Source organism: Massilimicrobiota sp. mt181 (assembly GCF_055420065.1).
In genome coordinates, this window is sequence record NZ_JBVAYN010000009.1 from 1 (window position 1) to 57,671 (window position 57,671).

Annotated in this window: 45 protein-coding genes and 1 pseudogene (1 of these 46 running past the window's edge); 16 read left to right on the forward strand and 30 right to left on the reverse strand. The window is 30.4% G+C overall.

Features of this window, described 5'->3' with window-relative positions; translation table 11 throughout:
• Positions 1 to 346: GntR family transcriptional regulator (locus ACZYT4_RS06570; RefSeq protein ID WP_463783771.1), on the reverse strand; the 346-nt coding region annotated here is incomplete at its 3' end.
• 305 nt (positions 347 to 651) lie between these two features.
• On the opposite strand from ACZYT4_RS06570, the gene ACZYT4_RS06575 reads away from it, so the two are divergent.
• Complete coding sequence (locus ACZYT4_RS06575) at positions 652 to 2,559, forward strand: NAD(+) synthase (protein WP_463783773.1); 1,908 nt, start codon at positions 652 to 654, stop codon at positions 2,557 to 2,559.
• A 75-nt stretch (positions 2,560 to 2,634) separates the two neighbouring features.
• On the opposite strand, the gene ACZYT4_RS06580 is transcribed toward ACZYT4_RS06575, so the two are convergent.
• Positions 2,635 to 3,015 carry a PAS domain-containing protein gene (locus tag ACZYT4_RS06580; protein WP_463783775.1) on the reverse strand — a complete coding sequence of 127 codons (381 nt, stop codon included), beginning with the start codon at positions 3,013 to 3,015 and terminating at the stop codon, positions 2,635 to 2,637.
• A 3-nt stretch (positions 3,016 to 3,018) separates the two neighbouring features.
• Complete coding sequence (locus tag ACZYT4_RS06585) at positions 3,019 to 4,155, reverse strand: MFS transporter (protein WP_463783778.1); 1,137 nt, start codon at positions 4,153 to 4,155, stop codon at positions 3,019 to 3,021.
• Positions 4,156 to 4,374: 219 nt separating this feature from the next.
• Between ACZYT4_RS06585 and ACZYT4_RS06590 the strand changes: the two genes are divergently transcribed.
• Together ACZYT4_RS06590 and ACZYT4_RS06595 are read left to right on the forward strand one after the other, a co-directional pair.
• Positions 4,375 to 7,053, forward strand: coding sequence for a PD-(D/E)XK nuclease family protein (locus ACZYT4_RS06590; protein WP_463783780.1), 2,679 nt, complete (start codon positions 4,375 to 4,377; stop codon positions 7,051 to 7,053).
• On the forward strand, positions 7,043 to 10,654 hold the full coding sequence (locus tag ACZYT4_RS06595) for a UvrD-helicase domain-containing protein (RefSeq protein ID WP_463783783.1): 3,612 nt from the start codon (positions 7,043 to 7,045) through the stop codon (positions 10,652 to 10,654). Before ACZYT4_RS06590 ends, ACZYT4_RS06595 begins: the two co-directional genes overlap by 11 nt.
• A 23-nt stretch (positions 10,655 to 10,677) precedes the next feature.
• On the opposite strand, the gene ACZYT4_RS06600 is transcribed toward ACZYT4_RS06595, so the two are convergent.
• From ACZYT4_RS06600 to ACZYT4_RS06610, 3 genes are all read right to left on the reverse strand, one after another.
• Positions 10,678 to 11,055, reverse strand: coding sequence for a hypothetical protein (locus ACZYT4_RS06600; protein WP_463783787.1), 378 nt, complete (start codon positions 11,053 to 11,055; stop codon positions 10,678 to 10,680).
• 77 nt (positions 11,056 to 11,132) lie between these two features.
• Positions 11,133 to 12,980 (reverse strand): HAMP domain-containing sensor histidine kinase, encoded by a 1,848-nt coding sequence (locus ACZYT4_RS06605; RefSeq protein ID WP_463783789.1) that lies wholly within the window; start codon positions 12,978 to 12,980, stop codon positions 11,133 to 11,135.
• Positions 12,949 to 13,644, reverse strand: coding sequence for a response regulator transcription factor (locus ACZYT4_RS06610; RefSeq protein ID WP_463783791.1), 696 nt, complete (start codon positions 13,642 to 13,644; stop codon positions 12,949 to 12,951). Before ACZYT4_RS06610 ends, ACZYT4_RS06605 begins: the two co-directional genes overlap by 32 nt.
• 119 nt (positions 13,645 to 13,763) lie before the next feature.
• Between ACZYT4_RS06610 and ACZYT4_RS06615 the strand changes: the two genes are divergently transcribed.
• A complete protein-coding gene (locus ACZYT4_RS06615; RefSeq protein WP_463783793.1) occupies positions 13,764 to 15,173 on the forward strand; it encodes a uracil-xanthine permease family protein in 1,410 nt (469 codons plus the stop codon).
• Positions 15,174 to 15,196: 23 nt separating this feature from the next.
• Here ACZYT4_RS06615 and ACZYT4_RS06620 read toward each other — a convergent pair whose 3' ends face one another.
• Positions 15,197 to 16,126: an AEC family transporter gene (locus tag ACZYT4_RS06620; RefSeq protein WP_463783795.1), complete on the reverse strand. Its 930-nt coding sequence runs from the start codon at positions 16,124 to 16,126 to the stop codon at positions 15,197 to 15,199.
• A 207-nt stretch (positions 16,127 to 16,333) separates the two neighbouring features.
• Complete coding sequence (locus ACZYT4_RS06625) at positions 16,334 to 16,870, reverse strand: flavodoxin family protein (RefSeq protein ID WP_463783797.1); 537 nt, start codon at positions 16,868 to 16,870, stop codon at positions 16,334 to 16,336.
• 125 nt (positions 16,871 to 16,995) lie between these two features.
• On the opposite strand from ACZYT4_RS06625, the gene ACZYT4_RS06630 reads away from it, so the two are divergent.
• The 4 genes from ACZYT4_RS06630 (at position 16,996) to ACZYT4_RS06645 (ending at position 19,626) form a co-directional block, all read left to right on the forward strand.
• Positions 16,996 to 17,889, forward strand: a complete 894-nt coding sequence (locus tag ACZYT4_RS06630; RefSeq protein ID WP_463783799.1) for a LysR family transcriptional regulator — start codon at positions 16,996 to 16,998, stop codon at positions 17,887 to 17,889.
• 110 nt (positions 17,890 to 17,999) lie between these two features.
• Positions 18,000 to 18,233, forward strand: coding sequence for a hypothetical protein (locus ACZYT4_RS06635; protein WP_373154037.1), 234 nt, complete (start codon positions 18,000 to 18,002; stop codon positions 18,231 to 18,233).
• The gene (locus ACZYT4_RS06640; protein WP_463783804.1) at positions 18,230 to 18,694 is read left to right on the forward strand and encodes a cyclophilin-like fold protein; all 465 of its coding nucleotides are present in this window, start codon (positions 18,230 to 18,232) and stop codon (positions 18,692 to 18,694) included. Before ACZYT4_RS06635 ends, ACZYT4_RS06640 begins: the two co-directional genes overlap by 4 nt.
• A gap of 41 nt (positions 18,695 to 18,735) precedes the next feature.
• A complete protein-coding gene (locus ACZYT4_RS06645) occupies positions 18,736 to 19,626 on the forward strand; it encodes a DUF3737 family protein (RefSeq protein ID WP_463783806.1) in 891 nt (296 codons plus the stop codon).
• 24 nt (positions 19,627 to 19,650) lie between these two features.
• Here ACZYT4_RS06645 and ACZYT4_RS06650 read toward each other — a convergent pair whose 3' ends face one another.
• Positions 19,651 to 20,397 carry an alpha/beta hydrolase gene (locus ACZYT4_RS06650; protein WP_373154034.1) on the reverse strand — a complete coding sequence of 249 codons (747 nt, stop codon included), beginning with the start codon at positions 20,395 to 20,397 and terminating at the stop codon, positions 19,651 to 19,653.
• 165 nt (positions 20,398 to 20,562) lie between these two features.
• Between ACZYT4_RS06650 and ACZYT4_RS06655 the strand changes: the two genes are divergently transcribed.
• Complete coding sequence (locus ACZYT4_RS06655) at positions 20,563 to 21,729, forward strand: iron-containing alcohol dehydrogenase (RefSeq protein WP_463783810.1); 1,167 nt, start codon at positions 20,563 to 20,565, stop codon at positions 21,727 to 21,729.
• A 33-nt stretch (positions 21,730 to 21,762) separates the two neighbouring features.
• Here the strand turns inward: ACZYT4_RS06655 and ACZYT4_RS06660 are convergent, their stop codons facing one another.
• The 7 genes from ACZYT4_RS06660 to ACZYT4_RS06690 all read right to left on the reverse strand — a co-directional run bounded on the left by ACZYT4_RS06660 (position 21,763) and on the right by ACZYT4_RS06690 (position 28,327).
• Positions 21,763 to 22,563, reverse strand: coding sequence for a Cof-type HAD-IIB family hydrolase (locus ACZYT4_RS06660; protein WP_463783811.1), 801 nt, complete (start codon positions 22,561 to 22,563; stop codon positions 21,763 to 21,765).
• 13 nt (positions 22,564 to 22,576) lie between these two features.
• Positions 22,577 to 23,164, reverse strand: coding sequence for a DUF1349 domain-containing protein (locus tag ACZYT4_RS06665; protein WP_463783814.1), 588 nt, complete (start codon positions 23,162 to 23,164; stop codon positions 22,577 to 22,579).
• An 85-nt stretch (positions 23,165 to 23,249) separates the two neighbouring features.
• Positions 23,250 to 23,567 (reverse strand): hypothetical protein, encoded by a 318-nt coding sequence (locus ACZYT4_RS06670; protein ID WP_087305482.1) that lies wholly within the window; start codon positions 23,565 to 23,567, stop codon positions 23,250 to 23,252.
• Positions 23,568 to 23,594: 27 nt separating this feature from the next.
• Complete coding sequence (locus ACZYT4_RS06675) at positions 23,595 to 25,034, reverse strand: hypothetical protein (RefSeq protein WP_463783818.1); 1,440 nt, start codon at positions 25,032 to 25,034, stop codon at positions 23,595 to 23,597.
• A gap of 231 nt (positions 25,035 to 25,265) precedes the next feature.
• Entirely contained in the window at positions 25,266 to 25,913 is a 648-nt protein-coding gene (locus ACZYT4_RS06680) for a helix-turn-helix domain-containing protein (protein WP_463783821.1), read from the reverse strand.
• A gap of 159 nt (positions 25,914 to 26,072) precedes the next feature.
• Positions 26,073 to 26,399 (reverse strand): hypothetical protein, encoded by a 327-nt coding sequence (locus ACZYT4_RS06685; RefSeq protein WP_463783824.1) that lies wholly within the window; start codon positions 26,397 to 26,399, stop codon positions 26,073 to 26,075.
• Positions 26,400 to 26,632: 233 nt separating this feature from the next.
• Positions 26,633 to 28,327, reverse strand: a complete 1,695-nt coding sequence (locus ACZYT4_RS06690) for a phospho-sugar mutase (RefSeq protein ID WP_463783826.1) — start codon at positions 28,325 to 28,327, stop codon at positions 26,633 to 26,635.
• A 278-nt stretch (positions 28,328 to 28,605) separates the two neighbouring features.
• Here ACZYT4_RS06690 and ACZYT4_RS06695 point away from each other — a divergent pair, with 278 nt between their 5' ends.
• A complete protein-coding gene (locus ACZYT4_RS06695) occupies positions 28,606 to 29,325 on the forward strand; it encodes a metallophosphoesterase family protein (protein ID WP_463783828.1) in 720 nt (239 codons plus the stop codon).
• 41 nt (positions 29,326 to 29,366) lie between these two features.
• Here ACZYT4_RS06695 and ybaK read toward each other — a convergent pair whose 3' ends face one another.
• Together ybaK and ACZYT4_RS06705 are read right to left on the reverse strand one after the other, a co-directional pair.
• Positions 29,367 to 29,831, reverse strand: a complete 465-nt coding sequence (ybaK, locus tag ACZYT4_RS06700) for a Cys-tRNA(Pro) deacylase (protein ID WP_463783830.1) — start codon at positions 29,829 to 29,831, stop codon at positions 29,367 to 29,369.
• A gap of 25 nt (positions 29,832 to 29,856) precedes the next feature.
• On the reverse strand, positions 29,857 to 31,035 hold the full coding sequence (locus tag ACZYT4_RS06705) for a MalY/PatB family protein (protein ID WP_463783832.1): 1,179 nt from the start codon (positions 31,033 to 31,035) through the stop codon (positions 29,857 to 29,859).
• A gap of 154 nt (positions 31,036 to 31,189) precedes the next feature.
• Here ACZYT4_RS06705 and ACZYT4_RS06710 point away from each other — a divergent pair, with 154 nt between their 5' ends.
• The 3 genes from ACZYT4_RS06710 to ACZYT4_RS06720 all read left to right on the forward strand — a co-directional run bounded on the left by ACZYT4_RS06710 (position 31,190) and on the right by ACZYT4_RS06720 (position 34,812).
• A complete protein-coding gene (locus tag ACZYT4_RS06710; protein WP_463783834.1) occupies positions 31,190 to 31,777 on the forward strand; it encodes an HD domain-containing protein in 588 nt (195 codons plus the stop codon).
• 213 nt (positions 31,778 to 31,990) lie between these two features.
• Complete coding sequence (locus tag ACZYT4_RS06715) at positions 31,991 to 32,701, forward strand: response regulator transcription factor (protein WP_463783836.1); 711 nt, start codon at positions 31,991 to 31,993, stop codon at positions 32,699 to 32,701.
• Complete coding sequence (locus tag ACZYT4_RS06720) at positions 32,698 to 34,812, forward strand: sensor histidine kinase (protein ID WP_463783839.1); 2,115 nt, start codon at positions 32,698 to 32,700, stop codon at positions 34,810 to 34,812. The genes ACZYT4_RS06715 and ACZYT4_RS06720 overlap by 4 nt, the downstream gene beginning before the upstream one ends.
• Positions 34,813 to 34,846: 34 nt before the next feature.
• On the opposite strand, the gene ACZYT4_RS06725 is transcribed toward ACZYT4_RS06720, so the two are convergent.
• Positions 34,847 to 35,149 (reverse strand): hypothetical protein, encoded by a 303-nt coding sequence (locus tag ACZYT4_RS06725; protein WP_463783841.1) that lies wholly within the window; start codon positions 35,147 to 35,149, stop codon positions 34,847 to 34,849.
• Positions 35,150 to 35,346: 197 nt separating this feature from the next.
• On the opposite strand from ACZYT4_RS06725, the gene ACZYT4_RS06730 reads away from it, so the two are divergent.
• Positions 35,347 to 35,769 carry a DUF2871 domain-containing protein gene (locus ACZYT4_RS06730; RefSeq protein WP_463783843.1) on the forward strand — a complete coding sequence of 141 codons (423 nt, stop codon included), beginning with the start codon at positions 35,347 to 35,349 and terminating at the stop codon, positions 35,767 to 35,769.
• 5 nt (positions 35,770 to 35,774) lie between these two features.
• Here the strand turns inward: ACZYT4_RS06730 and ACZYT4_RS06735 are convergent, their stop codons facing one another.
• Positions 35,775 to 36,782 carry a YeiH family protein gene (locus ACZYT4_RS06735; protein WP_463783845.1) on the reverse strand — a complete coding sequence of 336 codons (1,008 nt, stop codon included), beginning with the start codon at positions 36,780 to 36,782 and terminating at the stop codon, positions 35,775 to 35,777.
• A gap of 113 nt (positions 36,783 to 36,895) precedes the next feature.
• On the opposite strand from ACZYT4_RS06735, the gene ACZYT4_RS06740 reads away from it, so the two are divergent.
• The gene (locus ACZYT4_RS06740) at positions 36,896 to 37,771 is read left to right on the forward strand and encodes a LysR family transcriptional regulator (protein ID WP_463783846.1); all 876 of its coding nucleotides are present in this window, start codon (positions 36,896 to 36,898) and stop codon (positions 37,769 to 37,771) included.
• 6 nt (positions 37,772 to 37,777) lie between these two features.
• Positions 37,778 to 38,041 (forward strand): DUF1294 domain-containing protein, encoded by a 264-nt coding sequence (locus tag ACZYT4_RS06745; protein WP_463783848.1) that lies wholly within the window; start codon positions 37,778 to 37,780, stop codon positions 38,039 to 38,041.
• 13 nt (positions 38,042 to 38,054) lie between these two features.
• Here the strand turns inward: ACZYT4_RS06745 and ACZYT4_RS06750 are convergent, their stop codons facing one another.
• The 10 genes and pseudogenes from ACZYT4_RS06750 to ACZYT4_RS06795 form a co-directional block, all read right to left on the reverse strand.
• A complete protein-coding gene (locus tag ACZYT4_RS06750; protein ID WP_463783850.1) occupies positions 38,055 to 38,654 on the reverse strand; it encodes a GrpB family protein in 600 nt (199 codons plus the stop codon).
• Positions 38,655 to 38,794: 140 nt separating this feature from the next.
• Complete coding sequence (locus ACZYT4_RS06755; protein ID WP_463783853.1) at positions 38,795 to 44,650, reverse strand: lamin tail domain-containing protein; 5,856 nt, start codon at positions 44,648 to 44,650, stop codon at positions 38,795 to 38,797.
• 444 nt (positions 44,651 to 45,094) lie between these two features.
• Entirely contained in the window at positions 45,095 to 45,682 is a 588-nt protein-coding gene (locus tag ACZYT4_RS06760) for a hypothetical protein (RefSeq protein WP_463783856.1), read from the reverse strand.
• The gene (locus ACZYT4_RS06765) at positions 45,682 to 47,823 is read right to left on the reverse strand and encodes a hypothetical protein (RefSeq protein ID WP_463783860.1); all 2,142 of its coding nucleotides are present in this window, start codon (positions 47,821 to 47,823) and stop codon (positions 45,682 to 45,684) included. The genes ACZYT4_RS06760 and ACZYT4_RS06765 overlap by 1 nt, the downstream gene beginning before the upstream one ends.
• A gap of 213 nt (positions 47,824 to 48,036) precedes the next feature.
• Positions 48,037 to 48,165, reverse strand: a pseudogene (locus tag ACZYT4_RS06770) (hypothetical protein); the annotation flags it as partial.
• A gap of 172 nt (positions 48,166 to 48,337) precedes the next feature.
• Complete coding sequence (locus tag ACZYT4_RS06775; RefSeq protein ID WP_463783863.1) at positions 48,338 to 49,336, reverse strand: tetratricopeptide repeat protein; 999 nt, start codon at positions 49,334 to 49,336, stop codon at positions 48,338 to 48,340.
• A gap of 304 nt (positions 49,337 to 49,640) precedes the next feature.
• On the reverse strand, positions 49,641 to 52,598 hold the full coding sequence (locus tag ACZYT4_RS06780) for a tetratricopeptide repeat protein (protein ID WP_463783865.1): 2,958 nt from the start codon (positions 52,596 to 52,598) through the stop codon (positions 49,641 to 49,643).
• Positions 52,599 to 52,869: 271 nt separating this feature from the next.
• Complete coding sequence (locus ACZYT4_RS06785) at positions 52,870 to 54,513, reverse strand: Hsp70 family protein (RefSeq protein ID WP_463783867.1); 1,644 nt, start codon at positions 54,511 to 54,513, stop codon at positions 52,870 to 52,872.
• Positions 54,514 to 54,942: 429 nt separating this feature from the next.
• Positions 54,943 to 56,049: a transglutaminase domain-containing protein gene (locus ACZYT4_RS06790; protein WP_463783868.1), complete on the reverse strand. Its 1,107-nt coding sequence runs from the start codon at positions 56,047 to 56,049 to the stop codon at positions 54,943 to 54,945.
• Between the two features lie 341 nt (positions 56,050 to 56,390).
• On the reverse strand, positions 56,391 to 57,671 hold the final stretch of the coding sequence (locus tag ACZYT4_RS06795; protein ID WP_463783870.1) for an ATP-binding protein. 2,133 nt of this gene lie beyond the right edge of the window; the window shows 1,281 of its 3,414 coding nt (coding positions 2,134-3,414); its start codon lies beyond the right edge, outside the window; it ends in the stop codon at positions 56,391 to 56,393.

Sequence of the window (57,671 nt, forward strand, 5' to 3'; positions counted from 1 at the left end):
GATTCTGTAAATAATCTATAATCTCCATTTTTGTAACTCCAAAGGTTTCCATCTGCAAAACAAATTGTTGAATGGTTTCTTGTATTTTTTCCTGTCGACATCTTTCAATAAAATCAGTATCTTCACTGACAAATCTGCCTACAGCTCTTTGAGTGGTAATAAAACCTTGATGTTCCAGTTCCAGAAAAGCTCTTTGAATTGTATTGGGATTAACACCTAACGTTGAAGCCATTTCTCTCACCGAAGATATTTTATCACCTGGTTTGAGCTGCCCACTTAAAATCTGCAATTTCACCTGATCGACAACCTGCAAGTAAATAGGAATATCATTTTGAAACTGATTCACGCTTTTATCACCTCACTGTATTAATACACTAATACAGTAACACAGTATAATCATCCTGTCAATCCTATTTCATCAAAAAATGTCTATCAAAACAATATGATTATGATAATGATGCATTGAATCAAAATGTCTATATTTAATAGTTAGAGTGTTTTTTTCGTCAATATACATAAGAAATAGCCTCACATTTCAATATTTACGCCAGATGAAAAGTGACAAAATATATACTCATGATGACTTTTTGAGCAATAAATGCTAAGATATAAATATCTTTTTAATATAATCAATCAAATGGAGGAATATTCATGAAAGATGGATTTATAAGAGTTGGTTGTGCAAATTTTGAAGTCTCATTAGGTCAAGTTCAACAAAATGCACAAAGAATCATATCTTATGTTAGAGAAGCTAATGAAAAACATATCAAAATTCTTGTTTTTCCAGAGCTTTGTTTAACTGGATATACAATTGAAGATTTATTTTATCAAAAACGTGTTTTAAACGAAGTTAACAAACAAATCAGTTTTATATGTGAACAAACAAAAGGTTTAGATATATTGTTTGTTTTTGGTTGCCCAATGGTTTTGAAAAACAAACTTTACAACTGTGCAGTGACAGTCTGTCAAGGAGATATATTAGGTGTTGTTCCTAAAACATATATTCCTACATATCATGAGTTTTATGAAGGACGTCATTTTGCTAGCGCTTTAGACAATGATGAAATGATTCAAATCAATGGTCAAGCTTATTCATTTTCTTCACGTTTATTATTTGAATGTCAAAGTCATCCTGAATTAAAAATTGGTATTGAAATTTGTGAAGATTTATGGGCACCTTTACCACCAAGTACTTTACATTGTTTAAATGGTGCAACATTAATTTTAAATCCTTCTGCCAGCAATGATTTGACATCAAAATCAGATTATCGTCGTCTATTGGTGACTTCTCATAGTGCCAGACTCATTTGTGGCTATGCTTATTGTAATGCTGGATTAGGTGAGTCTTCGACTGATGTTGTTTTCAGTAATCATCATTTAATTGCTGAAAATGGAAGTCTTTTGGCTCAGTCTCAACAATATAGCGAAGGTATCATCTTTGCTGATATGGATATGGAAAAAATAGTAAGTGAACGTGTGGAAATGACAACTTATGAGAATCGTCAGGATGATTATCAGATTATCCCTTTTACATTAGAAGATGAAGACATTGAACTGACACGTACATATGACCCACATCCTTTTGTACCAAGCAATAAGGATCAGCGTGCAATGCGCTGTCAGGAAGTTTTTGATATTCAAATTCATGGTTTGATTCAAAGATTAAAAGCTGCACATATCAAAAAAGTGGTCATTGGAATTTCAGGTGGTTTAGACTCTACACTTGCATTATTGGTTGCAAATATGGCTTATCAGAAATTAGGATATCCATCTCAAGATATTATTGCTGTGACAATGCCATGTTTTGGAACAACATCTCGTACTAAAAACAATGCTTTAAAAATGATGGAAGAATTAAATGTGACATCCTTAACAGTGGATATTGGGGATGCTGTCAAACAACATTTTCAAGATATCCAGCATGATGAAAACATTCATGATGTCACTTATGAAAACTGTCAGGCGAGAGAAAGAACGCAAGTCTTGATGGACATTGCGAATCAAGAAGGTGGTATTGTCATTGGTACAGGTGATTTATCTGAAGTTGCTTTAGGATGGTCTACTTATAATGGTGATCATATGAGCATGTATGCGGTCAATGTATCAGTTCCTAAAACATTAGTTAGATATCTAGTAGATTATGTATCTTCATTGTATGAAGGACAGCCTTTACATGATACATTACAAGATATCTTGAATACCCCTGTTTCTCCTGAATTACTTCCTGCCAAGGATAATGAAATCACTCAAAAAACAGAGGATATTGTAGGTCCATATGAACTCCATGATTTCTTCTTATATCATCATGCCAGATTCCATTATGAACCAAGAAAACTTTATCGTATTGCCTGCCATACTTTTGAAGGTCAATATGATCATGCGACCATTAAGAAATGGCTGACAACTTTCTATCGTCGCTTCTTTACACAACAATTTAAACGTTCATGTATTCCAGATGGTCCAAAAGTTGGTAGTGTTGCCCTATCACCTCGAGGAGACTTGAGAATGCCAAGTGATGCCAATGTTGCATTATGGCTACAAGAATGTGAACAATTATAAGCAAAGTGATGGAAACATCACTTTTTATCATGCAAAAAGGAAGATTTCATTTTTTTCTGAAATCTTCCTCACTTCTTATAAACGACGTTTCCAATATTCTCCCACAGGGATTTCAGGATGTTCTTGATCCCATGGAACTTCATGCCTTTCAAAATAACCAATCACCTGATTATCCACTCTAACAGGCACAAAAAACTCTCTTTCGCCTGTTTTTTGATTATAAAGTTCAAACATTTCTTCTTCACCCTGATCTGCTCTGATTAAAAACTCTTCAATCTTGTAACGTGAATTTTCATTATGACAATGAAATAAACTTTGCCCAATTTGTACTCTTTGTCCATATCTTTGTTTAGCAGTTTTATTCATATATTGCACAATATGATTTCTATCCACAAAAACAATTTCATAAGCATATGCATCTAAAATACCTAATAAAACATCCTTTGTCAGTTCCATCATTTAAATCTCCTTATTTTTCTGATTTTCTCTTTTTAAACATAATAGACTCAAAAAGCAAAAACATCCTCCTAAAATCATGACCCATCGAATATTCATATCACCAGCCACTCCAAAACTCATATTCATCACAATCCCTACCATATTCATAATCATTGAATAAATTGATAACATAGTGACTCTTAAAGCACTCTCAACACGTTGATTCATAAGCGACTGTGATAAAGGAGAATAAAAAGCTTCTACTAAAGTTAAAATCATAATCCCTGCAATAGAAACATAAGGATGATGACTCAATGCCAATATGATACAGGTGATCATGGAAACAAATACCAATAAAAACATCAGTGTCTTTTCACGAATATATTGGACTATTTTTCCTAAACTCGCCCCTAAAAGAGGTATGGCTGTCATAAAAATAGAAATGAGTCCAAAATAGACAACTGGAATATGACTGGCTTTCCATTGTAGCTGACTATAAAACACACTGATTGTATGTGTTGTTTCTAATAATAATGCTGAAGCAATCAAAAAAAGAATATGTCTTTTTTGTTGATACATTAATGAAAATGCATCTTTGATTCCCAGATGAGAACTTCCTTCCATAGGAATATCTTCCAAAAAGAAAGACAATAGAAAAGCTATAAGATAAGGAAAGATTGTACATAAAGCAGCTAATTCCATATCATGAATCCATAATGAAAAAGCCATTGATGATATCATCATTCCTGCTACCCCACAAGCATGGAGATAACCAAAAACACGTGGATTTTCTATCTTGCCAGTTGACAGATACAAAAACGCACTATTACAGCCAGAAAGTCCTGATACTGTTATAGCTAATAATAATCTTTCTAATAAAAACAACGAAAATCCATAAGCCTGATAAAAAACAATCTTTGATAAAAGATAGATTCCATAACAGCTCATCATCGTTTTCTTATATCCTAAACGATCACATAAATATCCCATAGGGATTTCCAATATAAAAACAAGTATTGAAAACAAGCTTTCAATTAATCCCATTTCAACTAATGTCAATCCATGATTTTGACGATATAAAGTTGCAACAGAACTATAAAAAACCATTCCTTGTAGCCATTCAATCGCAAACAAGAGATAGATATTTCTTTTTTTCATAAATCAAATAATCCTTTCTCAGTATGATAAAAACATCTACATGAAAATGTAGAAAAATCTAAAATAGAAATTGTTTTTATCAAATTTGAAAAAGCACCATCTCTATCCCTCCATATTTTCCATTATACAATAATCGTCAATGGAAAAACAAGATATCAAAAGTTATTTACTTTTTCATTCTCCATCTTTTCATGTATAATAGAATGCGAGGTGACCGTCATGAAAATAATCAACGGATTAAATAAGCATTATCAACGCCAACAAATCATTCAAAATTGTGTTCAGGAAGCTCAAGCTCATCCTTTTGAACAATATATCTATATCTGCAATCAGCCAGATTTGATAGAACAATATTTTTTCCAATATACTCATTATCTTGTCAATATTCAGATTATGACTTGGAGTCAATATCTTAAACAGCTTCAAATCAAATATCATCTTACGAGACATCATTTACTTTCTACTTTGGAATGGGTTTATCATTTAAGACAGATTTTTGAAGAAGAAACCATTCATTGTTTTCAAAGTGATAATATTTTTCCATTCATTCAGGAACTGATTCCCTTAATGAAGGATTATGAACTGAATCAGATCCATGGTCAGACTGATGATTCTTTAAAGCTTCAAGATTTCTATCATATTTATCAATCACTTCAAAATCATCTTGATGCCTATACTCATATCACATTTGAAAGTATGTTTAAAGATGTAGCCTTAAAAGAAACAGATCATCTGATTATAGAAGCTGATCATCTCTATCAAAAACAACGTCAAGATCTGATCCATCGTTTATCTCAAACATGTGATATCACATGTTTATACACATACCAAAAAGATGAACGTCTTTTCAACCTGCCTTATCATCAGTTGTGTCAAGATGGACAATCTGTTGACCAGCCAACACAGATGACACAGTATCTTTTTAGCCAGAACCCTACTCCTTGCCAACAAACTTCTTCTGTTTATACTTTTGTAGCTCCTACCCCTCTTCAGGAAGTGCAACAGGTCGTTTATACAATCTATCAGAAAATTGCTGATGAAAATCTGCATTATCGTGACTTTACTATTATTTATCCAAATCAAAGTTATCAGGATGATTTAAGAGAAGTATTAGATACATTGCATATGCCTCATAATCTTCCTCATGTTCAACTTCGTCAATATGAATACAGTTATCAATTGATTTTAAATGCTATTGTAAAATGTTCAGGTCAAACATATCATGATATTGCATTAGAATTATCAAGTCCTGACTTAGATACACAATATTTAGAATATCTCAACCAGGTTGCTCAGCTTGATGGTCATATATCTCCTTTAGAATTTATGAAATTCTTCAAAATGACATTTCCTCAAACTCTACAGACTCTTGAAAAAAATGAAGATCAGATTCATGTTTATATGATGGGTCAAGGTCAACGTCACATTCCAACTCACTTATTTATTTTAGGAATGAACGAAACAATCCTTCCTCAAAGCATTAAAGACACGGCTTTACTTCTTGATGAAGACATTGAAAATCTCAGAAATCATCATATTTCTACACCTATGACAACAACAGAACTTTTAGGTGTTCATGAAAATGATATTTTAAGAACTTTGACAATGCCTTATCAAACTTTTACTTTTTCCTATGCCATGAATACACTTGATGGAGAAACGCTTTTACCTTCTTCTCTATATAAGCAACTGACACATATGTTCACTTGTCAAAAACTTCCAACACCACTTTTTATGCCACAGGATGTTTATTACTCTCGTGGAGGAAAAAATCCTGATAAAGCAATTCTCAATCAAAATATCGAGACATTTCTATCAACTCATAACCAACCTGTACAACTCTCTCAAGAAACAACGAAACAGCTTTATAGTCCTTATCTTTCTGTCAGTCAAATTGAAACCTACAACAAATGTCCATTTTTATACTTTATTCAATATGGTTTAGGGATTTATCCTCTCCCTGAACAAAAACTTTTACCTAATGAACTGGGTTCACTTGTTCACTATGTTTTATCCATTAATATTGATCAATCACAAGATACTGCTGAACTTGTTCATCAATACATCCAAAACAATGATACTCTTCTTCAAAAAATATCCCAGCAGCCTGTTAATCAATTCTTTATTGAACAACTGATTAAAGATCTTCATATCACTTTAAAGGTTTTAAAACATTTTTTAAAGACAAGTGATTTTCAGATTCAATACAAAGAGAAAAAAGTGCAAGATTATGTTCATCAGATTTTATTTAAAGGTTTTGTTGATAGAATTGATGAATATGACAATTACATTTCTATTATTGATTATAAATCAAGTTCTAAAAATATTGATTTAAATCTGGCTATGCAGGGATTTCAGATTCAAATGTTATTATATTTACAAATGGTCACAAAAGCATATCATAAAGATCCTGGTGCTGTTTTATATTTTAATACGAAAAAACGTATCTTAAGTGTTGATCAAAGTATGCAACAAGACATAGATGAAGAGGAATTTATCAAACAATATCGTTGTGGTGGTTATGTTATTGATGATGGGACACATCAAAGTATCATTCATTTAGATCCCACTTTTGATAAACGTTCTTCTTTCATTCCTGTCAGCTATGTGAAAAGCCGCAATGAATATAAAGGACAAGTTCTTTCTCGTCAACAACTAGATATCTTATTTGAAAAGATTGAAGAACATATTTACCAGCTCTATCAGGAAATGATGGAAGGACATATTGATATTGCCCCTAAAGGTAGTGATCAGAAAACAACACATACACAGGTCAATCCTTGTTTCTATTGTCCATATCAGAATATTTGTGGATTTGATGTTTTCTATAATGATTATAAACTGGTGGAATTTTTAGATGTAGAGAAAATTTTAGGAGGTGAAGACAATGCCATTTAATGCTGGTCAACTTAAAGCCATTCAACAACGCGATGCTTCTATTTTAGTCAGTGCTCCTGCTGGTAGTGGCAAAACAAAAATCTTAGTTAGCCGCATTGTTGAGCTGCTGAAAGAAGGCTATCAGATTTCTGATTTTCTTGTTGTGACATTTACCCAAGCCGCTGGTCATGAAATGAAACAAAGATTAACTGAAGAATTAAACACCCTTGTTTCTTCGCCTATTGATGAAACATTGAAAGCTCATCTCCAAGAACAGATTCTGCATCTTCCTCATGCCTATATTACCAATTTCCATGGTTTCTGTAACTTATTACTCATGAAATATGGATATCTGGTAGGCGTTATGCCAGGTTTTGAAATCAACAGTGATCCTTCTCAGATTAAAAATGAAGTGCTTGATGAGTGTCTGGAAAAATGGATTCAGGATTCTCATATATGTGATTTTTTAACACTTTATTTTCCAGGTTACTCTTTAGACAGCTTTAAATCTCTTTTGCTTTCTATTGATGACATGTCTCATTCTATTGATCACTTCTATGATTTTATCGATCAAATCAAGTCACAATATTATGAGACTCTCTCTCCTTCATTGGAGGATTGGCCGTTATTTTCTTATCTAAAGAATATCTTTTATAATGAAGTTGTCATGGCTATGAATAAACTTGTTGAACTAGAAGTCTATTGTGAAGAACATGATCTGGTAGATTTCTATGAAAGACCAGATGAACAGACAGAAAGAAATCAAGCATTGAGAGTGCCTTTTGAAGCTTATTATGATTATCTAGACGAACGTCTACAAGCTTTATCACACCCAATCACCTATGATACACTGGTTTCTTTATTAAAAACCCCTGTTGAGAAAGCTTATAACATGTCTTGGAAGGATATTGATCCTCAAATCAAGAAAACATTCACGAAAATGAAGACTGATGTTTTATCATCTTATCAAAAAGCTGTCAGTGCCTATTTAGAAGATGATAGTGTTGACTTTGTCAACAAACTAAAAGTCAGCTTTGAAGCGATTGATATCTTGCTTTCAAAAGGACAATTACTTGACCAATTCCAACAGGCTTATCAACAAAGAAAAAAAGAATTGAATCAATTGGACTTTGCGGATTTAGAAAGTTATACCCATCAATTGCTTTTGCCACGATATGGTATTGTTGATATCTTGTATCATCGCTTAAAAGAAATTATGATTGATGAATATCAGGATACAAATCAGATTCAGGAATCTTTGATTTCTATGATTTCTACCTATCAAGATCCTCCTATTCCATTATTTATGGTTGGAGATATGAAACAGTCTATTTATCGTTTCAGACAGGCTGATCCTCAAATCTTTCTTGATAAATATAATCACTTTTCTTTAACTGATGAAGAATCACTCCAATCACAAACAAGAAGAATTGATTTGGTCTTTAATTATCGTTCTTCAAAAATTGTCTTAGATTCTATTAACTTTATTTTTAATCAGATTATGGACAGTCAAATCGGTGGTTTAGAATACTACTTAGACGATAGTGCACGTTTAAATTATGATTATGATGGAAAAGAAAAAGGACATCAAAAAGAAGCTCGTGAAAGATTTTTTAAAGAAGATCATCTGACAACAGAAGTCATGATTGATTTCTATAATCCTGCTTCTTCTTTGGATAAAGAACAGTATGAAGCCCATATGGTGGCACAAAAGATTCTTAAACTCAAGGAAACAATGACATTAGAAGGAAAACCTGTTTCTTATAAAGATATGGTTGTTCTAATGCGTTCAACGACTTCTTTTCTGACTTTTAAAAAAGTCTTTGATCAGTATCATATTCCTAATCACATTGTCCTGTCACAAGGATTTATGAACACAAACGAAATCAAAAACATACTCTCATTTTTAAAAGCCATTGATAATCCTTATGATGATGTATCCTTATTAAGTGTTATCAATCAGCCTTATACATGTTCCTATATATCCTTAGAAACAATTGCTAAAATCCGTATTGACCATAAAGATCTTCCTCTTTATGAAAATTTAAAACTTTCCAATGATCAGAATATTCTCTCATTTCTCCAGATTTTTGAGGAGTTAAGAACATTTGCCAAACAAAACTCACCTTATGATTTATTAAAAAAGATCTATGAAGTCACAGATTATCCTTTATTTGTCTGTCAATTGGTGAATGGTGAACAAAGAAAAGCCAACTTATTACTTTTACTAGAACTCACAAAACAGTTCCAGCAACAGCATCCTTATCTCCATGATTTTATTGAAGCTTTTTCAGAGTCTTCTGATCAGGCTCCAGCTATTGTCGCTTCACAGGATGATGATTTTGTTGAATTTATGACAATCCATAAATCTAAAGGTTTGGAATTCCCAATTGTCTTTGTATGTAATATGCATAAACAATTTAATACACAGGACAGCAAAGAACGCTTTATGATTGATAAACAGTTAGGTATTGCATTAAAGCCTAGACGTTATGTCGAAACAGAAAACTTTGGAAATATTACTGTTGAATATGAAAACTGTTATCGTAATATGATAGCCCGTCATCAGCTAGATGAATCGATTAATGAAGAAATGCGTATTCTTTATGTTGCTTTGACACGTGCATCTCAAAAACTGATTTTAACAGGAATATTAAAAAACATTGATGAAATCAAAGATATTATGAACAAATTAATCATCAATGAACATCCTGATATCTATCATAAGAAAAATGCTGAACATGTCTTGTTGTACGATCGTTTGCGTAAAACCAATAATTACTTATCATGGGTACTGGCAGCTATTTTACGCCATCCTCATGTTCTTGAACAGTGTCTAACGATTGATGAACTCAAGCCTTTAGCTAAAAAACTTCAAAAATATCACTTTGAAAAGCATCTAACATTTGATTCTACAGAACATGCTATGTTTTCATTAGTTTTAACAAATGATGCAGAAATTGAAGAGAAAATCTTCCAGCAAAAGCCATCAGCATACAATCTCGATAATCAACTTCAGGAACATTATCAAAACTATCAGTATCCTTATGATATTTCAAAACCTGTTACCCTAGCTGTCACAAAACTGCCACATATTGAAGATGAACATAGTATTCTCTTTACAGAAAGTGATGAAACAGCTACAATCAGTGCAACAGACAAAGGAACATTGGTTCACCTTTTATTAAGTTATTTAACTTTTGAACATGATGATGTGGAAACTTTAATCAAACAGCTTTACAATGAAGCCTTAATTGATGAAGAAGGACAGAATATTTTAATGAATTATCAAGATAAAATCCAAGGCTTTATTGATAGTGAATACTATCAGATGATTAAAAATGCCAGTCATATTTATAAAGAAAAGAGTTTCTCTTATTATGATGAAACTCTCCAACAGACTATTCATGGTATATTCGACTTGGTTTTTGTTTATCAGGACCAGATTTATGTTTTAGATTATAAAACAGATCGTGTTTCTCGTAAAAATACAGATGAAGCGCTGATTCAAAAACATCAGACACAATTAAGTTATTATCAAAAAGTGCTTAAAGATATGTATCATCAAGATATTAAAGCCATTATTTACTATTTAAATATTGCCTATGGCGTGGAATTTTAAAAGAAGATCATGATGATCTTCTTTTAAAAATATCTTCTTCTTCTGTTTTTAAATGAAAATTTATAAGTCATTGTATATGGAGGATGATTTTGACAAATCATATAAAGTCCAATACATTCTAAAGGTATCATTAATGCAAGTGTTGTTGTTAAATTGGGTAAAATTGTTAAATGTTGATTGAAATATCCTAATAAGAAAGCAACAAGACAAATCACAATTGTGACAATCTTTCCTGATTTCATCAGAACAGTTCCTTCAGCTTTTCTTAAATGATAAAATTCAATACCAATCAACAATCCCACAACCAAAGCCATAACACTATTATCAACATAAACTGATTGCATAATGATGACACAAACTACCATTATATAAGGAATGATCATTCCTATGATTTTATTCATATGCAGCACCTCATCTTTTCTCTCATTATAATTGACATATCTTGTCGTTTCAAGTCAAAGATGAGAAAACGAATGTATTAGATGTTATTTTTTGTTTGATTGAAATCAATTTGAAATTGTACTCCACGCCTTGTATTACATACATCGTAAGAAAAATGATGTAAATCCAATATTGAGCGACAGATAGCTAAACCAAGACCTGTTCCCTCACGATCACCGGATACATAAGTTTCCCAAATAATCGCTTTCTGTTCATCACTAATGGGTTCTCCTTCATTTTCAAAAGTGAGAATTCCTTGATGATATTCAATATAGATACTTCCATTTTCTGGTGTATGCTTCATAGCATTACTGATGAAATTTTTGAATACGATTTGTAATTCTTGAGCATCGGCCTGAATATGAGGAAATTCATCTCCCATGATGACATGAATATGTTTTTTTTCTAAGAGTGGCGCAAACATTTCAATCGTTGTTGTCAGTAAATCTTCAATATCTACATCCTGAATCTGAAGTTTGACATGTCCAGATTCTAATCTTGATAAATCCAGCATAGCATGAATCAATTGATTGATACGATTGACTTCTTGATGAATAGCACTCAGATATTGTTGTTTTTTCTCTTCATCCTGACTCACATCTAAAAGCTCAATATAACCATTAATGATACTCAGTGGTGTTTTGATTTCATGTGTGAAATTCGCAATAAATTCTTTTCTCATACCTTCTAATTTTTTGACATATTCTATTTCCTGATTCAATTGTTGAATGGTATTTTTCAACTGTTGACTCATATGGTTGATATTATGTGATAATACACCTAGCTCATCTTTTGATTTTTCATCTAAATGAATATCAAAATCATTATTTGCTATAGCTAAAGTACTTTGACTGATTTTCTTGATACGTCTTGTCAGAAGATGTGCAAGTAATAATGAAAGACATATGCATAAAACAAGTGACATCATATAAATAATCATTTTGGCATAAATAACTCGATGTGTAATTTTCTGTGCAGCATACAAATCATAATTATAAAATACCAAATAGCCATCAATATCATCAAAATCATATTCACTATTTTCGTCCATTTGTGCTCCATGATGCATTAATGGTAGACAAAGAACATCATAAAAAGTGCCTTCTCCATCTTCAAATTGCATGACTTGTTCGTATTGACTATTTTGTTGATCAGGTAAGATTGTGGAAATTTCATTGAGAACACTTTCTGTCTTTTGGAAATAATCAATATGAGAGATTTCGATATCTTCTTCAAAGTATGATGAAGATGACAAATAACAATGTGGGCTTTCATAATTCATAAAAGTAAAGGATTTGATTTCATCTTCTGTTTGTCTTTGATCAAAGACAACATGTCCATCTATCGCAAGATAAGAGAGATCTGGAATATTTGTAGAAATATGATTATCGCCTATTTGAGTTATAGATGGTGCAGCTGCTTCGATTTTTAAATCATTTGAAGGCAAATGATTCTTTATTTCTTTTTCAATTTGACTACGAATATTTGTATCAATTGTATCAAGACTGATTGATAGCATAGTTGAAATACCATCTCTAATGTCCTGTACTCGTAATATTGGTCTTTTCTGATCCAGTTGATTATAGACAATTTGTAAATCAGGATTCAAAACAAAAACTGAGTAAGTCAAATATCCATCTTCTGTTTTCAAGGTATTATTGATGTCCTGATAAAAAGAGTCCTGAAGCTGATAGCCTTTTTGATGATACCTTTCTTGAAGCTGATGTGCCAAATAATAATGATATTCATTTTCCAATTGTTTAAAGACTGTATTTTTTTCTCTATGATAATCCATAAATATATTAAAACAGTTTATCAAACAGAAACTTATAAAAATCAAAGCAAAGATTTTTTTACCTATTGTTATCTTTGGTTTTTTCATCATCATCCACCACCTTAAATATATATCCTGTTTTAATCACTGTCTGAATATAACCTGCATATTTTCCTAACTTCTTACGCACCTTTTTCACATATGTGTCAACAGCTCTTCCATCACCATAATAATCATAGCCCCATATTTTATCCAAAATGACTTGTCGACTTAACAATTGATTGACATGTAAACACATATATTCTAATAATTCATATTCTTTATGTGCCAATGTTATTTTTTCACCTTCAATAATTAAAATACGATTGATACGATCAAGTTGAACATGTCCAAAAACAAGGAGATGTTCTTCTTGTTTTTGATCTCTCTTAATCATAGCAACAACTTTTGCATAGAGAATAGAAGGTTGAAATGGCTTCATGACATAATCATCTGCCCCTAATTCAAAAGCCATTAATTGATTCTCTTCCTCTGACAAAGCACTGATAAAAATAATAGGTTTTTTTGTTTTTAATCTTAATTGTTTGCACACTTCATAGCCATCAATACCTGGCATCATAATATCTAATAAAATCAAATCAACTGTATCATCCATCATTGACAAAGCTTCATAACCTTGCGATGCTTCAATAACTTCAATTCCTTTTAAAGAAAAATAATCTTTGATAATCTGACGAATATGAAATTCATCTTCAACAACTAAAACCTTATACATGAGATCCCTCCTCATCGCTATCATAATAGTGTTTTGTGTAATTGAGGTGGAATGTATGGTATTTTTTGACAATCTATGATAAAATCATAGCGTTTTTATGAGTATAGGAGAGAGAAAAAATGAATAAAGAAGAAATTGTTACGTCGGTAAGCGAAGAGAACATTTACAAACTTAATGGACGTGTGCCATTAAAAAAAGCAATCCCTTTTGGATTACAGCATGTATTAGCAATGTTTGTTGCCAATCTTGCCCCTGTCATTATTGTTTGTGGTGCAGCCGTGGTCAGAGGAACAGGTGAAAACTTGACTTCTGCTGAAATCACTTCTATTTTACAGTGTGCGATGTTTGCGGCTGGAATTGGAACATGTATGCAACTTTATCCCGTATGGAAAATCGGTTCTAAATTGCCTATTGTCATGGGTGTCAGCTTTACATTCTTAGGAAGCCTGCTGGTTATCTCTACAAATCCAGAACTAGGCTATGAAGGAATGATTGGGGCTGTTATCCTTGGTGGAATCTTTGAAGGATTAGTCGGTTTAAGCGCTAAATACTGGAAAAGATTTTTAACTCCTGTTGTCTCTGCCTGTGTTGTCATTGCGATTGGATTATCTTTATTATCAGTAGGTATGGACTCTTGGGGTGGAGGTTCTGGCGTAGAAGACTTTGGTGCCTGGTATCATCTTCTTGTTGGGACATTTACATTGATTGTCTGTTTAATATCACATTACCGTTTAAAAGGTATCTATAAAAATTTAAATATTCTTGTTGGTTTAATTTTTGGATATATATTATCTGTTATTTTGACACTCACTGGAATTGCGCCAATGGTGGACTTTTCTAATATTGCTGAAACAATTCACCAGATTGGTTATTTCAGTATTCCAAAATTAGTGTTCTTTACTGAACATATACCTGTCTTTGATATAGGAGCTTTCTTTACGATTGCGATTGTCTTTTTAGTTTCAGCTGCCGAAACAACCGGTGCTACAACTGCTGTTTGTAAAGGAGCTTTAGATCGTGATATTAAAATCGAAGAACTTCAAGGATCATTAGCTGTAGATGGATTTTCAAGTGCTATTTCTGGATGCTTTGGTTGCCTTCCTTTAACATCTTTCAGCCAGAATGTTGGTTTAGTGACAATGACACAAGTTATTAATCGTTTCACGATTTTTATGGGAGCTTTAATCCTTATATTAGCATCATTATTTCCACCACTTGGTGCTTTCTTTCAATCATTACCTCAATCTGTTTTAGGTGGTTGTACAGTTATGATGTTTGGTTCTATTATGTATGAAGGAATTAAGATGTTAAAAGATAACAACTTTGATGAACGTACAATGATTATTGTTTCACTCGCTTTCTGTATTGGTGTTGGAGTTACTCAAACTTCAGGCAATTTCTTTGCATGTTTCCCATCAGTTGTTGGAGAAATCTTTAATGGCAATGCTGTTGCTGGGGTATTTGTTGTTTCCTTATTATTAAGTCTAGTTCTACCAGAAAAGAAAAAGAAGGAAAGCCAGAATATGTAAAACATATTCTCAGCTTTCCTTTTTTATACAACAAAAACAACAAGTATCGTATAAACAATCAAAGTCACAATCATAAACATAGATAAAAATGCACTTGCAAAGGTTGCATCATCCTCATCTTTGTATAATGGACTAATAACTGGAATTAAGCCAAATCCCGTTGGACTCATGAAGTAAATGATAGGTGCTATCATAAAAACTTTATCTGACATCTGCACTGGGAAAAGGATGAAAAATCCAACAATGACCAATGCATAAAAAACAATTTTTATAGACATTAATTTCAGTAATGGTCTTAAAATAGATTTATCAATATTCAAATCATAACCTAAAATAAATAAAATCATCGATACGATTGGTGCGGTAGCCTGAGAAATCGTATTGGTATACATTTCACCAAATGAGGATTGAAGAATCATTTGATATAAACCAGAAAGATTTAAAAACAAACCAAAGATTACGGCTAATACAAAAGAATTAGTGAAAATATTTTGCATCAATTCTTTTGTTGATGTTCCAGATGCTGTCTTTTTAGCAATCACAATTGGATAAACAATAAAGCAAAGAACAGTTCCTGCAATATCAAAAATCACTGTATTACTGGAAGTTCCAACAATTGAAAGATATAAAGGCAATGCTACATTTCCACCTTCGATTGTTGTTAACAAATAGGGTGAAAAATCAGCATACTTTTTTCCTGTCCATGATGTTACATACTTTCCTATAAACCATGCAAGTATAAACATGATAAAAACATAAACAATCATTTTGATATGTGAGACTTCAATTTGAGCACTACACATCAAATTGAAAATCAAAATAGGAAATAAAATTTGAAAAACAATGACATTAGCTCCATTTTTCTGTTCTAATGTTACCCATCCCCTTTTTCGAGATATAAAACCTAATGCAAGCATAAAAAATACTGGAAAAAGTGTTGTTAATGCGGCCATAAATTTCCTCCTTGTCAAGGACATATTACTATACAAACCCCGCAATAGCAAATACTTATATTTTATAAACATATATAGCTTATAAGCATAAATACATCTTTATTTTTTCATTATTATGCCTATAAAGAATAAATATATCCCATCATAAAACAAAATCTCTGAATATAAATCTCCTTTATCATATAAAAAAGACGTTCAAAAAACGCCTTATAAATGTAAACCTTTCTGATAAGCTTCTTGTAATTTTTGTGTAGGAATATATCGTGGCTCACTTTCACAACCACCTGCAAGAACATGTCCTAAATCTTTCCATCCTAAAGCTTTTGTATAAAAAGAATAAAAAGATAAAGCCTGTTCAAAAGTCCAGAAATGATTATCTCCAGCACTCATTAATAGTACTGTTTCTTTATATGGATATTGATCATCTTGAGAAATAGCATACAAACGATCAATAAAGCATTTTAATCTTCCCGAAATTGACCAAAAATATAAAGGTGATGCCAAGACGATTGTATCTGCCCATTCAAACAAAGCATAATAATTCTGCATAGAATCCTGAATCACACATTGATGTGAATTCTTTTGACATGCTCCACATCCTTGGCAACCCTGTATATTTTCAGATAAAACAATTCTTTGGACATCATGTCCAGCCTCTTGTGCTCCTTTTTCAAAAGCTTGGGCTAACTGATTTGTATTTCCTTTTTGAACGCCACTTCCTACCACAATAAGTATTTTTCTCATTCTTTCTCACTCCTTAAAGCAAGTATACTTCCTCTTCCTCTTTATAACAAATACTTATATCCAATAATATTATATGCTTTTTGAGCATATAGTGATATAATAAGAAAAAAGGAGGATTTCTTGATATGGAACTAAGAGTTTTACAATATTTTTTAGCTATCGCTAGAGAAGAAACAATTTCCGGTGCTGCTCAACAATTGCATATCACTCAACCAACCCTATCTAGACAAATGAAAGAGCTGGAAGACGAACTGGGAAAGCAATTATTTATCAGAAGCAATAAAAAAATCACATTGACAGAAGAAGGGATTATTTTACGTCAGAGAGCTGAAGAAATCATCAATCTAGTTGATAAAACAGAGTTAGAAATTATGTCTGCTGATTCATCATTAAAAGGAGATATTTATATAGGTGCTGGTGAATCACACACATTAAAAATCATTACAAAATCAATAAAAAAGATACACGCAAAATATCCAGAGATTCAATTTCATATTCATAGTGGAAATGCTCCAGACGTTATCGAAAAATTAGATAATGGTTTGATTGATTTTGCTTTGTTAACATCCAATCCCAAAATTAATGATTACCATCATTTATTACTACCATTAACTCATCAATGGGGTGTCTTAATGTTGAAAGATGATCCTCTCGCTCAAAAAGAAGCTATTACTTTTCAAGATATTCAAGATAAACCTCTGATTGTTTCTAAAGAACTCCAACAAATTTCTGATTTGGTAGAATGGTTGCATAATGATATTGAGCATTTGAATATTATTTCTTCTTATACCTTACTTTATAATGCTTCTTTAATGGTTGAAGATGGGCTTGGATATGCTATTTGTTTTGATAAACTAATCAATACGACAGGAGACTCTTTACTATGTTTTAGACCACTTTCTCCTCATATTGAAGTTCCTTATTATTTTATTTGGAAAAAATATCAAGTCTTGACAAGAACTTCTCAATACTTTTTAGATGTTGTCAGCGAGACAATTCAAGAATTCATTGAATCATAAAATTCCCAATGGGAATTTTTTATGCTTTAAAGGCATAGTTATTTATCAAATATAAGTATTTGATATTTTAAACGTATGAAACTAGAATATAAGTAAGGAGGGAAGAAGATGTGGAATTAATATCATTGGAAGATATGAAAAAGTGCTTAGAGGATATTGGATGTCATCAAGATCAGATTCGTGATTTTATGCAATACATTGAAAATAAAGAAACTCAAAAAATGTATCAATTCTTAAGAAAACAAAGATGTTATCTTTTACAAAACTTACATCAAGAACAAAAAAGAATTGATTATATTGATTATCTGATTTATATATTAAAAAAAGAGGATCATCAAACATGAACAAAGCATTCAAAATCATTCTTGTCTCTTTTATGCTTTTATGTGGTTGTCAAAAACAGGAAAGCTATCAGTCAAGTTATAAACAAACCAATCAAACCCAAAAGGAGGATAATCTTATGGAACAGAGAACTTTAAAAATAAATAATCAATCGTTTAGCATTGATTTAGAAGACAATGAAACAGTTCAAAAATTTATAGAACTGCTTCCTCTCACAATGGATATGCAGGAATTAAATGGCAATGAAAAGTATTATTATATGGAAACAAGCTTGCCAACAAACAGTGAGAAGGTTGGCTATATAGATGCTGGAGATATTATGTTGTTTGGCGATAATTGTCTTGTTCTCTTTTATAAAAGTTTTTCAACACCTTATTCTTATACGCGTATTGGTCATATTGAAAATGTTGAGAACTTAGAAACATTTGTCGGTCATCAAAATGTAACAGTGACTATTGAGTAACACTATATAAATATAATGAAAATGAGGAGGTTTAATCACATATGAAAATCAATCACATTATTGAAAATCAAACTTTTGATGAAGAAAGAGCATTATATAACATTAAAAACACAGAAGTAAAAAACTGTGTCTTTGCAGGTCCTGCTGATGGTGAATCAGTATTAAAGGAAACCCGAAATATTAAAGTTGATCATTGTCAGTTTTCTTTACGTTATCCTTTATGGCATGCGCAAGGATATGAAATGACGCATTGTTCTTTAGATGAATTAACAAGAGCACCTATTTGGTATTCACATCATGGTCTTATTGATTCATGTTCTATTCATGGCATTAAAATCTTAAGAGAATGTTCTGATACTATCGTTTCCAACTGTCAAATTGATTCACCAGAATTTGGATGGTTCTGTAATGACACCACAGTCAAAGATTCTCAAATCAATTCTGAATACATGATGCTCCACAGCAACAATGTCAAAATTGAAAATCTGAAATTCACAGGTAAGTATTCTTTCCAGTATATGCATCATCTTGATATCAGCAACTCTTATCTTGATACAAAAGATGCTTTCTGGCATAGCGAAAATGTCATTGTCAGAGATTCTGTTGTCAAGGGTGAATATTTAGGATGGTTTTCAAAAAACTTAACATTCATTAACTGTCAAATCATTGGAACACAGCCACTTTGTTATTGTGAAAATTTAAAACTGATTGACTGTGAAATGATTGATTGTGATTTGGCATTTGAATACTCTGATGTAGAAGCATCTATCAAAGGACATGTTGATTCTATTAAAAATGTTAAATCAGGAACTGTGACTGTTGATAGCGTTGGAGAAATTATTAATGAAGATGCTGTCATGGAAATAGATGGACAAGTTGTCATCAGACAGGTACCATCTGAACATCAGGAAAGATGTTCTTGCTGTTGTTAAAAAGTGTGGATTTCTCCACACTTTTTATTTCCATAAAATATCAAAATATAATTGATTTTGTTTTTCCCAAGTGGCTTCATTATGTTGGCCACCTTCCTCAATATGAATATAGCTCTGTCCTCCGCGACGAACAATTTCATCATTAAAGATTTGAATGTTCTTCAAAAAATATTGTGGATTTGAAGTCTCTTTTGAGCCAAAACTCCAATAAACACGAGTATCTTGATTGAAATCTTGGTTCTTCATTTCTTGCAATAACTGATTAGTGCATAAAGAAATTGCAGGTGAAAGACAAGCAGCTTTAGAAAAGTACTGATTATAGTGAATGACTGTATAAAAGGCCATTAAGCCACCCATGGAGCTTCCCCCAATACCAGTACATTCTCTAAAAGGAATTGTACGATATTTTTGATCAATCATTGGTTTTAAATCATTGATAACCCAATCCATATATATACGCCCTTTGCCTTGAATAGGACCAAAGAAACCATTTTCAACATCATAAGGACAATATTCATTCAATCTTTCATGCCCTTCATGATTACATTCCATACCTACAATGATAAATGGTTTATCATAATGATTTAAAAAATCAGATAATCCCCATGATTTTCCATATGTTGCATCCTGATCATTAAAAAGATTATGCCCATCATACATATACATCACAGGATATCTTTCTTGTGTTTGATAGTAATCATCTGGCAAATAAACATGCATTGTTCGCCAAAGATGAAATGGTTCTATATAAACATCAAATTTTTCTATCATGATTAACATCTCCTTCCATCATCTAAACTTATTTTAAATCGATATAGTTCCTATGTCCAACGCTTTATATCTATACTTAAAAAGCATAGTTATTCATTGAATATAGGTATTTGATATATACTTGTTATTCTCATATAATAAATGTAGTTAAAGGAGGAATAAAAAATGCTAGGAAATTTTGAATATTGTAATCCAACAAAGCTTTATTTTGGAGATGAATCATTAAAATATTTAAATACAGAATTACCAAAATACGGTTCACGTATTTTACTCATCTATGGTGGTGGTTCTATTAAGAAAAATGGAATTTATGATGAAGTCATCACTATTTTAAAAGACAATAACAAAGAAGTTTTTGAAGTTTCAGGAGTTATGCCTAATCCAACTATCGATAAACTTTATGAAGGTGTACAGATTGCTAGAGACAATCAAATTGATTTTATTTTAGCTGTTGGTGGAGGTTCAGTCTGCGATTATGCCAAAGCTGTTTCCGTCTCTATCCATTGTGATGAAGATCCGTGGGATAAATATTATTTAAGAATGGAAGAACAAACATGTGAAATCGTTCCTGTAGGTTGTGTTTTAACAATGGTTGGTACAGGTTCAGAAATGAATGGTGGTGCCGTTATTACAAATCCAAAACAGAAACTGAAAATTGGTCATGTCTTTGGTGAAAATGTTATGCCTAAATTTTCTATTTTGAATCCAAAATATACATTGACTTTACCACACTATCAGATGGTTGCTGGTTTCTATGACATTATGAACCATATTTGTGAACAATATTTCTCTGGTGATGATGATAATACGAGTGATTATATCAGTGAAGGATTAATGAAATCATTAATTCATTCTAGTCGTATTGCGATTCAAGATTCTCAAAACTATGAAGCAAGAAGCAATATTATGTGGATTGCCACTTGGGCATTAAATACATTAGTTGCGAAAGGAAAATCTACTGACTGGATGGTGCATATGTTAGGTCAAGCTGTTGGGGCTTATACAGATGCTACTCATGGTATGACGTTAGCTGCCGTTTCATTACCATATTATCGTTACATTCTGCCTTATGGATTAGATAAATTTGTCAGATTTGCCACAAATGTATGGGATATCAATCCAGAAGGAAAATCAAAAGAAGAGATTGCTAAAGCAGGACTTGATGCGATGGAAGAATGGATGAAAGAATTAGGTCTTGTGATGAATATTACTGATCTAGGTGTCACAGAAGATATGTTAGAAGGTCTTGCTAGATCAACAATTGTTCTTGAAGGTGGATATAAAGTTCTTAGTAACGATGAAATCATTCAAATCTTTAAAGAAAGTATGTAAAAACATGGGAATTCCACTTCCCATGTTCTTTTTCTATAAAATAAAGTTTTCTAAAAACACAGCAATACCATCTTCATTATTAGATGTTGTCACATATTGAGCAACCTCTTTAATTTGAGGATTCGCATTTCCCATGGCAACGCCAATATAATCTCTAATCATTTCATAATCATTGAGTTCATCACCAAATGTTAAAATGCAGTCTGTAGATAAATTGAAATCGTGACACATTTTTTCAATCCCTTTTGATTTAGAAAGTTCAGGATTTAAAAATTCAAATAATATCGGTGTTGATTGCACTCCTCGATAATGTGGATGCTTAATGTGATGATAATGTTGACTGATCTTTTGAATTTCTTCTTTATCAGCCATGAAAATCATCTTTTCTATTTGTTTATGATAATACGGTGTTAAGCCATCTACAACTAATGGTAATTGATTCTTTTTCGCAATCTCAATCGCAAAATGATCTTCTTTTAAAACATGGAAGGACTCCTGATCATAGATACCTGCATTAAAATCAAATTCCTGAAAAGCTTCTAGTATAACAGGAATATATTTTCCATCCAATAAATAACAAGATGACATTTTTTGTGTTCTCATATCTAAATAACATCCACCATTAAATCCCATAATCACATCCACATAAGGTTCAATTTCCCACTTTTTAATGAGATGTTTGACTGCAAATGGTGTTCTTCCTGTCGCAATTCCAAATAAAATCTGTTTGTCTTTAAGTTTTTTGATAGCTTCAATTGTTTTGGGTGTCACCATCCCCTGGTCATTCAATAATGTTCCATCTATATCCACAAGTACCAATTCAATAGCTTTCATACCATTTTCCTCCTTATTGATGTTTTTGCCATTGGCATTCTATCATTTCCATATGAGAGAATACAGCATCAAAAGATGAGTTTTCTGGTGAACATGCATAAATACCAAACTCAATTTCATCTGTCCCTTCCCACATATGACAAATACGCATCTGCTTAAAATGAACTCCATCAGTTGAACATTCAATACAGTAATCTGATTCTCTTCGACTCAAACGATACCACATAGAATGAATAGAAGCATCAATGTCTGTTGTGGCCCAATCTGAATAACCACGATTCGTTACAACACTCCCTAGTCTTTGAAACTCTTCATTTTCATATTCAATAGAAGCTTTTAACCAGTTATCACTATTTAAATACATGACAACGCCACATTGATCAAATCTTCTTTTACTGTTAAATTCAGTTTTCACAATAAATGAGAAATATTTTTCACTTGTTTTCATCTGTAATACAGGAGCATTATCATTTCTAAAACCATAATATGTTCTTTGCCATAAATCTGTTTCAGGTTCTGTTGTTATGATAATCTTTTCATCTTGAATATCATATTTTTGAGGTTCCCTAGTCCATTCTAATTTGTTAAAATCAAATTCCATTGTTTACCTTCTCCCTTCATTAACTTCATCTAATATATACACTAAATTTATTATATATAGAAAGAGATGACAATGCCACCTCTTTCTATTGATTATTATCTATACGTAATATGTTTCTTCTATTTACAAGAGCTTTTCTAGCTTCAGAAATATTTATTGTACACTCTCCATTTAGTCTTTCTTCTTCAGCTTCTAAGACACTTACACGTAAATCTAGTAACTGTTCTTTTCTTTCAGATACTTCTATATTTATAAAAACAGCATCTACTTTTTCATTAATAGCGTTATCCATCATTTGAACAACTTCTTTTATAGAATATCCTTGATTCCCTTTCATTCTATCTTTTTCAATTTCCAGAAGTTCTTTTTGAAGTTTCAACATCTTTTCTTGATAATTTTTCATGATTATCAGATCTCCTTTTTATTTTTATTAAAAACCAAATACTTTTTTTCTCAATTCTTTATTAGCAATCAGTCCTAAATATCCTCTTAATTTCAATCTTGCGCTATTCCATTTTTTATCTTTAGACATGAGCGTCCAATCATTATTAAGGTATTCTTTATTTTCTGATTCAAATATGACTTCTCCTATTTTATAAAATTTTTCATTATAAATCATATCTTCAAATATTTTCCATAATATCAGATATCTTTGATCATTTATGTTTTCAATACTTTCTTCAAAAAAATCAGAAAATACATAAATTTGGTAATAATTATTTTCAGCATAAACAAGCATGTCCATAATCCATAAAAGTGGATTTTCTATATCTATTGAGTTTTGCATATAATGATCATACATTTCTTTTAATTGCAAAAACCAATCTTTAAGATGAGAAGGTATTGATTTAAACTGACTTTCTTTCCAAAAATAAATCATATTTTCTGGATAAATATCAAAAAAATCTGATAATTCTCTAGCAGAAACAGAACACATCATATCTTTCATTCCAGAAATAATAACACTATCATAATGATCTAATAACTGATATATTTCAAAAAAATCAACGCCATAAACTTCTGATATAGACAAAAGTGCTAAATGAGGAGAATCCATCCATATTAATGATACTACAAAATTAAACAAGCTTTTCTCTTTTGGATAATCTTCATCATGATGATTTATAAAGTGATTTATCATATGAATCAATCTTTGGATTTGTTGTTTTTCTGTTTCTGTACTATTGTCTTTAAAACTTTGAACTGCTTCTTTATTTTTTTGTGAAAAAAATATCAGTCTATCAACAAACTCCTGATTCTCTTCATCCACATCTTCCCTCATATTATTAATTCCATATTTTAATGCTCGCATTTCTAACCATGGTACAAACGGATCATATTCATAACCAAATCCTCTATATCTTTTCAAATATGTATCATAATCATTTTCATCACTTTTTATTAAATTCCATACTTTAATAAAATCCCAGTTTTTCCAGGCATAGTTTTCATTAAACAATGAATTAATCCAGGCAATACAATCTCTTTCTTCATTTATTAATGGATTGCCATTTTCAAGAATAACAAAATCACCATCACTGTATAAACTTTCTAATACATATGCTGATTCCATGACAAAATTAAAAAAACTCCATCCTACTTTACGTGAATAAACATGACCAGTCTTCCCATTAAAACCAGAGTTTTCCCATAATGAGTCTTCAAAATAATTATAGATAAAATCAATATTTTGATATTTATCATATTTTACTGGATTGATTGTGATGATCTTTTTACCAAATAATGACTGTATGTGTTGTTCCATCATACCTCCTTGACGAAACAATGTTATCAATCTTTCTTTAAATTCTTCTTGCTTTTCTTTTGGTATACCTCGACTTTTATCAACAATATTAATAAATGTGCCCATAGGCTGTCTCCTTTCATATAGGATATATAAAAGTATAGCATAGAGCAAATTATTTTTATATGCTAAAAGCAATTTTTTATAATAAATATCTTCTCTTGATTTCATAAAATCCTATAACAACAAAAAAAGAGTCTTCATATATCTATGAAACTCCTCAAATAGCATACTATCAATCTATTCCATATACATTTTATTGATAAAATAACAGTCATTATTATTGTTACATAAAAGCTACCACCATTTTCCTTTTTTTATTCTTCCAATTATCAGTATTACCATAAAAAAGAGTATTATTAAACCTATACCAATCCATAATGGTGAAAACACCCATATCCATGGCCAGTTAATATAGTTTGTCAGTTTTAAAGTAATGAATACTAATGTCAATGCACTAGAAAATCCCATTCCAGTATTCTCTATAACCTTATTATTTTTTCTTTTCCATACAGTCAGTTTTAATGACCAACCTAGCATCAGTAAAAATAAACCGCTCGATATGATAATGATAGATGGTGTCTTATCTAACGCCATCAATACTGGAATAAAAAATATGACTATGCTTATACTCATTATGATTGAAGAAATAATGAGTATAACGCTATACATTTTATTCTCTTCAATAACATTTGTTAATACTTCATCTGTTTTCTCAATAATATGTTCTGTTTCAATTCTTTCTCCATTGAATAATTCAGTTAGGGTTATACCTAATATCGAACATAATGGAACGAACAATGAAGGATCGGGTAGATTTCTGCCCCTTTCCCAGTTCCCCACAGTTCTATCAGATACACTTAGTTTTTCTGCCAATTCTTTTTGGGTTAAACTATTTTCTTTCCTTAATTCAGCAATAAATCTTCCTATTTTTTCTTGATCCATAATACCATTCTCCCTTCATATTTATTATAATGTGATATAAAAATAATGAACAGGAAACATTTCAAGGGTTAGGATATTTTCAGAAAAAAATCATGACATCATAATTTTTCTTGTGTTATCTTTTATATTCTTTTTTTACATGCAAACTTTTCATTCTCATTATCGTCTTTTTAAATATTTTTTTAAAATAACACTTTCATAGATAGCTATGACTATGATTATTCCTGGCATGACTGTCAAAATAACAAGAAAGAAACAGATTAACTTGCCATGAATCATCAATCCTTCAAAAATGAAAACCATACCATAAATCAACATCAAACGTGATGTTGCATGATTATATGATCGAATATTCGTTATCTGATCTATTTTTGGCGGATTTGAATTGTTATATATAGTCACTGGTTTCTTAGAAAAATAATAATAGATTGATACACAAATCATCATAAAACCAATAGCAATGGCTACACCTCTTTCTACTGACATAAATATTCCTCCTATTTACAGTTCTGTCTTTAATAATATTATGACATTTTCAATCAATAATCACAATCTATATAGGGCATCACATAAAAAATATGATGGTGTATCTCATTATTTTTGTGTCTTAATTTTATTTTTTAGTCTATATACTACTTCATATCATTGTATAAAAAATAAAAAGAGGCTGTAACGAAATAGAGTAATTTTACTCTAGCGATTACATGCCTCTTTTTTTATTATTCACCAATAATATTCATCATATCTTTTTGGAAGACTTCTGTTTTGCTTGCAGCATCATCAACAGTTGCACCTTTGATTGAGAAATAGAATTTACATTTTGGTTCAGTACCACTAGGTCTAGCAGCAATCCAAGAACCATCTTCTAAATAATATTTCAATACATTTGATTTTGGTAAATCAATAGCTGTTTCTTTTCCATTTTCAGTTCTGATACTTGTTTGATAATCTTCAACAGCAACAACTTTAACGCCACCAATTTCACTTGGTGCATCTTTTCTTAAATTATCCATAATTTCTTTAATTCTTGCAGCACCTGCAGCTCCAGCTTTAGATAAAGCAATTTGACTTTCTTTAAATGCTCCATGTTTTGCATATAATTCATTTAATACATCAATCAAATCTTTACCATGTTTCTTATAGTAGTTACCAGCTTCAGCAGCAGTTAAGACAGCTTGTACTGCATCTTTATCTCTAACAAAGTCTTTAACAACGCATCCATAAGATTCTTCATAACCAAAGACAAATTGTTTTTCTCCAGTTTTTTCATATTTACGAATCTTATCTCCGATAAATTTAAATCCAGTTAATGTTTTTTCTACATCAACACCATAGCTTCTGGCAACCAATTCACCTAAATCAGAAGTTACAATAGTATTATACATAACAGCATTATCAGGTAATGTTCCTTTTTCTTTCATTTGACTTAAAATATATTCAAGATAAACAGCAGCAGACTGGTTACCACTCATCAATACATATTTTCCATCATGTTTTGCCACAACACCTAATCTGTCTCCATCAGGGTCACAAATAACAACAACATCAGCATCAACTTCTTTAGCTTTAATAATAGCTAGTTCATATGCGACATCAACTTCAGGATTAGGAGATTTTGTATTTGTATAATCTGGATCAGGTGCACATTGTGCTAATACTGGCACAACATCATATCCTAAACGTCCTAAACAAGTTCTCACAGGGATATTGCTTGTTCCATGTTGTGGAGAAAACACAATCTTAAATCCACTCTTATCCATACCAGGATTAATTTCAATACTCATGACAGCTTTATAATAAGCTTCATCGACTTCTTCTCCAATCCATGTCATATATGGATAAGCTTCTTCATCACTGCAGACATGAATATCTAATTCATCTTCAACTTCATTAACATATTTAACGACTTCATCAGCCCATTCAGGAATCAACTGACATCCTGTATCATCATAAACTTTATATCCGTTATATTCTTTAGGATTATGTGATGCAGTAATCATAATTCCACCAGCACATTTTAAATATCTAACTGCAAAAGACAATTCAGGTGTTGGTCTTAAACTTTCAAAAATATAAGACTTTATACCATAAGTTGCTAAAACCTTAGCACTTTCAATCGCAAAACGATAAGACATATGACGGTTATCGTATCCAATTGCGACACCTCTTTCTTTTCCATTTTCTAATCCCAATACATATTTCGCAAAGCCAACGTTTGCTTTTCTAATTGTATAAATATTCATTCTATTTGTTCCAGGTCCCAAAATACCTCTCATTCCAGCAGTACCAAACTCAACATTTGTATAGAATGCATCTTCTTTTTCCTTTTCTCCCATATTTGTTAATTCCATTTTTGTGGCTGCATCCATTCCTGGATGATTTAACCATCTTTCATAATTTGCTTTATAATCCATATTGTTTCACCTCTATTTTTATTATACCAAATCTTAAATATCAACGCTATAAAAACTCACTTTGAAATGTAAACATTTTCATTTGAAAAATCATAGTCTTCAAAAATAAATATCAACACTATCATTTTTTTGTTTATTTATGTACTTTTTGACGTTTAATAGTCAATATTCAATCATAAAAATAAAATCAACAATATAGAATATAATAAAAATAACATTTTTCTTATCGTAAGCCTATTTAACATGATATCATTATCAAAAGAAAGTGAGGTTAGACGATGTCAAGAATCTTTATAACGGGTGATACACATGGATCATATGATATTCAAAAATTATCCAGAAAATATTTTCCTGAAGGAAAAAAACTGACGAAAAATGATTATGTGATTATTTGCGGTGATTTTGGCTGTGTCTGGGGTGGTGAATTAGCAAAATCTGACCATTGGTGGCAAAACTGGCTTGATGAACAACCATGGACAACATTATGGATTGATGGTAATCATGAAAATCATGATTTATTAAAAACATATCCTATAGAAAACTGGCATGGTGGACGTATTCATAAAACCAATAACAGTATTTTTCATTTAATGCGTGGTGAAATCTTTGTTCTTAATGGCAAAACTTTCTTAGCATTAGGTGGTGGCTATTCAACTGATCGTGTTTATAGAAAAGAAGGTATCTCATGGTGGAAAGATGAATTGCCAACACATCAAGAAGTCAACAATGCTTTAGATAACCTCAAACGATATCATAATCAGGTCGATATTATTTTAAGTCATGATGCACCTCGTGATATTAAAGAATATTTAGGATTTTATGATCTATGTGATATGCATGTTTATGATGAGGAACATGAAGATATTCATAGCGTCTTATACTTTATTAAAAAGACGACACAATTTCAGGATTGGTATCTGGGACATTATCATATAAACAAAGACATTGGAAATATTCATATTCTTTACGATAAAATCATTGAAATAACTCATCAATAAAAAAAACAAGGATTGTATAAATCATACAAAATTCCTTGTTTTTATCTTATCACGTCAACACATTGACCATCTACACAATCAATTAAATCCTGTGGTTTTAAAACAACCTGCATACCTCTTTTTCCGGCACTAACAGCCACTTCATCTAACTGCAAAATATCATTTTGAAAATAAGTTGGAAATTTCTTCTTCATACCAATTGGTGAACATCCACCTCGCATATAACCTGTCAATGGCAATAAATCTTTTTGATGCAACATTTCAACACTCTTATTTCCACTTGCCTTTGCCAACTTTTTTAAATCTATTTCCTCTAATACAGGAATACAACATACAATATATCCATGCGTTGCTTTTAAAACAATGGTTTTATAAATCTGCTGTGGTTGTAATCCACTATGAAGAATATGGTCTTTACTCACATGATTATCTTCATATTCATATTCTTTCACCTGATAATTGATTTTTAACTGATCTAAAATTCTTAATGCATTTGTTTTCTTCATATATATCACCTATATAGTTATCTTATCACATTTCATAATGATTATAAAATTCCATCAATTTTTCAATAGCTTCTTTTAATAAATCATGATTTGTGGCTGTATTAATACGTAGCCATCCTTCATTATTTTCTATAAAACGACTTCCCGTTTCTAATAACACATGTGTCTGATTTGCTAAATCCATTATAAATTGATCAATATTTTTCACTTTAGGCAAATGAATCCATATTAAATATCCAGCATCAGGTTTCATCACTTCCATATCCGTTGTCTCTAATAAAAATATTGTCATTTCAATGTTTCTTCGTAAATATTCAAGAAGTCCCTGATACCACTTTCTTCCTTCATTATAAACTGTTTCTATCATATAAATACCTAATCGTTGTGCCCCAATATGTAATGATGATAGATAATTGTTGAACTGTTGATTAAGGTCTTCATTTGAACAGATTGTATATGAAGTTGATAAACCCGAAATATTAAATGTTTTATTAGGTGATGTGGAAACAAATATTCTATCATATTGATCAAAGAAGCAAACAAGAGAAACAAATGGTTTTGATGATATCAATATATTACTATGAATTTCATCAGATAAAATCATCACATTATATTTTTTACATAATCCCACAAGTTGATTTAATTCATCATATGACCATGCTTTTCCTCCGGGATTATGTGGATTACAAAACAATAAAGTATGGATATGCTTTTCCTGAAAAGTCTTTTCTAATTTTTTAAAATCAATCACATATTCATGGTTGCAGTATGTAAGCGGCATCGTATGGGCCTTTCCTAACTGCGCACAACTATAAAATGGTCCATATACGGGTGTCAGTATCAATATATTTTTATCTTTAGAAAATAAATCACTTAATAAATGCAACGATGTAATAGTTCCAATGGATGGTGTAATCCACTCTTTTTGAATATGTGTATGATGAATATCTTCATGCCATTTGATAATACTTGTATAAAAACTATCCTGAACATGAAAATATCCAAAATCTCCAGCGCCAACAAACTCCATAAGCTTATCTTTTATTCCCTGATCCATTGTAAAATCCATATCAGCAATAAATAACGGATAAAACTTATCTTCATCAGTGAAATGTGTCTGGAATCTTTTATTAATATAGGAAGCTTCCCATTTCATTGACCCATTATATCTTCTTTCTAGCATCAAATTAAAATCATGTTTCATTTTCTCTTCCTCCCCTAAACAACAAAAACAGTTCTCTGCAAAGATTATATCATTTTTATAGTTAATGTGGTCTCTTTTTATTAAACTTATTTTTATGATCAATGTTTTCACATATGTTATTTATTTGTTATAATAAAAACAAGGATGTGAGAAAATGACAAACAAGGAAAGATTTATTGAAATTTATAAAACAAAGATTCATCGCCAAGGTAGTGATAAACTCTTAGAATTTCTTTCTAGCCATAATTCTGATTTTTTTGAAGCTCCCGCAAGCGCAAGATATCATGGAAGCTATGAGGGAGGACTTTTAGAACATAGCTTGAATGTCTATGATTGTTTAAAAGATTATCTATCACGAGAACGTGTTCAGCAAACTTATCATCTTGATTATAGCGAAGAAACAATTGCGATTGTGGCGTTGTTACATGATTTATGTAAAATTAACTGCTATAAAAAAGGAACTAGAAATGTCAAAGAAAATGGACAATGGATACAAGTGCCTACATATGAATTTCATGATACTTTGCCCTATGGCCATGGCGAAAAAAGTGTTTATATGATTAGTGGATATATGCGTCTAACAAGGGAAGAAGCTTTTGCGATTCGTTATCATATGGGATTTTCTGGCAGTGAAGATGCCCGTAATGTAGGTGCTGCATTTGAAATGTTTCCTCTAGCATTTGCATTATCTACAGCTGATATGGAAGCTACTTATTTCATTGAGGGAAAACAGAATCAGTAACTAACAAGCACATGCTTGTTTTTTTATTTATCTTTAGAAATTCTTTGGGTTTCCAGAAACTTTCTTTTTCATTTTATATTTTATACTGTTTTTGTCGATGGGAATAAAGCCTCAAGAGTGCTTTCTTATAATCTTTAGAAAATCTTTCGTTTTGTCCTCTACTTTTCTTTTTGAAATTCAAGTATAATGGAGAACAAGTAAGGGGGATTTATTGTGGATTATAATATTTTAATTGTAGAAGATGAAATTGAAATATGTGATGCGATTGAAATTTATTTAAAAACACAAAATTATCATGTTTTTAAAGCACATAATGGGGTTGAAGGATTAGAGATTGTAGAAAAAGAAACAATTCATTTAGCTATTGTCGATATCATGATGCCAGTGATGGATGGTATTCAAATGACTATGAAGATGAGAGAAAAATATGATTTTCCTATCATTATGCTATCTGCCAAATCAGAAGATATAGATAAAGTGACTGGTTTAAATATTGGTGCAGATGATTATGTCACAAAACCATTTGTACCTATGGAACTTTTAGCGAGAGTTTCATCACAGTTAAGGCGTTATCGTAAATATTTAGATGTGACATCAACAAAATCAAAGAATGTTTATACCGTTGGTGGATTAGAGCTGAATTTAGATACCAAAACAGTCAGTGTAGATAATCGCAATATCAAAGTTACGCCCATCGAATTTAAAATCTTACAATTACTTATGGAATATCCTGGAAAAGTCTTTTCAGCTGAAAATATTTATGAAAGTGTCTGGAAAGAAGATGCTATTAACACAGATACAGTGATGGTCCATGTCCGTAATTTAAGAGAAAAAATAGAATTAGATCCAAAACATCCTCAGTATTTAAAAGTTGTCTGGGGTGTTGGATATAAAATTGAAAAACAAGGCAGGGATTCACAATGAAAATCAAAAAACATCTAGCAAGCATTATTATCTTGATAACTCTGATAGCTGCAAGTATCGGCACCTATTTATGTTATCCTCTGATATCTCAGGCCATTCAAAGATCTAACTTTGAAAGCGTAGATATCTCAGATTATATGTCTTCTTATCTTGTTGAATATAGCTATGCATCTGATTTTCTATTAAAAGAAAGTCAAGACCCATCCGCGTCTATTTATGATTATTATCAATCTCCACAAGATGCGGCCAATACAGATTATTATTATGATTTTCAATCAACCATAGAAGAAAAAGTGGATGAACTCCATCAAAACGAAGATATTTTCTTCCATATTATTAATCATCAATCACAAAAGCAATTCTCTAATACCGATGATCAGATTGCACAAATTGCCCAAAATAAAGATTTACAAAACAAATATCAATGGTATATGCAAATTGAATTTGATGAAAACGGTGTTCCAAAAGTTATCAATACAAATGATGAGAATATGAACATTTATTCTTTAGAATCACTTTTCTCTTATAGCACCACATTTTTTAATGACTATACCCAAGAAAACGATACGATTCATTATCAACCTTTAAAAAATATCACAATCACATTTGCAGTAAGTGATCAGTTGCATATGACAAGTCAAATTGGTTCTTATCTCATGAGTACTTCACGTAGTCAGCTATATCTCTACTCACTTCCATATATTTTTACTGCAATTGTGGTTTGTTGTATTGTGACATTATGCATCCCTATGAAATATTTAGAACAAAGTCATTTCTTGTCATTTGTGATGCATATCAAATTTGCCATTTTAGCCATCATATGGTCGACGATTGCAGTTATGATGTATCTAGGAACAGCAATTCTGATTTCAGGAACAATCCAAGATCAGTTCCAATATATTTATCAACAATTTGGTATTGAGGTTGCTGGACCATATCTGACTCCAGCCATTAATATTGTTTATTACTTTATTTTCTATCTGCTCTTTATAATCTTTACTTATTTTGTGAAATATCTTTTCCACAAAGGACTGAAAAAATATTTTTGGGAAAATACATGTCTTGGATGGCTCATGACTCATGGGCACCAGATTATGAATAAAGTCATTGATTTTGATTTGGATGATTCTTTAAATAAAACAGTCTTAAAAATCGTTTTATTTAATTTATTAATAATGGCTGGATGTTCCATCTTCTTTGTGTTTGGTATCGTCTTTGCAGTGATTTATTCTGTTATTATCTTTGTTTTAATCAAAAAGAAATTTCAAGATATTCAAAATGATTACCACACATTATTAGAAGCAACAAAACAGTTATCAAATGGGCATTTTGATGTACAGATCAATCAGGATATTGGTATTTTTAATCCTTTAAAAGATGAATTTGTCAATATCAAAGATGGATTCGAAAAAGCTGTCAAGGAAGAAGTCAAATCACAAAGAATGAAAACAGAACTGATTTCTAATGTCTCACATGATTTAAAAACACCTTTAACATCTATTATTACTTATGTTGATTTATTAAAAAATAATGATCTCAGTGACAATGATCGTCAACATTATTTAGATATCTTGGAAAGAAATTCATTCAGATTAAAGAATTTAATTGAAGATTTATTTGAAGTCAGTAAAGCGAATAGTGGAGATATTAAATTAAATCTTGTTGATATGGATATTGTTTCTTTAATTAAACAAGCCCAATTAGAATGTCAGGATAATTTAAATGAGAAATCTCTATTTATGAAATGGAATTCATCCGAAGAAAAAATCATGTGTCATTTAGACAGCTCCAAAACTTATCGTATTTTTGAAAATCTATTTATGAACATCAGTAAATATGCTTTACCACATACTCGTGTTTATATTGATATTCATAATCATCCTAATCAGGTAGAAATTATCTTTAAAAACATATCTGAAGAAGAAATGACATTTAATGAAAATGAAATTGTAGAAAGATTTGTTCAAGGAGATAAATCAAGAAATACACATGGTTCTGGTTTAGGGTTAGCCATTGTCAAAAGTTTTACAGAATTACAAGGTGGTCAATTTAAAATAGAACTTGATGGTGATTTATTTAAGACAATCGTTATTTTCCCTAAGTGTTCATAAAAAAGAGCTATATTGAAACGACTTGAGAGTTGTTTCATATAGCTCTTTTCTTTTTATTTTTCCATTGATGATATATTTTTAGAGTATATATTAAAAGTATTATAAATAAAATAATATCAACGATTCCCATTTTTATAGCTAATGATGGATTATTATGAATCGCTGATAGTGTTATCTTTAATGATAATACAAAAATAGAAACATAAAGAATAGCAATGAATAATAAAACAATTATAGATAAAACTTGTTTTTTCTTAGAAATTTTCTTATTCAAAGACCTTGTTATTAACAAGTCCAAAAAAATTTCACCTAGATTACTCAATATTGATTCTATCATTTTGAACCTCCTCTTTTTGGATAGTATATCATAATTCCCATAATTTGAAATCAAATGTTTAACTTTGTTCCTTAAAGAGACATTCATCATATTGAAATCTGATAAGAGAATCTCATTTATTTTATACTTGCATTTTGATTGACAGGATTCTTTTTAAGTATTAAGATATCCAAAGAATAAAATTGGGAGGTTTCGCAATGAAAAAATTAATTAATGTTGCTATGATTTATATGATTGCCGCTCTTGTTGCAGGAGTATTTTATAGAGAATTTACAAAACTCAATCAATTTACTGGAAAAACAACATTGAGTATTGTACATACGCATTTGTTTATATTAGGTGTGTTTATATTTTTAATCCTGGCATTATTCATTCAAAATAATCAAGACATACTAGAAAGTCCATTATTTAAAAAGTTTTTTATTGTCTACAATATAGCTTTACCATTCTTTGTCATCATGTTGATGACAAGAGGAATCATCCAAGTTTTAAATATTCCTTTATCAACATCAACAAATGCTATGATTTCTGGTATAGCCGGAATATCACATATACTCTTAACTATTTCATTTGTATTATTTTTTATGGTTCTAAGAAAAAAATCTATTCAAGCTGAATAGATTTTTTAACTTAATAATAAAGCAATCAAAATAAATGCAAAGATAATTTGTGATGTTCCTGTCAAACAGCCATATAACATGGCCTTTGGCCCTTCTTTAATTAAATCAGCAAATTTAACACGCATTCCAATTGCTGCTAAAGCAATGATTTCAAACTGTGAACTGATTGTTTTTGCAGTCAAAGATATGACAGCTGGTAAAATTCCTAAACTATTGATGATACTCAAAATAAAGAAACCAATCACAAACCATGGAACTTTCGCTTTAACCTTAGCTGTAACTCCTTCTTTTTTGGCAAAGAGTGGTTGTTGTTCATCAAGATTCATTCTGGCATAGGTTAAAGCAACAATAACAACAAAAATGATTCTGACAATCTTAAAGATTGTCGCAAATTCCACGACTTCCTGATTCACAAGTGATGCTGAAGCAATAACCTGTCCAATAGATTGAAGCGTTCCACCAATCATCGCTGAAGTTTGAAGTGTTTCATGATGATATAACAAACCTGTCAAAATAGGTAAGACAACCATTAAGATTGTTCCTGTGACATTCACAATAGTAATAGAGATTCCTTTATCTTTACTATCTGCTTCAACAATTGGAGAAACTGTTCCAATCGCCGAAGAACCACAAACAGCATTTCCAGCACACATCAATAATGAAAACTTCTTCGTAAACTTAAGTCTTCTTCCAATCAAATAACACATAGCAATCGTGAATGTCATCTGCAAAGCAATAAAGCCAACACCTTGAAATCCTATTCCTGCAATATCTGCCAATTGTAATGTGAGTCCTGTTAAAACAATAGAATACTCTAATAAGCGACTTTCAGAAAATTTCGTTCCAACATTAAAAACTTCCTTGTTTAAAAATGTATTTCCAGCAAGCATCCCTATCCCAATTGCAAAAAGTGCTGCTCCAATACTGGGAAAAAACTTGGCAATTTGTTGAGCTAAAAGTCCGATTATTAAACAAACAATAAACCCTGGTAATATTTCTTTTATTTTCTTCATCTTTCAATCTCCCTTTTTCAATCATCGACATATTACCATATTTTGTATATAAGTTAAAATTATAATATTTTATTTATCATAAAAATATTTTATAATATAAAAGAGGTGATTTTATGATTGATGATAAAATCAGAACTTTTGTAGAAGTTGTTGAATGTCAAAACTATACCCAAGCTGCTAAAAACTTACATCTGACTCAGCCAGCTGTTAGCCAACAAATTAAAGCATTAGAAAATCATTATCAACAAGTATTTATTGATCATACCCAAAAGTTTTTTTCTCTAACAACTGCTGGTCAGCTGTTATACCAATATGCAAAGTCACAAATTCACAATGAAATCTTATTTGAAAAACAGCTAGCAAGCTGTTTGCCACCATTAAAAATCGGTTCTACTTTATCAATTGCTGATTACTATATTCCTGATATGATTGCCAATACCTTTCTTAAAGCAGAAAAAAATTGTGAAATCGTTGTTGCAAATACACATACTCTGATTCAAAAAATGATGGATGGAGAAATCGAATGTGCGTTTGTTGAAGGGCAATTTGATACATTGCTCTTTGAACACCATTTATTCAAAGAAGAACATTTCATTGCAATCGCAAATCCCCAACATCCTCTAGCTCAGCATCCTGTAACATTTGATCAACTGTTTTCTTATCCAATATTAATTCGAGAAAGAGGCTCAGGTACAAGAGAAATTCTAGAAAATTATCTAGATCAGACTATTTATAACTTATCTCATTTTGCTTTTACTATGGAAATAGGGAGTTTATCTATGATAAAAACATTGCTTATGGAAAGCAATGCCATTAGTTTTTTATATGCTGGCGTTGTCAAAAATGAAATCCTTAATCAGCAATTAGTACAATTAAATATCCAAAACTTTCAAATGATTCATCCCATGCATTTCATTTATTTAAAATCAAATATACAAAAAGATTTTTACAAACAACTATTTTATTCAATGATTCAACCTAAGGAGTGATTGTTTATGATATATTTACTCATAATCAATATACTTGCTTTCATCACCATGAAAATAGATAAAAATAAAGCCATTCATCATCGATATCGTATCAGTGAAAAATGGCTCTTTCTTCTTTGCTTAGCAGGTGGCAGTCTAGGTATATGGATGGGCATGTATTTATTTCATCATAAAACAAAGCATTGGTACTTTGTATGGGGAGTGCCTTTTATTCTTTTGGTTCAATTGGTTATCATATATCAATTATATATTCATTCTCTTCTTCATTAATCATTCAAAATCTTCATAAATGATTATCAATCTGTTGATTTTCCTTTTGATTGTTTTCCTCAATAGCAGCTTTAAGAATCTTTTGTACAACATCAGTCTTTGCATCAGCATAGTTTTGAACATATTTCCATGTTTTCTTTGCCAACTCTTTTTTTGTATCCTCGTAAAGCTGTCTCGCATCATCATGATGACGTAAATAATTTCTAAACAAAAGATACTTTTCAATTTCTTTTAAGTTCTTAGAAAAAACATGAAGATTAATATCTGTATCTGGTCCTTTAAACATATGATGATTTTCAAAATCTGGTTCTTTAATGCGTAAGATATAACCATGTTCACATAAATCATTGACATACAGTTCTTCTTTTCCCGCATCATCAACGACTAACAAAATATCAATAATTGGTTTTGCAGTTAGTCCCGGAACAGACGTTGAACCAATATGCTCAATCATTAAGGCACGATCTCTGAGTATTTTAGAAATTCTGTTTTTCTCTCTTTCAAATAAAGCAGGCCATCTGTCATCGTATGGTTTTAATAAAATAGTTTGATTATGTTCAATATTGCCATTTATAACAACCTTTTGAATATATTCATCAGTTAATTCTGCCATATCATATTCCCCCCCCCTTTGGTGATTATCCTATTATAACATCGTATACTTATACCTATCAACAAAATGGTGGATACTCCATTTTAAAGTATCCACCTTCATAACTCGTCATTTCTTAGGAATAAGATTTACTCCTATGATTATTTTTGAAAAAAGTCTTTCATTTTATTTTTTAATATCAAATGAGCAATACCAATCAATGTTATAATTGCAACAAATAAGTATCCAGCAAAGTTTCCATAAAGATCTGAGGTTTGTGGTTGGATAGCCGATTGCACCTGTTGAATATCATTTTGATTTTGTTGGACTTGGCTTTGAATTTGTTGTGAAATGTTCTGATTTTGTTGAGATTGGTTCTGGCTTTGTTGTGGGATGTTCTGATTAGGATTTTGCGTTGGCTTATTTTCACCAGGAAGCGAAGGGTGATTTTGAGAAGAAGATACTTTTACAGTAATCACTCTCTTTGCCTGAGTAGAATAACCATATTCATCATATACAGTATAAGTTAATTCGTAAGTTCCAGGTTTTGATGTATTCACTTGACCTGCAACCTGAATTTGGGATGTAATATCTTTTCCTGTATAATCCATTGCACTAACATCTTTCATTGGATCAAATTCTTCTCCAACAGTGAGTGTATTATCTGTTGGTAAAATAATTGTTGGTGCCTTTTCTTCTTTATTCACTGTAATATACTGCACATCCGTTCTTGCCAATCCACCATTTTCATCAGTAATTTCTGCATACCATCCTAAAGTTTGATTAGCCAGATTATTTAATGTCAATTGTGCTGTTTGACCACTTCCCACATTTTTAACTTCACCTAATACTTCACTTCCATAAACGTCTATATCCAAAGATGAAGTTTCAAGACTTTTTGTCTTTGATTCAATTCCTAATTCTGAAAAAGAAATATTAAAAGTTTCTTCTCCGTTAATATTTGCAACATCACCAATATCTGTCTCATCTTTAGCATTATAATCATCTAATGAAGGTGAGTATGTACGAATAATAATTTTTTCACCTTCTAAATCAAAATGCATTAAACGGATGTATCCCATACCACCTGCTTTTAATCCTTGATAATCAAATAACATCTGATAAACAGTACGATCATCAACACCATCATGGTTATCATCAAAACTTTCTACTCTGGTCTGAGCATTATGATAATGACCTGATAATACCATGCAGACATTTGGATTCACAGCAACGACCTCATCGTGGATACGTTGAGGTTCTTCACCCAAGCCTCCACTAGCAAGTAAGTATTCATGGAAGTTCAAAATAGCCTTACGTTCAGGGTATTGTGCTAAAATATCATTCATCCATTGGATTTCTTCATCACCAACACCCCATCCCATGTAAATCATAATAAAGTCAATACCACCAACACTAATTAAGTCATAGTGTCCTCGATTATCTTTATAACTTTGACCATACCAAGGGTTCTGATTATATCTTGCTTCACCAAAATACTGAGAAAAACTTGTATAATCACCACTTAAATGACCAACATCATGGTTACCAGCTAATACACCATAAGGCATTCCTGCTTCATCGAGCATTTTATAAGCTTTGTCGGCATTTTCCCATTCAGGTTCAAGATGTTCATCATCAATAATATCTCCATCATGGAACATATACTGGATATTCATACGTTCTCTATTTGCTAGAACCCATTCATGAATATCTAACTGATATTGATATAAACCATCAACATCCTGCTCAGGATTACCATCATAATCCTCATTATAATATTGAGTATCACTTTCTACAACAAATGTAAAATCATAATCTTCGCGAGGAGTATCATTTTCATTAGAAGTCGTAATACGTGTTGTTTGTGCTTCATATTGAGGTGGCGTATACCCTTCTCCATTTTGTATCATGACTCTTACTGATGAATCTTTAAGATAATCATTTAACGCGATAGAAGCTGTTAATTCAATTTGGTTACCGTCATAAATCTTTTGAGCATCTTGTAAATCCCACTTTTGAGTTGTGTGATTATAAATATACATAAATGTTTTGGCATTATTACTTTCGCCTTCCCAATGGACTTTTATTGAATCTTTATTTGTAAATGAAGAATCAACCTTGATATCAAACTGCTGATATGGGAAACCATTGGCAGAATTTGTTTCAAAAGTCTGTTCATTAGTACCAGAAGTTTGACTTACACCTTGAGAAACCTTGATATTTTCATCATTCAAAGTATATTTCTGACCCTTTTTAAATACAACATTCATAATATCATTTGTTGGATCAGTCACTTGGAGCGATAATGTTGGATCACCATGAATGACAGATCCATCACCTGGTGTTATTTCACTAACAGTAGCATTTTCTTCAGGAACAGTAAATGTCATTGTTTTTGTCGCTACATTTCCTACTTCATCTGTAGCAGTTAAAGATAAAACATGTTCCCCTGCATCTAATGTCTTTGTATCAAATGCATAAGGTAAGTCAATTGCTTGATCATCCAAAGTTGCTAATAAAGAAACATTTTTACTTATAGCATCTTTGGCATTGGCTTCAATTGTATGTTTTCTATATTGGGCATGATCTTCCATATTTGTCGTAATTTCAGGAGCCGTATTATCTACTACAAGCTGTATAGATGATTGGCCAGTTTGAAGTGTATGAACTCCATCTGATAACTTTGTTGTATCAAGATCATAACGTAATGAATCAAATGATGCTTCAGGAATATCAAATGTTACGTAAAGAATTTCTATTTTACTTGTGCCATCTCCCATTTGAATTTCAGTTTGTGGAGAATAACTATCCAATGTTTCTGGTTGGTCTGGATGCCAATTATCTGCAGTATGTTCAACTGCTCCAAGACCTTTAACACCCGTATATCTTCCTCTCAAAGATGTTCCATCGGGTAAAATAAGACGAATATTCTTTAAAACAAAATCATCATTATTTTCAATATTATGTTCTAAAACATTCGCTTTATTTCCTGCATGGAATGCAATCGTTACCTGTTTTTTATCATAATCAAAATATTTTGCATCTACATCATAACTATATGTCATCCATGATTCGTAAGTTCCTTCATTAAAGACTCCTATTGAATCGTCACCTATAGCGACGGCATTTTTAAAGAAAACATCTGTCTGTGAAGCATCAAAAGCAATTTTTGCTGAGTTACTGATAGATTTTTTGGCTTCATCTGTAATATCTTTACCATCAAGAATAAGGTTTTCTCCCGTTCCAATAATTTGCTGATTTTGTGATATCACTGTTTGATCAGCAATATTAAAACGATCCCCCTCAAGAGTTCCTTCTTCATTGCTTACAGTTTTAGCATCAGTCGTTACTATTTGATATCCATCACTGACTACAAAATAATATTCATAAGAAGATTTACCAATTAAGTCAACACTTGCTAGAGTATAATTGAAAACATCCCCATTATTTCTTAAAAGATTATATTGAGTATATTCCGTTGACTTATTATCTTTTATATATAATGATACAGTTTTAATAGTTGTCTCTTGTGAAGTTGCTTTAATTTCAAATGCAAAATCTCCATCTGTATTAAAAGTTGATGCTGTACGATCATCTAAAACTGGCTGACTTACTGTATCAGGCAATATTGGAGAATACTGTGGTTTCATACCACTATCAACTCTTCCCGGTGTAGGAGTTCTATTATCACTCACTAATACAGACTGGAATTGTCCATTAATATATTGATTTTGGTAAACAATAGACTTGTCAGCTGTTGTATTATCAGTTCCATCCATATTATAGGTCACATAATCAACCACATCTTTAACATTTGTCGCTATTTTTACTCCTCTAGCTCCACTATTAGACATACCGCCGCATGAAATTTCAATCAATTGGTCATCAGAAAGATTTGTTCCCCATTTTTCATTAAAATTATCTTTTGTTAAATCATCATTTGCACCATTTTTAATCCAGAAAACAAGGGTATCTCCAGATTTTAAAATCTTATCTTCATTTGTTTCCCACCAAATACTATCACTACCACTATCTGGATAATTATAATAGAGCTTATAATCTTTTAAATTAATATCCTTATTAGAATTATTATAGATTTCAATAAACTCATACGCGTCTGCACCACCTACATTAGAAGTATCTGGAATAACCTCAGTAATTGTTAATGCTGGTGCATTTGTTGTATCTACCTCACCATTTTGAACTGGAATTGAAGATGAAGTATAAGTTGCTTTATTGACACCATCGCTGATTGTAACCTTATAAGTTATGTTGTCATAATCCTTAACAGTATCATATGCAATTGTTCCTTCTAAAATATTATTGTTATATGTAAAATGAATTGTATCAATGAGCGTTTCACCACTATAAATATCTGCTGTTGCAGTGAAAACTTTTTCTAGATTTGTATGAAGAGTCATTTCATAATCTTGAAGGTTTGAAATCACTGATGGTGCATCAATTGATACAGTAGGACTCTCTATCACATCAGGACGTTTATATTCACCAAAAATCTGATTAGAAACAATACCTACAGTCTGTTCTCCATCATAATGAACAACTCCTTCAGAGCCTTCATACGTAACATAAATAGATTCATTTTCATCTATTTTTCCATTAGAACTGTTTTGTGCCTTATATTCTATATGATTTAATTCTAAACCTGTCTGTGAAGTAATCTTCATTGCACGTGATCCAGAATTTGATAAACCATCACATTGTACAGTTGTCAGATTTTTTCCTTTTTCTAATGTTGTGCCATAATTTTCATTAAAGTTGTCTACTGTATAATGAGCATTGATAACTTCTTCATTTTGAATCCATACAGTTAAAGACTTCTTTGATTCTAATTGAATATCATCTTCTAATATCCATTCAGTTTCTTTAGTTCCATTAATATAAATAAAATGATAATCTTTCAGATCAATAGTCTGATTACTAGCATTATAAACTTCAAAATATTCAAATGCATCAGAACCACTCACATTGACAGTATTAGGTACAAACTCAGTCAATAATAATGGTGATTGATATTTCACTGAATCTGCTGTCTCAACTGTAATCGTCTTATTAGATTTTAATTGATTAACTCCATCAGTTAATTCAACTGATAATTCAAAAGATTCTAAATCACTTAAATCCGATGCAGGAATAGATACAAAAAATTCACCATTATCATAAGTCATATTATATGACTTACTATTGATAAAAGCTTTTGCCTCTAAGATAACAGAAGTTAAGTCTGTAGATGCTTTCACAACATATGATGCATTTGGGTTAAATGTATCATTAACTAAAAGACTCACTGTTGCATCTTCATCCTTACTAACAATATAATGATCATCTAATGTTTGTTCATCAGCTAATGATCCAGGCGTTGGATCACCATCATACCCAAGTGTCAATTCCTGAATACGACCATCCTGATATTGAAATGTAATTCCTTTTTTTGTTTGAGCCTTTGCATCTCCATCATTATAAGTAATAGAGTTGATGACTTGCTTAGTATCCTTGACAATGATTTCCATTGAACGTTCTCCAGAATTACTAAAACCATTCACCGATTCATTTGTTTTCACAATATTTACTGATTCATCAGTAATGTTATAGTAAGAGCGAAATTGACTTTCATCAAGTGATGCACTTTCACTATTACATACCCATACAACTAGTGTCTCTCCCGCTGCAATTGTTGTACCTTCAGGGATTTCCCATAAAGTATTCGTACTTCCATTGACATTTTGAATAAGATAATTATCCATATCTAAAGTCTGATTCGTGGTATTGTAGAGCTCAATATATTCAAACGCATCTGTACCTGATGCAGTTTCCATATCAGATTGATGTGTATCAGCTACAATCTCACTAATCATTACTGGACTTATAATTTTTGAAGTATTCTTCGTAAGTGTGTCTGTCGCATGAACAACTGATAATGCATTCAAATTCATTGATGATGCCACAATAAGAACACTCATACTACTACCAATTAATTTTTTAGTCTTTTTTCCCATTTTGTTTCCTCCATTTATAAATGGATTATAACAAAGCAAATGCTAAAGAGTGTTAATGCCAAGTAAAAAATACATTAATAGTTTTTAATGACATCTACATATTGAAAACAAATCATTCATTTTTGTAGCTTCCAAATAACTTGCATTTTTGTTTATTTCGTTACACTTTCTTCATTAATACAATGTGATAACTTTAAAGTTTCTTTATAATCTTTTTGAATATAGACCTATTCTCATAATATTAATTATCCAATTATTATTCCAAATTTATTCTTATATATCCTAGACATATTTTTTATATGCTGTACTAATATGTTCAATATCTTAATCTATATTCTATGATAAATTATCAGTAATTTTAATACTTTAGTATATTTTTAAAATCTTTCTTTGTCATATTGGTTTTATCATCACAGAATTTATACCCTTTTCAATCTAGAGATTTTATCCATTATCTTGTTGAATAGTTTTTTCCCGTATCTCTATTTCAAACTTTTGATCTTGCTCTATGTTTTCAAAACTTATATAAGTGTCACTTTCATAATCAATATGAGATGGTTTAACCTCCTTACCATCTATAATAAGTACAAACTCATATAATTCAGCCATTTTAGAATCCACTGTTAATATAAAAGTAAGCCTTTCAGGATCATAACCTACAGTCACATGTTTTTCATCAACACTATCACCTCTAGTTAATGCAAAAGATACTTTTCTAGAAATAGTAAATGTTGTTTCTAATTGATTTTTAACATGAATTTTATAATCTTCTAATGTTCTTTCTATAATGTCCATGATAGATATAAATTTTGATTTGCTTTCTGATTGTAATTCTTCTATATTGACATTGTCAAAAACATTATGTGATCTTGCAATTCTTAACTTTCTTCTTACAATTCTTTGATATTGTGGATTATTTTCTATAATAGAAGAATAGTCTTCTATCATTTGTATTTGACTTTGTGTAGGAAGAAAGGCTAATAATGCTTCAACATAATCATCAATATCTCTTAATGTAAGTGTATCATTCATTATTTAACTCTCCAATCTATTATTTTTATAAGTTCAAAAATTTCTTCTCTGTTTAAAAGTGTAAAATAGATATTTTCAACATGATAAACATGTGATATAAAATTTCGATAATTATTAGGAGCTTTTGCATTATTTCCAAAACCGACTTTATAAAATTCTTTTTGATTAATATATTTAGCCAATTGTTCAGAAAGATCGTATATATATTCATAAAATATTTCTTTTTGATTTTTATCAAATAATTCATTTATGCATATATTTTTTTCTAATAAAGTTATATAGTAACTATCCAATGAACCTAACGTATCATGAAAAAAATCTAAAATAACTTCTATTGAGCAATTTTTGGGGAACATATATTCTTTAAAATCCTGTTGTGTTATTTTTAATTTTTTGTCTGGTACTCCCTTTGATATATCGTAAATATCAATACAATAAAAAACATATCCTAAATGAAATAATTGTCCTTTTAATGTATGTATTTTATCTTTGGTAGACATATTTTTGTATTCTTCAGACTTCAACTCTTCATAGAAATCTCTTAATAATACAAATATATAATAATACTGTAACGATGTTATATATTCTAATTGTTGTTGATTAGCTATGTTTATGATTCTACTATTTGTTTCTCTAAATGTTTTTAAATAACTATTTTCTAATGATTTATCCATATTTCTATCTTCAAATATATTTTCTTTTAATACTTCATTTAAAAGTTCTTTTAATTCTTGAACAGTGAGTTCTGGTAAATCTTGTTCTTGTCGTTTTTCTTTTTCTTGATTTATCTTTGAAAGTATTGATTTTGTGATAATATCACTAATAGAAGAATGACTAGTTCTAAAATCACAAGTCATTTCACATAGTATCTGTGTATATTTATCTGTGAAATTCCAGCGACTAATTGTTTCTTCTTTGTATCTTACTTTTGGATTAGATAAATCTTTTTTGCCCGTGGACCTTCTTAAATCAATAGCATCATAATCATTATTTATTTTTCCGTTTCCATCATCAACATTATCTGATCCTTTCAACGCTTGATCTTTTTTTATTTCTTTTCCCACTCTATTATATGTAGCACTATCAACATATTCATTAAAGAAACTATTAAATCTTTCAATACTTTTTTCCTTCACATTTGAAAAATGTCTTACACTATAATCTAAAGGTAAATCATATCCAAACTTTGTTACAATATCTTCAACAAGATTCTCTGGAAAGGGGATATAAGAGTTTCGATTAGTTATTATTCTTTTATATTGTACATTGACTTTTCTATCTAAAATTCTATACAAACATTCAAATATCAAATAAAAATATTCATATTTTTGCTTTGCAGATAAAGAAATATTTCCATGAGAATATGGTCTAAAAACAAGATACCCTGTTGTACGACTATTCAAAATTGGAGAACTGTAATCATTTTCTTTTTGAATAATACCTACTATTTCATTATATAATGATGCACTAAATGTATTTGTTGCTTGTATTTTATATAATGAATAATATTTAGCATGTCTATCATTAGAAAATGTAATCATTTGATCAAATTCTTCTCTTAATGAATCTTTCACACATTTCAAATTAATTTGATTCAAATAATCTTGAAAAGTTATATTTTCAGGTGTTGGTTGACTATGATCAGTATATGTATACATTAATTGAGGTAAAATACACTTATAAAGAATATGATTATCTCTTGGATCTTTTCTTTCCATATTTAATGTTGTTCTTCTTTGTATAAAGATACAGCCATCATCATTTAATGGTTTATTAAATTGATGTTCTTGTTTTAATTTATTAAAAAATGGCTGTGCTATTGAAAAATAATGACCTTGTGTTACAAGTTCCTCACGTTCTTTAGCACCTAAGTATACAATATCTGGAGACAATTCATTTCTTAAATAAAGTAATCGAATAAATTTTTCAAAGAATTCTTTTTGCGCAAGAACATCTATAGACAAAGCATTTTCTGTTTCATCTAATACTTCATCAAAATAATGAACCGTAGTTTTTATATCATCTTCTAAATCATTTAAATCTAATATAACTTCATCTATATCTTCATTTGAAGTCAAAAATTTTTTTATATCAAATATTGAATCAACAAATAAGTTTTTTTTATTAATAGTTTTACTCATAATCCTAGACAAATATAAGTATTATAATTGTCCTACACCTCCCTATTAAATACCTATATTTTATCACACGGTCTATGAAAAAAGAATAATTTTAATATTAGTGAATCATTTTATCATACCAAATTATAATCCACTATGTCTTTCCACTATATAAGAGAAATGCAAATAAAATCACCTGCCTTTTGTTTTAATAAAGACATACTATCATCACTTTCACAAAGCTTTATCAATATAAGAGATAATAATATTCACTAAAGCCTTTCTACATTCTTTATTAATGAGATGACATACATCTGCAAACTCTTCATCGTTTTTTTGACGAGATGATATCACAATAAATGTTTTATCTTCTCCCGCCTATAACTTTTATATCACGAATGGCAAATCCCTCATCCATAACAATAGAAGCTACTGCTTTTCATCTTATATCAGTATTTTTTATTCATACATGTACAGTCATCATCTTCTATCTCCTATTACATCCATTTTTATACGTACTTTCATATCAATCAATTTAATTTTTCATGATGTCATAATATTTTTCATAATATTCATCTGCTTTTTCATAGTTTCCTACTTTTTCATAGCATGATGCAAGACATTCTAATGTTGTTAGCGTATCCAAATCTTCTTCTCCTAAAACCTTTTTTTCTAGTTCATAACATTTTTCATGACACTCAATCTCTTTATCATAATTTCCAATATTTCCATAAGTATATGCGAGATCACTAAGAGTTACTATGGTATCTGGATGTTCCTCTCCTAATACCTTTTTACTCAGTTCATAACATTGTTCATAGAGTTCATTGGCTTTTTCATAGTCATCTAAATTACAATAAGTCCTTGCCAGATTGCCTAGGCTAGTTAATATGTCTGGATGCTCTTCACCTAATACCTTTTTTCTAAGCTCATAACATTTCTCATTGTATTCTAACTGCTTTCTATAGTTTCCTATATTCCCATAACTATAAGCAACATTATTTAAACTTGTTAATGTGTCTGGGTGTTCTTCTCCTAATACCTTTTTTCTAAGTTCATAACATTTTTCATTGCATTCCAACTGCTTTTTATAGTTTTTTACCATTCCATAACTAAAAGCTAAATTACTTAAACTCTCTAATGTATCAACATGATCTTCACCAAGTCTCTTTTTTCTAAGTTCATAGCATTTTTTATTGTATTCAAGCTCTTTACTATGATAACCCAAATATCCATAATTTATAGCTAGATTGCTTAGACATGTAAGAGTATCTGGATGTTCTTCTCCCAATACTCTTTTGTTTATTTGATAACATTCATTATTCCATTTTAATTCTTCTTTATAATTTCCTAACACTTTATAACAACTGGCTATTTTATTGAGAAGTATTAAAGAATGTTCTTCGTCATTATCATTCTTTATAAAAGACTCATAGATATTTTGAAACAGATCAAGTGCTTCCTTATACTTTCTATTATCGAATAATTTTTCACCTAATTCATACTCTTCTTTCCACTTCATATGATTTCCCATCTGATTTCCCATCCTTTCATAATATTTAAAATAACTATTGATAAACACAAGTATGTGTCACTATGACATGTAAAAGAATATGTGAACTATATTTTTATAATACACACTCTCCAATTCATTTTTAATAATAATTAAATAAGAGTAGTTTCATTGATGATTTATATATCAGAGACAAAAGAGATGCAGAGTTATATAGAATTTTTATGGCAGAAATATAAACTACTCTTATTTATGAAGATATCTTTCTATCTTCACTCATTAAGAGAGGCGTATTCAAAATATCCCATTTTGTGCAAAAAGAATCTCACCTTGAGATCCTTCCTTGTATGATAAATCCATTAAAATCTTCCTTTTGATCTTCTCCTCTAAGTAGATATCCCTTTTCTTTGCATAATTCCAGATAACCCTTGATCTGGTATTGATATGTATTTGTATATTTTCTTTTCATGTCCTCTGGAAATTCATTGACATATTCTTCTAGTTCTTTTAAAGCATTTTGATTATTTTGAAGATATGTCTTGGTTTCTAGAAATGACTGATACGCATTTCTACTTTCATGATATCTTTGATAGAAGTTCTTCATGAAGATAGCTGCATTATGATCATTAATTTCTTCTACTGTAATAAGCAATGTCTTTGCGCCTGCAAGTTCGAATGCACGTCTGAGTCCATAGACTCCTTCTCCTGGCAATACTTCGCCTTTTGCTGTATTGCAGGCTGACAACACAACAAGATCTGTATTTTTAAGATTCATATATTGGATATCGTTAGCCGATACATAGCCTTTACCATATTCCACTTTTTTATTATTCAGATTATATCCTGCTAGACATAAAATACCTTTTTCCATGATATTCTTCTTATCTTCTAGATAATCTCCATGAGTGGAAACATGCAATATCGATGGACTTTCAACTTCCATGAAATGAGTTGCACTGGCTTTCTTTCCACTATAAGTTTTCACATTTGAAAAGATACGATCAATATAATGACCTTCTACAAGGCTTCCTAATAATTGACTCTTTTTTCCTCCTCTTGTATCATTACCATCATCATCCAAGGTATCACTAAAATCTGGAGATACAAATGAAACAATATCTTCATTATTACTTGTATCATTATCCATGAACAATGCTTTAGGTGAAGAAAGATAGCTGATTTTCTTGTCTATCAATCTTTCAAAAGAGACATTATATAATTCTCCATCAGGACATATATAGATATGATCTATATTGTCTAAATATTTGATTATATAATCCAATCCATAATCATCAACAACAATACTTTCAAATACATCCTTACCGATAATAACTAAACCATACTGATTATTTAATTGATAATAGTCCAATAGTAAATTACTATCATCCAATCTATCTATAATCATCTGATAATCAACATCAAGAAGCAATTGATTTTGGTACTGTTCAGTAATCTTTTTCAATTCATTATTGGCTGTCTCTCTTTGAGATTGTAGATTAACGATGATTCTTGGATCTATTTCCTCACTTATCTTTTTATCTAATTCATTTATATAGTTCGTTTTTTGAATGTATTCTGGTATCTTACGAAGCTTATATTCCATGATTTCAATATCCTGTAGAATATTCTTATATGCAACAATATAATGATAATCATTTCTATCATTTTTATGCATAAAATAATAATTCGTATAATCTTTAGTTAATTGTACAAATCCACTCAAATATTTCTTATAATCCCCCTTCTGAATAACAGAAAATAAATTAAATATATTCCTATTTTGAAGATTAATATACTTTTTATAATATATTTCATACTCATCATATTTTTCATTATATAAATACGAGAATAATATATTACTTAAACTTACCAACGTATCAGGATGTTCTTCCCCAAATTTCTTTTTTCTCAGCTCATAGCATCTTTTATTGTATTCAAGTTGTTTGTCATAGTTCCCTGTATTTCCATAACTTAATGCAAGATTGCTTAGACTTGTTAGAGTATTGGGGTGTTCTTTCCCTAATTTATTTTTGATAAGTTCGTAACATTTTTTATTATATTCAAGATCTTTTTCATAGTCTCCCATATTATTATAACTTAATGCAAGATTATTAAGACTTGTCAGAGTATTAGGATGCGTTTCCCCCAGCTTCTTTTTTCTTAATTCATAACATCTTTTATTATATTCTAACTGTTTTTCATATTCTTCTATATTACCATAACATAAAGCAAGATTACCTAAGCTTATTAATGTATATGGATGTTCTTCTCCTAACACTTTTTTCCTCAGCTCATAGCATCTTTTATTATATTCCAGCTGTTGTTCATAATTTCCAACATCTCCATAACTAGATGCAAGATTACTTAAGCTTGTTAATGTATTTGGATGTTTTTCTCCAAATACTTTCTTGCTTAGTTCATAGCATCTTTTATTATATTCAAGTGCTTTTTCATAGTCCCCTATCTCACCATAACTTGCGGCCAGATTACTAAGACTTGTCAATATATCAGGATGTTCTTCTCCTAATACTTTTTTTCTCAGCTCATAGCATCTTTTATTGTATCCTAGCTGTTGTTCATAGTTCCCTGTATTTCCATAACTTAATGCAAGATTATTAAGACTTGTCAATGTATCTGGATGTTCTTCTCCTGATACTTTTTTTCTCAGCTCATAGCATCTTTTATTGTATCCTAGCTGTTGTTCATAATTTCCTGTATTTCCATAACTTAATGCAAGATTACCAAGACTTGTCAATGTATCTGGATGTTCTTCTCCTAATACTTTTTTTCTTAGTTCATAGCATCTTTTATTATATTCCAGCTGTTTTGTATAATTTCCTATATTTCCATAGAGGGATGCAACTTTACTTAGACTTTTCAGAGTTTCAGGGTGCGTTTCTCCGAATTTCTTTTTTCTAAATTCATAGCATTTTTTTTGATATTCTAATTGTTTATCATAATTTTCTATCTTACCATAAGTTCTTTCAATATGGGATAAATCTCTAAAGATTTCATTATTATCTTTATTTAATACTTGTTTATTTATTTCATAAACCTTTATGAAATACTTGAGTGCTTCTTTATAAGATGACAATTGATAATAAGATACGCCTATATTAAACATAGATTGTCTAATAAGAAAATTACTTTCATCAAACTTATTTTTAATATGATTGTAAAAATCTTTATAAAGTCCATTTTCCTCTAAATATCTCTTCTTTTTTGTAAGCTGCTTACCTTTTCTTACAACGAGTATTAATTTTATGCAATAATAAATAAACATCATATTTCACCTACTATCTACTATATTATTATACTATATATCAAATCTATTTCATCAAAGTAAAATAATTCATACATTATACAATTCATTTTTTGTATTTTATTCAATATATATAAGTTAAATATCTGCTGATTTCCTTCCATTTTCAAACATATTTTTATTTTATCATGAATTTGAAATAAAAGAACGTTTTCATACTCATTGTATGTTGATAACGTTCTTTTATATTATCTTGTATTAAAAACAAAATATGTATAGTGAAGAAATCTCATTATCTAGAAACAGGTGTGACTCTTTTCATTTCTTCTTTCTTTTGTTCAAATTCTTCTTCAGTTAAACCACCTTCATAACGGATAGTGACTTCTTTAGAATTACCAGTATCAGGATCCGTTGCCTTAATGACAATTCCTATGTTTTTGACAGTAAATTCTACATCAATTGGTGCACCTCTTTTAGTATGACCACTTAATGGTAATTCAAGTTCTCCTAAGTATTTGACTGCATATTTAGGATCAGTTTCTTGAGGATCTCCTTGTTCAGTCAAACATGGAACACATCTATCTTCTTGAGAAAGATTTTCAAAGACTCTAAATAGAATGGATGTTTGATAATCACTTACAGTATAGTAAGTTCTTTTAACCACTTTATCCAAAGGAGTTCCTTCTTTATATAAGTTATCAATAAGATAATCCTTATCATTATTATATAAGATACCCGGCCCAAAACTTCTAGAGGCTACATCTTCAATAACAAATTTTCTATAAGAAGGAACAAAAGAATTATTGTCTTTATGAATATTATCTTCCTCTTCTTCGATAATATCAACTAGCATATTTGAGTAGATAGCTGCACCATAAGCAACTGCTTTATTAGGATTTTCTCTTCTTACGATATCTCCAAATCTTGATTTCACTGCTTCATAAATCATTGGCATAAATGTTGATCCACCTACAAGTAAAACTGTGTCAATATGAATAGATTCACCTGTTTTTTGTGAAGCATTTTTCAAAGTTTCATCAACATAAGTCATAGTCTTATCAACGAGATCTTTCGTCAAATCCTCAAATTCTTCTCTCGTTATATCAACTTTTGTCATTTGACCATCTACACTAACTTTGACTGTAGCGGATGGAACATGAGATAATTTATGTTTTGTCGTCTCAACTTTTGAATAAATTGTTTGACGTGTATCTACATCTAGCTCAGATTCACCTAAACCATTTTCTTGAGCAACTTTATTACGAATCTTCTTATAGAGTCTATCATCCCAATCTTTACCTCCAAGTAAATCATCTCCACCTGTTGCAATAATCTTCACTCTTTGAATATCATCACCATTTTCATTTGTATCCATGAACATTTTCATAATTGTGACATCAAATGTACCTCCACCTAAGTCATATACAAGAATCGTTTTTTCTTCTTGAAACTCTCTGGCACAATAACTAAGAGCTGCAGCCGTAGGCTCGTTAATTAAATCTAATACATTTAATCCTGCTATCTCTCCTGCTTTCTTAGTGATTTCTCTTTCTTTTGGTCCAAAATATGCAGGACATGTAATCACAACATCATTCACTTCTTCACCTTGTTCCTCAGCCATTTCTTTAAGTCTTTTCAAAACAATAGCCGAAAGATCTAAAGGTGTATATTCTTTTGAAAAAATAGTGTGAGGTGGAAATTGATCTTCTTTTCCAATTTCTCTTTTGAAGAATTGAACAACATTTGCTCCATCAGTTTCTACATATTCTTTGGCACAATTTCCAACAATCGGATCAGCATCTGGTCCTTCAAAATAAATTGCTGAAGCAAGTGTATCACTTGCATCATTTAGATTTTCAATAATCTTCGGATTTCCGTTGACATCCAATGTCGCAATACAACTATTTGATGTTCCTAAATCAATACCTTTTGCCATAATCTTTTACTCCTTTTTATTCATATTTTATACAATCTTATTTTTTGAGTTGGTTATATGATTGTGATATCCAACTTTATAAAAGCACCTCCTTTACTTTATAAGAAAAGTGCTTATCAAATATCCCACTTTATTAGATATTATGAAAATACTTATAATCAAAGAATAGTTTCTTTGAGAAACTATTCTCAAATATCTTGTAGATAACAGAATTTTTTAGAAAGAGCACTTTGGAGGTTTTTATACTTTTTATAATTTTATAATTTTTTATTTATCTACAAGATATGAACAGATTCACCTCCTTACTTTATAAGGGAAATGTTATAAAAATATCCCAAATTATATTTATATCATTTCCATTCATCTATAAGACTTTCGTTTCAATAAAACATAGTTATAAAATAAAAAATAGTTAATCACTAAGACTAACTATTCATAAACGTGAGGAAAAACAATATCTTCATCAATTCCTGTATCAATTAAATCATCACCATGTTTAATAAGCCAATTCTCTATAAAATCATAATGAAATTGTCTTCCACTGGCTTTAGGATAATAGTTTTCATCCCATGTATATCCCAATTTCATATCTTTGTCATCTTTCATAAAACTACTAATACAAATACCATTATTTTCTATTCCATATGTTGCATCGACATGATAATACTGATTATTGACTTTAACCATATTCCACGCATGCATAAGACCTTGCTTATTCTTTAAATACCCATTCACAACAATGCACTCGATATTTAATGATTCCATAAGTGTACGAAAAGCAAACGCTATTCCCCCACATATTCCTCTTTTTTCTAACAATGGACCATATGAAAAATGAGGCATAGGATCAATAAAGATACTTTCTTGATCTTTTTCAAGATTATGATATGCTCTATAATCATAATCACAATTTTGTTGTAGATAACTAAATGCAAGATAAATCTTAATAATTGGTGGTAATGTTAAAGTACGTGTTAAATCTTTAGCAATAAGATTTGCCTGAATTTGAGATTTTCTAATGTACATTTGAAGTTGATTTAAAGGCATAATATAACGAAAATTCATATATAATCTATAATGATTAGAAATATCAGATATATATGATGAATGGATTTGGTACCCTTGCATACCTTCGTACTGAGTTAAAAAATTTGAAAATGAACTATCTATCCTTTCTTTTAAAGCCTCACTATCATTAGTCACAAAAAATAATTCCTCAGGACTGACGAACTTTTTATAACTATATAAATCATATGTTCCATCATCCATAATGACATCATCTATACTTTTAGGGAAATGCTTAGCATATTTCATTGTAACGATATAATCGCTTGCAAGTGACAAAGAACCTCTTTTATAAACTTGATACTCATATCCATCAATATACATGAGTAATCTTGGTTCTTTGATGAGCGCTTCTTTCATTAAACCAGTAAAGCTTCTCATGACATTATAGAGTGTAAATGTTATATCGTGACTTAAAATACTGCTGATAAGACAATCTACATTATTCTTTTTTTTCATAAGCCTATTCATACGTAAAATACTTCTCCTTTCCATTTTTTAAAAAGCCTCTTTTATTTCATCATCACTATCCCAAAGAACTTCTTAAAAATCAATATAATCTCTACCCTCCTCTTTTGATAGAAACATTAAACATTCATTAAATTCCTGATAAACAAATGCTCCTAAAAAAACATATTTCTTATTTTCTTCAATAGATTTATTCATCAAACTTATTTTTTAAAGATACTTAATATATTTATTTTCTCTTACCATGAGATAGCTTCTTAATTAAGAAAGATTTCTACACGTCTTTTTATATTGATTTTCTATTGTCAATCATATATGTTTTTATATGAAACTCAAAATGATTATTATTGAGAAAATACCCCTATTTTATCTAGATAGTCTAAAGCATTTAAATATGAATAATCACTTTTTTCTTGGATACATATTAGTCCATAATAATAAATCAATTCTCTTAGTATATCTAAATAGTACATAGCATCTTCAGGGTTATGAGGCCATATGTATTTATCAGGATTCACAGATTCTGGCATAACAATATATTGTCCTAATAAATCTTTTAATTTATTAAACCATCTTAAACTTGCTATTTTTTCTTTTTGATTGAGTTCTCTTTGACTTGGCTTTGTATTGACTTCTGAAAGTGTCACAACTTTAAAGAAGCTTTGAAGTTTTAAAAAATAATAGATAAAACCTATTAATTCAGTTTTTAATACTTTGTCATTTTTCTTTTTTATATTTATAGTATTATTTTCAAAGAAAGCATGAAGATAATTCATGATTTCTTTTTGTTTACTTATTGGTAATAATGTTGATTTAGAATTTGATAATAGTTTTAATAAATCTATTGTTTCTTCTTTAAGATCATAAAAATCTTTTGTATGAATTTTATAGTAAAGAAGCTGTACAATAGCTCCACTGATTTGAATATATGAATTCTTATTATAAGGTTCAATCTTTTTGTTTCCTAGACATTTTTTGTCCCAGACTTTTCCCATTTTCGCAAGTATAGTATTTGTCCAGCCAACATGATAGATTGCCCCAACGCCTATATCTAAGCGACTTAACTCTCTCATTTGATTATCTTCTAGAGATAATGCAGCAGCCATGACTTCACAATCGTATTTATCAGGTAATCTCATAACAATCTTAATTGCAGTGTTCTTAATAGCTGTTTCATCTATGGATGAAGGTGATTGATCAATAATCACAAAACCTTCACCAAAGCTTCGCATTTCAGCAATACAGTTACATAGCATTTTGACAGATTGTCCTTGCATATTTCCTGTTTCAATATTAGTATCTTGTGAACATTTTTTTAAAATATTATGTGCCTCTTCTAAAACTGTCACATGTTTTAATGAGGCATTAGGATTGTCTCTAGTTGCTTTTCTATACTCTTGTAAACGAATAATAAGTATACCCATAATAAGTGATTTGGTTTCTTCTGAACCTATACTACTTAAATCAATAATTGTATAACTATCAAATAAAATTTTGTCTGATATACCTATAGAATTACCAAAGATTTGACTTTCAAAACCATTATTTAAAGATGAAACTCTATTTAATAAAGCGCCTTTATAATCACTTTTAGATTGTCTAGAATAAGTAGAATTTTCAATAAT

What these genes read in the sequence shown, in the direction of transcription:
- ACZYT4_RS06640 (WP_463783804.1), top strand. Translation starts at nt 18,230, where the DNA reads ATGAACAAAGCATTCAAAATCATTCTTGTCTCTTTTATGCTTTTATGT.
- ACZYT4_RS06690 (WP_463783826.1), bottom strand. Translation starts at nt 28,327, where the DNA reads ATGGATTATAAAGCAAATTATGAAAGATGGTTAAATCATCCAGGAATG.
- ACZYT4_RS06575 (WP_463783773.1), top strand. Translation starts at nt 652, where the DNA reads ATGAAAGATGGATTTATAAGAGTTGGTTGTGCAAATTTTGAAGTCTCA.
- ACZYT4_RS06755 (WP_463783853.1), bottom strand. Translation starts at nt 44,650, where the DNA reads ATGGGAAAAAAGACTAAAAAATTAATTGGTAGTAGTATGAGTGTTCTT.
- ACZYT4_RS06615 (WP_463783793.1), top strand. Translation starts at nt 13,764, where the DNA reads ATGAATAAAGAAGAAATTGTTACGTCGGTAAGCGAAGAGAACATTTAC.
- ACZYT4_RS06625 (WP_463783797.1), bottom strand. Translation starts at nt 16,870, where the DNA reads ATGAGAAAAATACTTATTGTGGTAGGAAGTGGCGTTCAAAAAGGAAAT.
- ACZYT4_RS06780 (WP_463783865.1), bottom strand. Translation starts at nt 52,598, where the DNA reads ATGTTTATTTATTATTGCATAAAATTAATACTCGTTGTAAGAAAAGGT.
- ACZYT4_RS06745 (WP_463783848.1), top strand. Translation starts at nt 37,778, where the DNA reads ATGATATATTTACTCATAATCAATATACTTGCTTTCATCACCATGAAA.
- ACZYT4_RS06785 (WP_463783867.1), bottom strand. Translation starts at nt 54,513, where the DNA reads ATGGCAAAAGGTATTGATTTAGGAACATCAAATAGTTGTATTGCGACA.
- ACZYT4_RS06580 (WP_463783775.1), bottom strand. Translation starts at nt 3,015, where the DNA reads ATGGAACTGACAAAGGATGTTTTATTAGGTATTTTAGATGCATATGCT.
- ACZYT4_RS06685 (WP_463783824.1), bottom strand. Translation starts at nt 26,399, where the DNA reads ATGTCAGTAGAAAGAGGTGTAGCCATTGCTATTGGTTTTATGATGATT.
- ACZYT4_RS06710 (WP_463783834.1), top strand. Translation starts at nt 31,190, where the DNA reads ATGACAAACAAGGAAAGATTTATTGAAATTTATAAAACAAAGATTCAT.
- ACZYT4_RS06645 (WP_463783806.1), top strand. Translation starts at nt 18,736, where the DNA reads ATGAAAATCAATCACATTATTGAAAATCAAACTTTTGATGAAGAAAGA.
- ACZYT4_RS06730 (WP_463783843.1), top strand. Translation starts at nt 35,347, where the DNA reads ATGAAAAAATTAATTAATGTTGCTATGATTTATATGATTGCCGCTCTT.
- ACZYT4_RS06620 (WP_463783795.1), bottom strand. Translation starts at nt 16,126, where the DNA reads ATGGCCGCATTAACAACACTTTTTCCAGTATTTTTTATGCTTGCATTA.
- ACZYT4_RS06705 (WP_463783832.1), bottom strand. Translation starts at nt 31,035, where the DNA reads ATGAAACATGATTTTAATTTGATGCTAGAAAGAAGATATAATGGGTCA.
- ACZYT4_RS06630 (WP_463783799.1), top strand. Translation starts at nt 16,996, where the DNA reads ATGGAACTAAGAGTTTTACAATATTTTTTAGCTATCGCTAGAGAAGAA.
- ybaK (WP_463783830.1), bottom strand. Translation starts at nt 29,831, where the DNA reads ATGAAGAAAACAAATGCATTAAGAATTTTAGATCAGTTAAAAATCAAT.
- ACZYT4_RS06765 (WP_463783860.1), bottom strand. Translation starts at nt 47,823, where the DNA reads ATGAGTAAAACTATTAATAAAAAAAACTTATTTGTTGATTCAATATTT.
- ACZYT4_RS06740 (WP_463783846.1), top strand. Translation starts at nt 36,896, where the DNA reads ATGATTGATGATAAAATCAGAACTTTTGTAGAAGTTGTTGAATGTCAA.
- ACZYT4_RS06655 (WP_463783810.1), top strand. Translation starts at nt 20,563, where the DNA reads ATGCTAGGAAATTTTGAATATTGTAATCCAACAAAGCTTTATTTTGGA.
- ACZYT4_RS06750 (WP_463783850.1), bottom strand. Translation starts at nt 38,654, where the DNA reads ATGGCAGAATTAACTGATGAATATATTCAAAAGGTTGTTATAAATGGC.
- ACZYT4_RS06675 (WP_463783818.1), bottom strand. Translation starts at nt 25,034, where the DNA reads ATGGGCACATTTATTAATATTGTTGATAAAAGTCGAGGTATACCAAAA.
- ACZYT4_RS06650 (WP_373154034.1), bottom strand. Translation starts at nt 20,397, where the DNA reads ATGATAGAAAAATTTGATGTTTATATAGAACCATTTCATCTTTGGCGA.
- ACZYT4_RS06665 (WP_463783814.1), bottom strand. Translation starts at nt 23,164, where the DNA reads ATGGAATTTGATTTTAACAAATTAGAATGGACTAGGGAACCTCAAAAA.
- ACZYT4_RS06725 (WP_463783841.1), bottom strand. Translation starts at nt 35,149, where the DNA reads ATGATAGAATCAATATTGAGTAATCTAGGTGAAATTTTTTTGGACTTG.
- ACZYT4_RS06605 (WP_463783789.1), bottom strand. Translation starts at nt 12,980, where the DNA reads ATGATGAAAAAACCAAAGATAACAATAGGTAAAAAAATCTTTGCTTTG.
- ACZYT4_RS06695 (WP_463783828.1), top strand. Translation starts at nt 28,606, where the DNA reads ATGTCAAGAATCTTTATAACGGGTGATACACATGGATCATATGATATT.
- ACZYT4_RS06595 (WP_463783783.1), top strand. Translation starts at nt 7,043, where the DNA reads ATGCCATTTAATGCTGGTCAACTTAAAGCCATTCAACAACGCGATGCT.
- ACZYT4_RS06600 (WP_463783787.1), bottom strand. Translation starts at nt 11,055, where the DNA reads ATGAATAAAATCATAGGAATGATCATTCCTTATATAATGGTAGTTTGT.
- ACZYT4_RS06610 (WP_463783791.1), bottom strand. Translation starts at nt 13,644, where the DNA reads ATGTATAAGGTTTTAGTTGTTGAAGATGAATTTCATATTCGTCAGATT.
- ACZYT4_RS06735 (WP_463783845.1), bottom strand. Translation starts at nt 36,782, where the DNA reads ATGAAGAAAATAAAAGAAATATTACCAGGGTTTATTGTTTGTTTAATA.
- ACZYT4_RS06590 (WP_463783780.1), top strand. Translation starts at nt 4,375, where the DNA reads ATGAAAATAATCAACGGATTAAATAAGCATTATCAACGCCAACAAATC.
- ACZYT4_RS06670 (WP_087305482.1), bottom strand. Translation starts at nt 23,567, where the DNA reads ATGAAAAATTATCAAGAAAAGATGTTGAAACTTCAAAAAGAACTTCTG.
- ACZYT4_RS06660 (WP_463783811.1), bottom strand. Translation starts at nt 22,563, where the DNA reads ATGAAAGCTATTGAATTGGTACTTGTGGATATAGATGGAACATTATTG.
- ACZYT4_RS06720 (WP_463783839.1), top strand. Translation starts at nt 32,698, where the DNA reads ATGAAAATCAAAAAACATCTAGCAAGCATTATTATCTTGATAACTCTG.
- ACZYT4_RS06790 (WP_463783868.1), bottom strand. Translation starts at nt 56,049, where the DNA reads ATGAATAGGCTTATGAAAAAAAAGAATAATGTAGATTGTCTTATCAGC.
- ACZYT4_RS06680 (WP_463783821.1), bottom strand. Translation starts at nt 25,913, where the DNA reads ATGGATCAAGAAAAAATAGGAAGATTTATTGCTGAATTAAGGAAAGAA.
- ACZYT4_RS06775 (WP_463783863.1), bottom strand. Translation starts at nt 49,336, where the DNA reads ATGGGAAATCATATGAAGTGGAAAGAAGAGTATGAATTAGGTGAAAAA.
- ACZYT4_RS06760 (WP_463783856.1), bottom strand. Translation starts at nt 45,682, where the DNA reads ATGAATGATACACTTACATTAAGAGATATTGATGATTATGTTGAAGCA.
- ACZYT4_RS06585 (WP_463783778.1), bottom strand. Translation starts at nt 4,155, where the DNA reads ATGAAAAAAAGAAATATCTATCTCTTGTTTGCGATTGAATGGCTACAA.